The sequence below is a fragment of the Brevibacillus centrosporus genome (assembly GCF_003710815.1).
GTDB lineage: Bacteria > Bacillota > Bacilli > Brevibacillales > Brevibacillaceae > Brevibacillus > Brevibacillus centrosporus.
Genome location: NZ_RHHP01000022.1, coordinates 1 through 42,004, shown reverse-complemented (window position 1 = coordinate 42,004; position 42,004 = coordinate 1). Strand labels below are relative to the sequence as shown.

The following is a 42,004-nucleotide window of genomic DNA, read 5'->3' as shown; positions in this document are numbered from 1 at the left end:
GCTTAGCCAAGCTTTTGGGCTGAGCCTTAGTTGCACTTGTACTGGTTAAGAACCCTTGGTTCTTACTGTGCTAGAAAACTTGGCTTAGCCAAGCTTTTGGGCTAAGCCAAGCCTATCCCTAATTTATTATCTGACTATTCATTCTTCAACATGTATGATAAGCTGATAAGTATAAAAATACCAATCGAGAAGGTGGATCCGTGAAAGTCTCACTCTTTATCACCTGTTTGAGCGATGCCCTCTATCCACGTGTAGGGGAGGCCATGGTTCGCATTCTAGCTCGCCACGGCATAGAGGTCCATTTTCCGGAAGCACAGACCTGTTGTGGTCAGCCCGCATTTAACAGCGGGTATTGGGACGAAGCGAGGACATCCGCCCAGACCTTGATCCAAGCTTTTGCCGACAGTGACTACGTCATTTCTCCCTCCGGCTCCTGTACAGGCATGATTCATCATTACTACCCAAAGCTGTTTGAAAATGACCCCCAGCTGCTCGCGAAAGCCAATGCGCTTCGGGAAAAGACGTACGAATTTACCCAATTTCTCGTAAACATCCTGGGGATTACCGATCTTGGCGCTGTCTTCCCGCACAAGGTCACTTACCATCCTTCCTGCCATGGAAGCCGACTGCTCGGAATCAAGCAAGAGCCTTTGCAGCTGATGGAACAGGTAAAGGGTCTGGATCTGGTTCCGCTGCCTTTCGCTGAGGATTGCTGCGGCTTCGGCGGTACCTTCGCAGTGAAAATGAGTGATATCAGCGGGGCGATGGTCACGGAAAAAGCGGACCACGTTCTCGAGACGGAAGCAGAAGTATTGGTCGGGCTGGATCTGGGCTGTCTGATGAACATCTCCGGCAATCTGCGCTTCCGGGGAAAGCCTGTGCGGGTGATGCATCTGGCAGAGCTGCTGTACGAAGGGATGATGGCGAATGAGCACCAGTAAAGGGGTATCTGTCACGGAACGGGCCAAAGTGGCGCTAAACGATGAATTTTTGCGAAATGCCGTAAAGTACACCACAGAGAAGCTGCGGGACGGCAAAAGACAAGCATCGAGCGAGCAGGGAAACTGGGAGGAATGGCGTGAGCGTGGGCGGCAAATCCGGCTGCATACCATCTCCCATCTGGACTACTACCTGAACCAGTTCATCGAAAATGCGAAAGCCAATGGCGTACAGGTCCATTTCGCTGCCACCGCCGCCGAGGCTGCCAGCATCACACTCGGGATCGCACAAAAACGCCAGGCACGTACCGTCGTCAAATCCAAATCCATGGTTTCCGAGGAAGTCCATATTAACGAAACGCTGGAAAAAGAGGGCATGGAATCGATTGAAACCGATTTGGGTGAATACATCATCCAGCTGGCACACGAAATGCCTTCTCATATCATCATTCCCGCCATCCATAAAAACCGGGAGCAAATCGCAGAGCTCTTGTCCAAGGAAGCAGGGGAGACATTACCTCCCGACACCACCATCCTCGCCGGTTTTGTCCGCAAAAAGCTGCGCGAGAAGTTCCTCGAGGCCGACATCGGCATGACCGGATGCAACTTTGCGATCGCAGAGAGCGGCTCCATCGTCCTGTTTGAAAACGAAGGAAATGCGCGCATGGTCAGCACGGTTCCGAAGACCCAAATCACTTTGATGGGCATGGAGCGCATTATCCCGTCGTGGGACGATCTCGAGGTCATGGCGACTTTGCTCCCTCGCTCGGCAACCGGCCAGAAGCTGACCGTCTATATGTCCGGCATCAGCGGACCCAGGCGGGAAGCAGATAGCGACGGTCCCGAAGAAATGCACATCATCATCGTCGACAACGGGCGCTCCTTGCAGCTGGGCGATCCCGATTTTCAGGAGCTGTTGAACTGCATCCGCTGCGGTGCCTGCCTCAACGCCTGCCCGGTATACCGGCAGATCGGCGGACACTCCTACGGCGGGCCATACAGCGGGCCGATCGGAGCGGTACTCAAGCCGGCCCTGCAAAAAAACGTCGCGGAGTGGGATGACATCGCGAATGCCTCCAGCCTGTGCGGTGCCTGCTATGAGGCGTGTCCTGTGAAAATTCCTCTCCACGATATGCTCGTGTACCTGCGCAATCGTAAAGTAAAAGAGGGACATAAAGCCGCTGAGGAAAACCTCGGTATGAAAGGCTATGCGTATATCATGGCCAATCCGAAGCGTCTGCGCCGTGTACTCAGACTCGGCCGAGTAGGGCAGAAGCTGCTGCTGACAGACAATGTGATCAAAGCAAAAATCGGTCCGTTGAAGGGCTGGAATCAATACCGTCATACACCCGGACTGCCTGCCCAATCGTTCCGCGAGCAATGGCACTCGCTCGATCAGGAGCTGCAACAGACTCGCAGGGAAATGGACGAGACGATCAAAGCACGGCTGGAAAAGGAACGAACCCAACGTGGAAAAGGGGGCTCGCACTCATGAGCGAACAACAGCAAGCTTTTATCCAAATGATCTCCAACCGCTTGGGACGCCCGATGCCCACAGAAAAGCCGCCGCATCCCTTCAAAGGTGCACCTGACTTCTGGAAATCGTACGAGCTGGATCTCGAGCAGCGCATCGAGCTATTCCGTGACAACTGGGCAAAGGCAGGGGGGCACTCCCACCGCTTGAGCACGATGGCTGAGGTCAAGCAGTTCATCGTCGATCATGCGCAGTCACTGAAAGCCCGTCAAATCCTGCAGCAAAACCAGCCGGAGCTTTTGGCCCTTCGACTCAAGGAGCAGCTTCCCACCTGCCAAGTGACGACGTGGAGTCCGGGCAATCGTGACGAGCTGATCTCACAGGCAGCCAGTGCCGATATCGGAATCGCGCTGGTGGATCAAGCAGTCGCACATACGGGCAGCATCGTCGTCACGTCCTCTGGCAACACGGGTCGATCCGTTAGCCTCCTCCCTACTGTTTTTATCGCGATCATTCCCGTCGAGCGATTGAAGACACGACTGGGTGAGACCTTAGCCACCTTTGACGGACGGCCACGCAAGCAATTTCCCGCAGGTATTCACTTCATCTCCGGTCCCAGCCGTTCTGCGGATATCGAGAACGATCTGACTATCGGCGTTCACGGACCTGGTGTCGTCTTTGCCCTGCTGATCGGATAAAGGCCACTTTGTCCCCACCTCCCTGCCTGGCTTTGTATGCTACAATGTTGCTATTCAAAAGGAATGTACAGGAGTGTCGAGATGGACCTTTCAAAGCTGGCCAAGAAAAATCATTACGAGCATATCATCGAGCAAATCAAAGAGCTCATTCTCAGCGGAGGGCTTGCACCCGGGGATAAGCTTCCCTCCACCAAGGACCTCTCGGAACAGTTCGGTGTAGGACGTTCTACAACGCGCGAAGCCTTGAGTGCCTTGAAAGCCATGGGGCTCATCGATATTCGCCAGGGTGGCAACTGCACGGTCAAAAGTACTTCCCTCCCGTCCCCGACACTGCTTCCTGACCTTCAGCCCCTGCTCGCCAACAGACAAACCATTCTGGAGCTTCTGGAAGTGCGAAAATCTCTGGAGGTTTCCAATGCGGCCATCGCCGCCGTCAAACGCGACGAACAGGACTTGCTCCATCTCGAGCAGATTTTGACAGAAATGTCCCAGCATATGGGCAACGAAGAGGTTGGCGAAAGTACGGATCTGCGCTTTCATTCTACGCTCGCACGCTCTACCCACAACTCGATTATGGTTCAGCTGTTTGAAACGATCGCATCCCATCTGGAGCTGGTGATCCGGGAAACACGCAGGGTAGAAATTTATGCGAACCAGGCTGTCTCCCAGCAGTTTTACGAGGAGCACCGGGCTATTTTTCAGGCTTTGAAAGATCAGGATGCCCATTTGGCGCAGGCTCGCATGAAGGATCATCTGCAGCATGTCGAAGGAATCTTACTCCGCTATCTACAAGCGTAATCACAACGTTATACGCGGCTGTCCGCTCCTGCGGATGGCCTTTTTGCATATCTGCGTGCTTGTTTTTCGTTCAACAACACTTTATCCTTTTCAACAATAAGTATCGTGAACGGCGGTGCATGAGATGCTTCACCTAAAAAAAGCTGGGCTCGGCGTGCTGGCAGGACTTTTACTGCTGTTCCTCATGGGCATGACGGTTCCCAGCGAAGTCCAGCAGGACAAAGTCATCCGTATTGCAGGTGACAACAACTTCCCCCCTTTTGAATACTTCGGCTCGTCCGGCGTCTTCAGCGGATTTAACGTCGACATCATGAACGCCATCTCCATCGAAACCGGCATGCGAATTGAATTTGTTCCTCTGCCCTGGAACGAAGCTCTCGAAGCGCTGCGCGACGGACAGGTCGATGTCATACAAGGCATGAAATACAGTCCGGCTCGTGACAAGGTGTACGATTTCTCCAACCCTTACTTCTTAAGCTCGCAGGGAATCTTTGTCCGTAAAGAAAACATGCACATCTTTGAGCTCGGCGATCTGAACGGTCGAAAGGTGTCCATCCAAAAAGGGGACATCGCCATCGACCAGCTGCGGGATCATCGCCTCATCCAGTTTATCGAGACAGACAGCCAGGAAGAAGCCGTACAGCTGCTCCTGGACGGACAAGTAGATGCATTCGTAGGAAATCGCATCACGGGTCAATACTTTCTGCAGAGGAACAACCAGCAAGGCCAAATCAAAATCGTAGGCGATCCGATCAATCCCACCGACTATGGTGTGGCTGTCCTCCCGAAGAACGCGCAGCTTTTGACTGAGATCAACAAGGCGATATCCAAAATCAAGCAAAATGGCACGTACGACAAAATCGAGCGCAAATGGTTTGGCGAATACATCATGCCCAGCACGCTGAATATGGAGCGCCTGCGCCTTTATCTCGAGTGGGGCTCTGGCATCGGCCTTCTGATCGTCATGGCAATCCTATGGTGGAACCGCATGCTCAAAAAGGAAGTCAAAAGGCGTACGGCTCAAATTCATACCATCAACCGCCAATTGGAAGAAAAGATGACGCTCCTCGAGGAAAACGTGCAGTTTCAGCAGCAGCTGCTCAATAGCACATACAGCTTTTATGTGACGTTGAACCACTCGGGCAAAATTTTTTTGATGAACAGCAAAGCTGTGCATTTCCTGCAAGTGAAGCATCCTCTTATCGGCATGCCGATGAACGGAACGATTCTTGCAGAGTTTATTCCTGAAAGCCAGGTAGACGATGTGCTGCGAGAGGGCAGTACGTATCTGGAGCAAGAGATCATCTGGGAGCAGCAAGTAGACGGGCAGGCCAAACAGCTGGTGATCCGGTATAATATTTTCCCTATTTTCAACAAAGCAAAGGAAATCACAGGCGTCATCATCAACTTCCAGGATGTGACCAAGCAAAAGGATATGGATAAAAAGCTGGAGAGCGAGCACAGACTGCGTTCATTGGGACAGCTCATTTTAGGCATCGCCCACGAGATTCGCAATCCGCTGACGTCCATTCTCACGTATACGCAGCTTTTGCCAACCAAGTTTGACAACCCGAAATTTCGGGATTTCTTCGCCCAGCAAGTGCCCAACGAGATTCTGCGGCTCAACGATCTGGTGAACGACCTGCTGGAGTATGCACGTCCCAAGCCGCCAAACCCGTCTCGCTTCCGTGCGGATGAACTGATGGAGACAGTGCTTGCTTTGTGCAGCCAAAAAATCAAAGAAAAAAACATTCGCGTAACCACGAGCTTACCGTCTGAGCTGTGCATCGTAGCTGACGTCAATCAGACCAAGCAGATCTGGATCAACATTGTGCTCAACGCCATTGAATCCATGGACGAGCAAGGAAAGCTGGACATTCGCGGTTATTCCGAAGGGCAGATGGGTGTCATCGAAGTAGCCGATAACGGCCACGGCATGTCTCCCGAGGACAAATACCGCATTTTCGAGCCGTTTTTCAGTACCAAAGCCAACGGGGTAGGACTCGGGCTGTCGATTACCTACCAATTGCTCAAAGAGAACGGTGGCACCATCGACCTGACCAGTCAGCTTGGTCACGGGACTACCATGATCATTCGCTTGCCTATGCCACAGGATGAAAGAGAAGGGGGTGGCTTCTATGCACCATCTATTCGTTATTGATGATGAGCCAGCGATCTGTCAGTCACTTGAGTTTGCCCTCGAGGAAAAGTATCACGTCAACACGTTTACCGATCCAGAAGCAGCTCTCGCGTATCTGCAGCAAGTCGAAGTAGCGCTGGTCCTGTTAGACTTAAAAATCGGTGCTCATGACGGGACCGAAGTGCTCAAGGAAATCAAGCGCCTATCCCCAGACACTGTCGTGATTATGATGACCGCCTTTGGAAGCATCTCTTCCTCCGTAGAGGCTATGCGGCACGGTGCGTTTTACTATTTGACCAAGCCCCTGATGATGGACGAGCTGGACATTCTGCTCTCCAAAGCGGAAGAGTTCTACCAGCTGCAAACGCGCGTAAAATGGCTAAGCGAAGAGCTCGACAAGCTATCCGACAACTCCGGTCTGATCGGAAGCAGCAAAGCCATGCAGCAGACGCTGGATTTGATCGACAAGGTCAAAGACATCGATTCCAGCGTGTTGATCAACGGTGAAAGCGGCACGGGAAAAGAAATTGTCGCCCGCGCGATTCACTACCAGGGGCGACGCAGAAACAAGCGGTTTCAGGCGGTTAACTGCGCTGCCATCCCCGATAATTTGCTGGAATCAGAGCTGTTCGGCTATGAAAAGGGAGCCTTTACAGGAGCTATGCAAAGCAAACCGGGACAATTCGCGCTGGCAGACGGCGGAACGATCTTTCTCGATGAGATTGGCGAAATGGACATGTCCCTGCAAAGCAAGCTGCTGCGTGTCGTCCAGGAGCGAACCGTAACTCCTCTGGGGGGACTGGAAGAGAGAGCGATCAATGTGCGGATCATCGCCGCGACCAATCGGGACCTGTGGAAGGAAGTAAAGGCGAACCGGTTTCGCGAGGATTTGTACTACCGGCTCAACGTCATCCCGATCCAGCTCGCACCGCTGCGTGATCGAGAAGGGGACGTCCCGTTGCTCGTGCACTATTTCATCAAGAAAATCAGCGAGCGCATGGGCAAACCGATCGACGGCATCTCGCAGGAGGCGCTCCAGGTGCTGGAGAGCTACGATTTTCCCGGCAACATCCGAGAGCTGCAAAACATCGTGGAACGCGCGATTGCCCTCACCAGCTCGCCATTGATCGAAAAACGGGATTTGCCAAAGGATCTGCACAGCACGCAGCCCAAGCAAGTCACGGGCAAGCAAAAACTGATCCCCATCTACGTAGGGGAAACCCTCGAGCAGATCGAGAAAAAGGCTATTCTGTACACCTTGGCCCACCTGGAGGGAAATCGCCGAAAAACCGCCCAAATGCTGGACATGGGTGAACGAACGCTGCGGGATAAACTCAAAAAATATCAAGAAGAGCAAGACGACGAATAGGCAAAGCGGCAGAAATCGCCGGCGGCAAAATCCGCAGGGCGGCAATTTCTGCCGCTTTTGAGTGTTTTCTGAATTTGGCAGGTTCGACTCATTTCGCTTTGCAAATGGCTTCACACAGCGTTCTTTCTTCGTTCGTTGTACCTTTTTGTCGAGCTTTGTATCTTTGGCACGATTTTTGAATATAGCTAGTATTCGAAATTACTAAAAAGAATTCATAGGGGGTACACATCAATGAAGGGATTTCGTAAAGGATTGTTTTCTCTCTGTGCGCTGTTGATTTCCGGGGCGCTCATCGCTGGCTGCGGCTCCAAACCTGCCGAACAACCAGCTGCATCAGGTAATGGCGGTACAGCCGCAGCAGCGCCTACGGATGAAGTGCTGCAAAAAATCAAGGACACCAAAACCTTGTTGGTGGGAACCGACGCCACTTTCCAGCCATTTGAATACAAAAATGCGCAGAACGAATACGAGGGCTTCGACATCGAGCTGGTGAAGGCTGTTGCCGCTGAACTGGGAGCTGAGAAAGTAGAATTCGTAGACACCGACTTCAAAGGTCTGATCCCAGGACTGCAAGGCAAGAAGTTCGACATGATCGTATCCGCTATGTACATCACGGATGAGCGCAAGCAGACGATCGACTTCTCCCAGCCTTATTACCCAGGCGGTTTGACGATCATGGTGAAAAACGAAAATGACACCATCAAAGGTGCGGAGGACTTGAAGGGCAAAAAAGTAGCGGTCCAGATCGGTACCAAGTCTGCCAAGTTCCTGAAAGAGAAGTACCCGGAAGTGAAGCTCGTCGAAGTAGAGAAAAACGTAGAGATGTTCCTCGAGCTGGAAAGCAACCGCGTAGACGCAGTCGTAACGGGAATGCCTGCAGCCAAGGTTTACGCGAAGCAAAGCCAAAAGGTCAAAGTCCTCGATGTAGAGCTGACGCAAGAATACTACGGCTACGGCGTTCGCAAGGAAAACAAGGAATTTGTCGTGGCTCTCGATAAAGCTCTGAAAACGTTGAAAGAAAACGGCAAGCAAGACGAAATCGTAAAAAAATGGTTTGGTGAATAACGACAACATCAGGAGGTGCACCAATGGCGCTTGATTTCATGGTGATTTTTGAAGACAACAACTTAATTGCGCTTCTAGAAGGGCTATGGGTTACGGTTTCGATGACTTTCATGGCACTGATTCTAAGTGCGGTTCTGGGACTGATTATTGGTCTTGGAAGGATGTCCAAGCAAAAATGGATATCTGTACTCTGCTCCTGGTATCTGGCATGGTTTCGCGGAACACCGCTGTTGGTGCAGCTCATGATTCTCTACTACGGCTTGGCGATTGGGATGCAAGTGGATTTGAGTGCTTCTGTAGCAGGGGTACTCGGATTGGGGATGTACAGCGCAGCCTACGTATCGGAAATCGTGCGCGGAGCGATTCAATCCATCGACAAAGGACAGATGGAGGCAGGGCGTTCCCTCGGGATGAGCCATGGCAAGACGATGCTGAAGGTTATTTTGCCGCAAGCCGTGCGCCGCATGCTGCCACCGCTGTGTAACGAGTTTATCGCGTTGACCAAGAACTCTTCCCTTTTGTCCGTCATCACGGTATCTGAATTGATGCGCGCAGGCAATCTGATCGTATCGAACAATTTCCGTTACTTTGAGATTTACATCGGCATTGCCGTTCTGTATTTCCTCGTCAACTACTCCATCTCCGTCATCATCGGTCGACTGGAGCGCAAATTGAGTGTAGAGGGGGCGCGTGCCTAATGATCTCGGTGAAACGAATCCATAAATCTTACGGAAAGCTGCATGTTCTAAAGGATGTCAGCCTCAACGTGGAGCAGGGCGAGGTCGTCGTAATGATTGGACCTAGCGGCTCCGGCAAAAGCACCTTGCTCCGCTGCATGAACTACCTGGAACAAATTCAAGAGGGCTCCATCGAAATTGAAGGAAAGCCGATCGGATTGATCCAAAAGAACGGAAAGCTCGTGGAAATGCCGCAGAAGGAGCTGGACAAAGTCCGCTCCGAAGTGGGGATGGTGTTTCAAAACTTTAATCTTTTCCCCCACGTGAGCGTATTGGAAAACGTCATGATGGCGCCGATGACCGTGAAAAAAACCAAGCGCGAGGAAGCAGAAAAGCTGGCTCGCGAGCTGCTGCGCAAGGTTGGACTAGCCGAAAAGGCAGACATGTATCCCGACCAACTCTCTGGCGGACAAAAGCAGCGTGTAGCCATCGCCCGCGCTTTGGCGATGAAGCCAAAGGTCATGCTGTTTGACGAGCCTACCTCTGCGCTCGACCCCGAATTGGTGGGAGAAGTGCTGACCGTCATGAAGCAGCTGGCTGCCGAAGGAATGACGATGGTGGTCGTTACGCACGAGATGGGCTTTGCCCGTGAAGTGGCAGACCGCGTCGTCGTCATGGATGGCGGGACACTGATTGAGGACGGGACACCGGAAAAAATCTTCACTGCGCCCGATCAGCCTCGCACCCAAGCCTTCCTGAGCAAAGTATTATCTCATTAATAGAAGGAGGACATCCCATGTTTTCATATCTGACGCAGCCTCCCTTTCGATTTACCCAAGGAAAAGGCGATCCGTACGTAACTCGTCTGTCCGAGTGGGTCGAGCAGTCCTATCAGCCCGGCGAAGCCTATGATTTTGCCATTATCGGGGTGCCGCTCTCGAAAAGCTCGATCAGCTTTTCCGGCGCGCATGCCCATCCGCTGCAATTCCGTCAGCTGTTAAGCTCCTTTACGACCTATAATTTCGACGAGGATGTGGAGCTCGCGTCCTTGCGTGCCGTTGACTTGGGCGATGTGGCCATGCATGTGACGGATATTGCCTGCTGTCAGCAAAACATCGAGTCAGCCTTGCAGGAAGTTACGTCCAATGTCTCCGCGCTCCCAATCATCGTAGGCGGTGATCACTCGATTACCTATCGGGCAATCACAGGAATCAAACGAGCCAAGCCGCAGCGAATCGGCCTCATCCAGTTTGACGCTCATCTGGATGTGCGGGACACGAACTACGGCGGCACTTCCAATGGAACTCCGATGCGCAGCTTGATGGAGTCTGAGGTGATCCGCGGAGAAGATATCGTCACGATCGGTCTGCGCAGCTTCGCGAACTCCCGTGAGTACCGACAGTATGCGGAAGGCAAAGGGATGACACTGATTACAGCCAATCAAGTCAGACAGCGCGGCATCGAAGCCGTCGTCACAGAAGCCCTTCGCTACCTGGAGGCAAAATGTGATGCCATCTATATTACCTTCGATGTCGACGTCATGGATCAATCGACCGTACCTGGTGTTCCTGCCATCGGACCCGCTGGCCTGTCTTCTGTCGATTTGCTTTTCGCGGCTCACACCGTCGGCAAATCATCCAAGGTCATCGCCATGGACATGGTGTGCGTCGATCCTACCAAGGACGTACGTGACATCACCTCCCGAGTTGCGCTGCACCTATTCTTGCATTTTGCAACCGGGTATCATCAGCGAAAATAGTTTGGTAGCTCTACCATTGGCCATCGTCTATGCGATGGCTTTTCGTTTGGCTTCTTTACCCAGCAAGATCCATATCAAATTTTTCACAAAAACTATTGCAAACTTCGAAAGAAAGGAGTAAGTTTTTTGTAATTGATAATGATTTTTATTCTCGGTATATAAGCAATCATTTATATGCTACGTTAAGGGGATGTTTTTCAGATGAGTAGTAAGAAATGGGTTTATCCTTTAAGTGCAGTTGTGTTGGGCTCTTCTTTGATGCTGTCCGCGTGCGGAAACGCCGAAACAGCGAAAACAGAGACAAAACCGGAAGCCGCTCAACCCGCACAGCCAGCTGCTAGCAACGCCACTGCTCCAGCTGCTACAAATGCACCTGATCTTCAAGCTTCTATCGACAATTATCAAAAATGGGTGATCGAACAGACTGATCTGCTGGTAAAAGCAACAGAAGAATTCACCAACGCCGTAAAAGCAGGCGATATGGAGAAAGCGAAACAGCTGTACGCTCCAGCGCGTGCTTACTATGAAAAAATCGAACCGATCGCAGAATCTCTCGGCGACTTTGACCCTTGGATCGATGCGCGCGAAGGCGATGTACCCGATAACGAATGGCGCGGCTATCACAAGCTGGAAAAGGCACTGTGGGAAACAAAATCCGTTGCCGATCAGGGCCCAGTCGCGGATCAGCTGCTTCAGGACGTCAAGCAGCTGCGCGTGAAAGTAGAGAGCGTAGAAATTGATGTTAAAATGCTCGTGACAGGTGCTGTTGAGCTGCTCAACGAAGTATCTACCAGCAAAGTAACAGGGGAAGAGGAGCGTTACTCCCGTACAGATATGTACGATTTCGCAGCAAACGTAGAGGGTGCAAACGAAATCTTCAAAGTGCTGAAATCCTCCGTAGAAGCGAAGGACGCTGCTCTGGCAACCGAAATCGAGACTCGCTTTAAAGCGCTTGACGATGAAATTGCCCCTCATCGCAAAGGTGACGGCTACGTCCTCTATAACGAAATCAAAGAAGATCAGGTGAAAAAGCTCAGTCAAGCATTGGATGCATTGGCAGAACCTCTTTCCAAAATGGGAACAATCGTAGGAGGCTAACCGAATGGATACCAAACGTCTCGAAGACATTGCGAACAAGAAAATGACACGTCGGGACGCTCTGAAGCTTGCAGGAGTCGGAGGGATCGGACTCTTAGTGGGTGCTGGCGGCATGGGAGCGATCATGCAGCCGAAATCTACCCCTACGAATACAGCAACCTCCACAGGTACGGGTGCCGTAAATGGGATCGTTCCCTTTTACGGTAAGCATCAATCCGGAATCATTACACCTATGCAGGACTTTATCTGCATGGGTGCTTTTGATTTAACGGCTACCGATATAGCTGACGTACGCAAGCTGTTCCAGAGCTGGACCGCAGCATCCGCACGTATGACAGAAGGAAAAGGGGTAGGAGACGAAAGCGACAACCCTCACCTTCCACCAGAAGATACAGGAGAGAGCATTGGTCTTGACCCGATGCGCATGACCATTACCTTTGGACTTGGCGCTTCTTTCTTTGATAACCGTTTTGGCTTGTCGAGCAAACGACCGGCTCCTTTGGTCGATATGCCTCACTTTAACAGCGACGATATACGCAAAGAATGGGAAGGCGGAGACATCGTCGTCCAGGTCTGTGCCAATGATCCGCAGGTCGCCTTTCACGCCATCCGCAACCTGGCGCGGATCGCCCGTGGAAAAGCAGTGCTTCGCTGGGTGCAGGATGGCTTCCAGCGGACGAATGCATCAGACCCGGCAGGCTCTACTCCTCGCAATCTGATGGGCTTCAAGGACGGCTCGAACAACCCGAAGGTGAGCGACCCCGCAGTGGCAGACGAAATCGTATGGGCACAGTCCTCTGACGATCCGTCCTGGATGGCTGGCGGCTCTTACATGGTCATGAGAAGAATCCGCATGCGCATTGAGATCTGGGACCGCTCCTCGCTCGATGATCAGGAGAGCACCTTTGGCCGACACCGCCAATCTGGTGCGCCGCTGGGCAAAACCGGAGAGTTCGACGATTTGGAGCTGCACCGCAAAGACAGCGATGGGAATCTCATCGTCCCTTCCACCTCTCATGTCGCGCTGGCCAACATGGAAGGTAAAGTTAAAATTTTGCGGCGTGGCTATTCGTACTCGAGCGGAATGGATCCAAAAACGGGCCAGCTCGATGCCGGACTGTTGTTCGTATGCTTCAACCGCGATCCACGCAAGCAATTCATTCCGATGCAGCAGAAGCTGGCAGCCGCAGACCAGCTCAATGAATACATCACACACGTCGGCAGCGGCCTGTTTGCCTGCCTCCCCGGTGCGAGCGAAGGCGGATACATCGGAGACACGTTATTTTAATTTCCCATCAAGGATGGAGTGAACACCTTGAAACGCTATATGTTTATTGTTTGCATGTCCTTGCTGCTCTTCGCGTCGGGTCTCTCCGTCGTTCAGGCAGCACCGCTGCAGGCCGACCAGTTGAAGCAGATGATTGCCTTCTCCAGTGATGCCCTAATCAGCAGCGGGGACAAAAACTGGGACGAAGCCAAAAAGGCAGTGGCCAGTATGAAGACTCTCTGGGCTGCCAATGACGAAAGCTCCACGGAAGCCGAGTCGCTCACAGCTGCCCTGACAGAAGCGGATCAGGCTCTTGCGAAGGTCGAAGCTGATCCACAAGCTGCAAAAGCAGCGATCTCCAAGCTCGCGAAAGCAGCAGACCGCTACGTCACATCCAAGGAAGATTCGGGTCAGCCCAAGGAAAAGGCCCACAAGCAGATTGGCGCTCTTCTCCCGCTTTTGCAGGACAGTATGAAAGCTGTAGCTGCTGGTGACGGTGCCGCTGCCAAGAATGCCTACAACAGCTTCGTGAATGGCTGGTACAAAGCGGAAAACCTGGTACGGGCGGAAAATCCTCAGGTATACGGCGATATGGAAGTCAAAATCAGCGGTGCACGGATCGCGCTGAATACCGAACCACCTGACCCAGCCAAAAGCAAGGAAAAGCTGCAGGACCTGGTCACAGCCGTTGAGAACTACCTCGCCGGAAAAACAGTCGTAAGCGCCACACCGGCCTCCGGAGACCAGCCGTCCATCTCCTCCTTATTGAAGCTCTTGGACTCCGTTTCTGCCGATATCCAGAATCAGCAGGCAGAAAGCGCAACCAACAAGATGGATACCTTTATCTCCACTTGGCCGTCTGTGGAAGGCGTCGTCATGACGAAATCGCCTGCAACCTACAGCAGTATCGAGACGAAGATGGTATCCGTTCCGACACTGATTCTGTCCAGCCCTCCCAACTGGGAAAAGGCAGCTGCGTATATCGCAGAGATGAAGACCGAGCTTCAGCCATTTGCGGACTCCTCTTCCTATACCGCTTGGGATGCAGGACTGATTTTGTTCCGCGAAGGTTTAGAGGCCATTTTGATCATCGTGTCTCTGCTGACGTTCCTGAACCGATCCGGCAATGAAGACAAACGCAAATGGATCTGGTCTGGTGCCGCAGTAGGCATTATTGGATCGGCTCTCCTCGCCATAGCACTAAGCATTGTCTTTTCCAACCTGTCTACAGGCAGCTCTCGGGAGACAATCGAAGGAATAACCGGCATCATCGCTGTGCTGTTCATGCTGACTATCGGAGCTTGGCTGCACAAGAAGTCCAATTTGCAAGCATGGAACCGGTTTGTAGAAAAAACGATTGGCGAGTCATTGGCAAAAGGTACGTTGTTGTCCCTCAGCTTTACAGCATTCCTTGCCGTCATTCGTGAAGGCGCAGAAACGATTATTTTCTACATGGGGATGGCGGCTACGATCCGCATGACCGACCTTTTCATCGGGATCGGTGGTGCTCTCGTCGTACTTGCAATCATTGCTTTTGCCATCATCAAGCTGAGCGCTCGTATTCCGATTCGTCCATTCTTCCTGATCGCGAGCCTTTTGCTCTATTACATGGCGTTCAAATTCATTGGCGCGAGCATTCATGCCCTGCAAGTGACAGGCAGCCTGGCCTCACACAGCTCGGACTACCTGCTCGACGCTCCTTCGCTCGGGATATATGCAAACTGGGAAACGACTATTCCACAGCTCGTCGTATTGCTTATCGTCCTGATCAACTTCCTGCGCAATACACGGAAACGGACGGTCAAACCCCTTCCGCAAATCAATTAATCGACATGCTCGCGAAAAAAACCGCAGTCTGGGAAGGCATGCTTCCAGCGCTGCGGTTTTTCCTTTGTAGTTATAATCGTGTCTATTTATGCGGAAACAGCGGGAGCTCCTGCAGGAACAGGATGTCCGTACGCGCCGCCGCATCGCCTTCAGCCAGGATAGCTGCTCGCGCCACGACCTCGCCGCCTGCTTGTACCACCAGGTCTTCGATGGCTTTCAGCGATTTGCCCGTGCTGATCACATCATCGATGATGGCGACTCGCTTACCTTTGATCTCCCGGGCATCTGCCCCATCCAGACACAGAACCTGTTTTTTCTGCGTGGTGATGGAGAACACTTCGTTGACCAACGGCTGATCCATGTACGGCTTGATGCTTTTCCGTGCAACATAGTACTTCTTCAGGCTGAGCAAGCGCGCTATTTCATAGACGAGCGGAATCCCTTTTGCCTCTGCCGTAATCAGTACATCAACCTCGGGGAGCTTTTCAACCAACAGAGGGGCCGCCGCCGCTACAATCTCCGCATCTCCGAGAATGACAAAGCTCGCGATACTCAAATCTTCTGCTACCGGCAGAATCGGCAGCTCACGAGTGACTCCCGCTACTTCCAGCTTATAGGTTTTCTCCATGTTACACCCTCCTACATTCCAAATAGACTAATCAACGCTCTCATCAGCAGACCAGCGAGCATGCCGAAGAACGGGTCTGAAATCGCGGTAACAACCATCGTCATCCCGCCTACCAGACCAGAGGAAGCGTCTGCGCCAGTCAAAGCAGCAGTCGCGTTCCCTGGAACCGTTACAATCGCACCGAGAACAAACAAGAAGCCGGAAATCGATTCACTCGGGATATAACGGCCGATTTTAGGCAGCAAGCCTGCAAACAGAATCGCAGCCATCAGCACCATCATCAAGACACCGGAAGCAACCGGATGCGGCGCACCTGAGGTAGCTGAAATAATCGCCTCTACTGGGGCACCGCCAAACAATGCAGATACCATGTCCGCCACGCTGCTGATGACGCTGAGCGTATCGATGTTTACATCCGTCTTGGCAATTTCTCCATTAATTTGTCCAAAGGCAATATTCGCCCCGATGTTGAGACATACCATCGCCATCGCTCCACGCAGGATGGCAGGAGAGAACGTCAACTTCTGCAGCTTCAGGCGATCATTGGCTACCGGTTGGATCGCACTGCCTTGTTTCAGAATCAAAGAGACCACGCTGGACAAAATGACGGAAACCGTAACGGTGTAGACCAGATCCTTCGTCAAAAAATAGGTCAGGAGTCCGGTTGCCATCGAGGTGGCACCAACGGCCATATTATTTCGAGCCATGTCCCAGGATACACGAGCCAGCATGATTCCTACACCTGCCATCATGCCGTTCGTAATGACCGGACCGATAAAGTCGACAATTCTCTCTAAAAAGCCGAACAGACCAATAATCGTCATGATGATACCGCCCACAAAAATCATGGAGAGCCGTTCCTTCATACTCTTACCGATCGTTCCCGCAAGCGTAATCGTTTCAGCCTGGTAGGAAACGACGGCTACTGATCCTGTGACAGCGTTCCCTGCGGCACCGACCAAGAAAGCCAATGCAGTAGGAACGGATGCAAAGCCGAGAGACAGAGCCAGCAGCCCTTGCGGCAAACCGTTCAGTACCACGCTAAGCGCCGCGATAATATCCTTCCATTCCATTTTCTTTTCCCCTTTTCCAATCGAGCGATTATACAAAAAAATTCTCACGGGTTAAGTTATCATAATATCCGATCTATTTCAATTAAAATTTCTATTATTTTTCGTGTTTTAGCTAAATTATAGCATAATTAGTTGGATAACTTTCGTTTATAAATGTTATTTGCGAACGTTTCCCCTTCATGAGCGAAGCATTATACGTGCCAATATACTCGTTCTTTATAAAAAATTCTCACACACGATCGTAAGAATCCTTTCCATTCCAACTTGTCCACGCAAAAAAGCATGTGCAGGATCATACGATCTCACACATGCTTTCACTTTGGTTACGCTTCTTTTGACAGTACAATTCCGCGATAGAGCTGAACAGTAATCCCATAATAGACAGCGTAGATGAGCGCGAAAATCAGCGTCGGTATCCATAACTGGACGTAAGGCTCAAGCAGAATAACCGAGAACATTTTCATACCTACCCATACATGCAAAAGTCCCATCAAGGCCGGGAAAATAAATACGAGGAACAGCTCCTTGTAAATCGAGCCGACCAGCCAAGACTTGCGTACCCCGATCTTGCGCAGCATCTGATACCGCCCGCGATCCCGAGTCGCTCCGGAAAGAATTTTGAACATCAGGCAGCTCGCCATCATGGCGAGAAACGCAATCCCGAGGAAGAAGCCCATGAACATCGTTCCGCTCGTAAATGCGTACAGACTCTCGTACATCCCATATTTGGTCATGAGAGTGCCATCTTCCTCGGAGGAGGACAGCAGCCCGATCTGACGCTGCTGCATGGCTTTTAACTGTGGCTTGTACTTTAGAAAATCATCGACCTTCGCGAGCAGCAGTGTATGCTCATCGCCTTTCATCGCAGCGAAGGTCGACTGGTCTACGATTTGTATCTGTCTATCTCCAAGCATCGAGTAACTGGAGATGAACTCATTTCGGATGGCCTGCTCCCACTGTTCTGGAATCGGCTCGCTATCCTTCCCACTGGTGGAGGAAATACCGGCAGGCAGCTGTGCAGAGACGCGAATCGGCTGACTATCCCGACGGTACTCCGTCATGCTGTTGCTTGAGATGAGCGGCGGATGTGCGAGCAAATCCTCTTTGACATAGGAAATGGCGTTGTCGTCTATTTTATAGCGGTACGTGAGCTGTTCCTCCACCGCCATGGTTTTCAGCGCCTCCGAATCTTCTAGAGCGGGATCCTGCAGCGTGACATCGTAGACGCGAGCGACGTTTGCGATCAGGGCGACATTGTTTTGGAATGCCAGTCCACCTGCCATGGCGCCTACCCCAAGGGCGATCAGCATCGCAACGGTTGCCAGCACCTTTGTCAGGTTGTTGACGCGAAAATGCAGCTGAGCGAGCGTAAAGGCATTGAGCTTTTGATCGTTCAGCTTTTGATTTTGCTTGAGCAGCTTCATGAAAGCAGGCAACAAGGCAATGAACAACAGGTACGTCCCTACTGTGGTCGCTACAGCGCCGACCAGCAGTCCGAGTGCCAGCAGCTCCTTCATGTGAATCAGCGCGTAATAGCCCACTGCCACGAGAGCGAGCCCAAACACGGCTGCCAGTACCGTACCGACTCCGATCTCTTTTACACGGTCATGCTGCTGCTCGGAACGAATGAGGTCCAGCTCGGTAGCTCGCGCCAGACGAACCGCATTTACTGTAGAGGTAATCAAAAACAGCACTATGAAAAATTCACCTGTCATCAGCAAAGCTGGTGTGTAGAATGGCTGGTAGCCCTCCGCTGAAATATCCAGCTGATCCATCAGCAGCGATCCGATCCCACCGGCAAGCCCGATGCCTACCAAGCTTCCCACGATCAGTGAAAGGATCCCCATAGCCAGCGTTTCCAAAAACAGAATTTGGCTTATCTTCCCCCGTTTCGCTCCCAAAACCCGATACATCCCTAGCTCTTTTCGTCTGAGCGAAAGCAAAAAGGAATTGGCGTAAAAAATGTAAAAGATCGTGATGAACGCCAGTAGAAATGCACCCACATTAAACACTAGCTGAATCGAGCTTATAATAGAGTTTTCTTTGGTAAACTCGCTGTTGAGCGCAAGGGTCTGAAACATGTAAAAAACCGAGATGGAGATGACCAGCCCGATAAGCAGGACCAGGTAGTCCTTCAACATTTTGCGCATGCTCGATAGCGATAGCTTCAGTAACATCGTTCGTACCTCCTAGTCCGTTTCCTGAGATGCACCGAGCTCGGCGAGTACATCCAGAATTTGTTTGAAAAAGGAGGAGCGGTCTTCTGTGCGATGGATTTCTTTGTACAGGCTGCCATCCTGAATAAACAAAATGCGCTGGCAATAGCTCGCACTAAAGGCATCGTGTGTCACCATCAGGATTGATACGTGGTGGTTTTCGTTCAAATCGCTCATCGCCGCAAGCAAGCTTTTCGCGTTTTTGGAGTCGAGCGCGCCTGTCGGCTCATCTGCCAGCAAAATCGCCGGTTCATGCACGAGTGCGCGAGCCGCCGCTGCTCTTTGCTTTTGTCCCCCGGATACCTGCACAGGATACTTCGTCAAAAGCTCCTCAATCCCCAGCGTTTTCGCGACCCTTTTCACCTGCTCCCGAATTTGCGGTGAAGGAATACCTTGCAGGGAAAGTGGCAGCGCAATATTTTCGTAGATCGTCAAATTCTCCAGCAAATTAAAATCCTGAAAGATAAAGCCAAGGCGCTGCGATCGGAAATCTGCCAGCTGATTCTGATTCATTTTCGTGATGTCGGTTCCGGCGATCTCAATTACGCCTTCGCTCGGGCGATCCAGTGTCGAAATGATATTCAGCAGCGTGGTCTTTCCGGACCCAGATGGACCCATGATGCCAACGAACTCGCCCTCCTGAATGTTCAGCGTAACTCCCTTTAGTGCATGGGATTGGCTTTCTCCCTTTGCCCCGTATATTTTTTGGACCTGTTTCACTTCTAGGACAGATGTGTTCATCAATCATGCTCCCCTCTTCTCTTTTTGTTACATACCGTTCTGGTGTGTGGCAACGGTTCTAACTGTACCGATTTTCCAGGGAGGGGGCCATTGATCTATCTAACAGTTACCTTACTCTTTTGTAAGAAACCTACAAGAAAAAAGGCACGGAATGAACCATTCCCCGCCTGAAGACCATGCTATTCAGATATTTGATCAGGGTATTGCTTGATCACTCCGTCCGAGAGAACGTCCGCCACCTGCCAAATGTGGTCGATTCCTTTATCAAACGCAGTAAAATCTGCATCCCAATCATTATTGAGTCGGGCATCCAGGATATCTGTAACCAGCTGCAGGTGCGTATGCAGCATGTCTCGCAAAACATTCAGAGACCAATTGGCATTGAGACCACTGAGGAGGTTGGCGATGTCATCGGCGTTCTGGTACCACTCCGTATTGTGCGATTTCAACTCCACCTGATTATTGTTTTTGGCTGCATCCAGAATCTTTCCGATGAGAAGGACATGTTCACTTAGCAGCTGCGCCAGCTGATTCCCGGAGTCCTCGCCATAAAAGGGCTTGATTGCATTGCCAATATCCACCTGATTTTGCAGAAGCCTTTCCAGCAGCTTGTTTTGATCCGGGAGTCCATCGATGGAGCTGGCGATGTAGCTTCTTGTCCAAGTCACCTGATCCGTCCATAGCTTCCGCATCTCATCATGCAGCACTGCACTGTCTGCTTTTAGGAAATCCTCCTGCTGGATGTGACCACTATTCTCCTCGGCTTCCACAACAACTGGAGAACTGAGCAATCCCTGACAGAGAAGCAGAAGTATCGCTCTTTGGAAATTTCTTTTCAACAGTCATCCTCCTCTTTCATGAATGAAGGTCCCTCATCTATTCTTAACCGAAACTGGACTTCCATTCTTAGCCAGATAAATCGTCTTCAGAAACCGCTTTTGATTTTCCATCTCATTTCGGCATCGATTTAGCTCCAAATTTGAATTGTTACGATAAATTTTCGATTATACAATACTTCAAAGCAAACCTTCGCACAAGCAGCAAGTATATAAAGAGAGAGAATAAAAACAAGAGGAAGAAGATGAGAGGAATGGCAGCTCTGCAAGAAGAAATTCATTTGGATTCCATGAAGGTCGCACAGGAATACGTCAATGAAGTCTACGAGACCATTCAGACGCGTAATCCAGGCGAGCAAGAGTTTCACCAAGCTGTGAAAGAAATTTTCGATTCTCTGGTACCTGTATTCGCCAAGCATCCCAAGTACATGAACAACGGCATTCTGGAGAGAATCAGCGAGCCTGAGCGTATTATCACCTTCCGTGTTCCATGGGTAGATGACTTTGGCAAAGTACGGGTAAATCGCGGGTTTCGTGTACAGTTCAGCAGTGCAATTGGTCCGTACAAAGGGGGCATTCGCTTCCACCCCTCCGTCAATGCCAGTATCATCAAATTTCTAGGCTTTGAGCAAATCTTTAAAAACGCCTTGACTGGCCAGCCCATCGGTGGCGGAAAGGGGGGCTCTGACTTCGATCCAAAAGGGAAGTCGGACGGGGAAGTCATGCGCTTTACTCAAAGCTTCATGACAGAGCTATGTAAATATATCGGTCCGGATACTGATGTTCCTGCAGGAGATATTGGCGTAGGCGCACGCGAAATTGGCTACATGTTCGGACAGTACAAACGCATTCGCGGCGGCTTTGAAGCAGGCGTCCTGACGGGAAAAGGACTGGGCTATGGGGGAAGTCTAGCCCGTACCGAAGCAACCGGTTACGGCGTCGTGTACTTTGTTGAGGAAATGCTGAAAGATCAGGGAGCGAGCATGAAAGGCCGCACGGTTGTCGTATCCGGGTCTGGCAACGTCTCGATCTACGCGATGGAGAAAGCCATGCAGCTGGGCGCAAGTGTGGTGGCATGCAGCGACTCCAATGGCTACATCTACGACAAAAACGGAATTAATCTGGAGACGGTGAAACGTCTAAAAGAAGTAGAGCGAAAACGAATCTCCGATTATGTCAAAGAGCACCCGCAAGCGGAGTATCGAGAAGGCTGCTCCGGCATTTGGGAGATTCCTTGCGATGTCGCACTGCCGTGTGCTACCCAAAACGAGATCGACGCGAATTCTGCTCGCATTCTCGTGAAAAATGGAGTGCGTGCAATAGGCGAGGGGGCCAACATGCCTTCCACCCTCGAAGCCATCGAAGTATTCCTGCAAAGCGGTGTTCTTTTTGGCCCTGCGAAAGCTGCCAATGCGGGCGGGGTTTCCGTATCAGCACTGGAAATGGCTCAAAACAGCATGCGACTGGCGTGGACATTTGAAGAAGTGGATGCCAAGCTGCACGAAATCATGATCAATATTTATCGAACCAGCATGAAAGCAGCCGCGGAGTACGGTCACCCTGGCAATCTTGTCGTCGGTGCCAATATCGCCGGCTTCATCAAAGTGGCGGACGCCATGATGGTCCAGGGCCTGGTGTAACCCCATACGATCGGCATCGGCATAAATAAAGCAAGGGCAGCTCACAGCGGCTGTCCTTGCTCTTTTTTTAGGCAATGATTTTCGTCTTCTTGGCGTTCTCCGTAGATTTTTTGATCAGACCACTGAGCGGACGCTTCAGCACGAGAGCGACAAACAGGCTGATTCCGATGAAGCCGAGCAGAAAGAGAATGTCCCGTATCGCCGTCTGCCAGAGGATTCCCCCCACACCTTCACGCAGCAGGCTGATCGCATACGTAAACGGCATAAACGGATTCAAAGCCTGGAAGAAGGCCGGTGTCATGCTGATGGGAAACGTCCCGCCTGAACTGGAGAACTGAAACACCATGAAAATGATGGCGAGACCCTTCCCCACGTTGCCAAAGACGGACAAAAGCGTGTACGTAATGGTGACAAATACCCCGCTGACCAGCATGGCGAACAAAACGAACGGCAGCTTATCCGCGACATAGGCTTCTAGCAAGTAGATATCCCCTAGCGTAATGAATAGCGCCTGAAACATCCCGATCGTCAAAAATGTCGCCAGCCTTCCCAAATAAAGCTGATACGGCTTGTATCGCTCACCCGGATTGTCTGCCTCCGCCTTCAGTAAAGAAATCAGCAAGGTCGCCCCCACCCATAAGGAGAGGACTCCGTAAAAGGGAGACATGGCAGAGCCGTAGTTGGGGATCGGGTATTTGCGATTCTCCTGGATTTGCACAGGGCTTGCCAAAAAGTCGCTTTCCGCCTGGATGTCCCCGCGCAAGAGCTTGGCGAGAGCAGCAAACTGATTGTTCCCTTCAAACTCTCGAAGCTTATCCGCTGCCTCGGAAACAGCTCGCTCTAGCGCAGGAAGATCCTCGCGCACCAGAGCGGCAACTCGATGTACGCCTGATTCGAGCTGCGGCAGCTGGTTTCGTACAAAATCAGACAGTCTTCTAAGCTCATTTTCTGCGTAAGGCAGGTCATTTTGGATGAAGCTGGCTGCTGCATCCAGCCTCTTCCCGATTTCCGGGAGACTGCTTTTCAGCAGGGGTCCAACGGTCGTTACGATTCTGTCCAGTTCATCCACTTTGGCTGCGAGACCCTGCGACAGCTCATGGACCTTAGCCCGAATCTGCGGCATTTGCTCCTGTATCCGTTTCAGCTCTGCCTGACCAAATTCCAGACCAGCCCGTGCATCCTTTAAAATCGCGGCAAGATCCGGCAATCGCTCCTTTGCTTCCTGCAAACGGTCCGCTGCTGTACCTGTAAGCTCCCGCAGTTTTTCGATCCCCGCAGAGATTCGCGGAACGATCTGTGCGTCATAGTTGTCGAGTATGGCGCCCAAGACATCGTTTGTCTCGAGTGCATGCTGTCGCAGCTGCTCGATTGTCTCCCGAAGAGGTTTCTTTCCTTCTTCCAATGCTTTCGCGACAATACCAAGCAGTTCTACCTGTCTGTTCAGCTTTCCAAGAGCAGCCTGCAGACGGTCTATCTGTACCTGCAGCGGCTGACCAGGCAAGTAAGCGTTGAGTCGCTCCAGCAAAGAGGTGGTATGCGCTAGCACCTTTGCGACAGTGGTCAACCTTGCCTGCACCGCTTTCACCTCGTCTGCGGTCGGCCAGCGATCTGGATTTGTCTCGAGCAAACGATCTGTCAGCAGAGCGGCCGCATCCGCAGCCTGCTGTGCAAATTCGAGGTTCTGCTCTGCGACAGGTGCGATAGACTCCCACGCTCCATTATGCGCTGTCAGAAACTCGTTCATCTGATCGGCAAAAGCCGCACCCTTTTCCGCTATGTCTCCGATACGTGGCAGCGCATCCTGTGCTGCAGTCACGACCTCTAGCGCCTTGTTCGTTTTTTCGAGAGCCAGATTGACCGTCTCTTCTACCTGATGAAATCGCTGATCCAGCTCTTGCACGCGATCTGCCGCCTGACGAATCTGCGGAAGCCTGTCCTGCACGGCGAGAATCTGCGAGATCGCCTCATTGATTTTCGGCCAGTTCTGCTGGATTTTGAGCAAGTACGAAGCAGCTTGATTGATCTCTGGAATTTTTTCCTCCAGTGCAGGTATAACTTGCGCCTTTTCATGAATCTCAGGCAGCTTCTTTTCCAGCTCAAGCACCTTTTGACCCGCAGCCTCGATTTGCGGGAGATTCTTCTCGAGAGCAAAGATACCCTGTTCGATCTTACGGATTGTCGGCAGCTGTGCCTCGATTTCGATACCGATTTCCTTTAGTTTTTTCAATAACGCCCCGCTGACAGCCTCCGTGAAATTTTCGTTGATTTCCTTCGCGATCGCAGAGACCCCTGATGAGGTAATCTTGGGAGCGACTGCGTTCACTTTTTCGTTCACGGTGTAGATAACAGTAGGCCTATCAAGCCTTCCCTGTGCAATACCGGTTATCTTGGCGGAAAAGTCTTTTGGTATGAGGATGCTGGCATAGTACACCCCCGTATCTACTCCTTTTTCTGCCTCCGCTTCATCGACAAAGGTCCATCCCAGCTTTTGATTGTGCTGCAAGTTTTTGAGCAGCTCTTCTCCGATATTGATGGATTGTCCAGCTACGGTTGCACCCTCATCCTGGCTGGTGACTGCGACCTTGACGCCTTGTGTATTCGCATAGGGATCCCACACCGAGCGGATATTGACCCAATCGTAGAGGCATGGGAGCAGCGCAATGGCAACGATGAGAAAAACGCCCGTCGGCACCTTGAAGATGTTCAGCCAATCGGTCTTGTAAATCTGCCAAATCGAACGCATAATGTACCACCTAGTAAAAGAGATAAGGAACCCTGATTCTTCCAAGAAGATTACCATAAAAGCAAAGGAACGAGAATCCTAGTTGTAGTATGTGTTTTTTACGAAAAATAAGCGGCCAGGATTCCCCCAGCCGCTTTTGTCTTACTCATCCGGTGTGTATCGCCTGCGGATGAAACCAGATTTTATCGAAGTCGAGCCACCCGGAAGCATTGATGGAGACTCCTCGCACTGCTTCGTGGTAAGATGCGCTGCTCTTTTTGTAGACGAGATAGAGGACCGAATGGGTCTGCCTCATTAGGGATTCCAGATCGTCGAGCAGCTCCTGGCGCTTTACGGCCACGGATTCACGGAACAACGCTTCTGAAAGTTGGTGGACACGCTCGGCCGTATCGGGCTCATAGGCTGCAAGAAAGTAGTTTTTTTGCAGGTACATTTCCAGCTCACAGACCTCGTCACCCGTAAATACGTTCCCGAACAGCCGACAGTCATACTGCCCCCAATCTTCGTAATCCCTCAATTCTTCCAACGGCTTCACATCGAGCTGGCTTTGGATACCAAACGACTGCAGCCGCGCATGAATCCATTTTGCATCCTCCTGGTGATAGCTGTTGGACGCAATGCGGAAGACTTCTCCCTGATAGCCGCTCTCTTTCAGCCATTCCTGGATCTGTTCCAGACTCGCTGCCTCTTCGCTCTCCTTTTGCCTCACCGCTTGTTGCGGGCGAAACCCTTTAGCCGGGAAAACCAGATCTCCGCCCAAATCGGCGATCATTTGTTTCCGATCAATGATATGCTGCAAGGCCCGCCGAAAAGACGGGTGATTGTGAGGACCCTGTTTCCATTGGTTAAAAACCAGCATCGTACAGCAAGCAAACAGCATTTCCGCATCCTGCCACCCACAATCCTCGCTGAGCTGTGCTGCCAGCTCCCCTTGGTTGGGGTCGCTATAGGAAGTGAATACGGAGGTCCAATCCGGCTCTTTCAATCGGCCAGGCTCCACAGTAGGCAGAATCAGTATCTCGACCCGATCCAGCTGCGGCCTGCCGCGAAAATGGGCGGGAAACGCCTCCAGCACACAAATCCCTTCCTGCCTCCTCGCCACCTGAAACGGTCCTGTTCCCACCGGATGTCTCGCAAATTCCGATTCGCTTTTGAGCACGACTTCCTGAGGGACAATACTGGCAGGAACCGTAGACAAAAAGCGCAAAAACAACGAGTTTGCCTGCCTCAACTGAATGTGCACAGTTTTGTGGTCGAGCGCGAGCACCTGCACGATGTCGCGAAACATCCAGCTCGATTCGAACCGCTCAGGACGCAACCGAACGCGATCCAAAGAAAAGACAACGTCCTGTGCAGTCAGCTCCCTCCCATGGTGAAAAGGAATGCTTTTTTTCAAATGGAACGTCCAGCTTTGCCCATCGGCGCTCTCCTCCCAGGAGTGGGCGATGCTCGGCTTGATCATCCTTGTTTCCTGATCGTATTCCACTAACGTATTAAAAATCTGCCCACCCATATGGGCATCGAATGTATAAAAGGACAAGGCAGGATCCAGCGTGACGATCTTGCGGTAAACGGGGAAGCGCAGTGTATCCTCCAGGCGATCGGAGACCATCTGCGTCGAGAAGCCCATTCCATCCGACAGCCAATCCATCAGACGATTCTTGACTGAGCTCTGCCCAAATCGGTTCATCAGCTCCATCGCCTCGCTTACATCGCCTTGCTCCATCTTGGTCTTCACTTCCTGCAGCAAAAGCTCTTCTGTATCGGCCAGAAGCGTCACGACCGAGGTATTTCCCCGCCCACGCCCTGCGCGCCACTCGATCCACCCCAGCTCACTTAGCTTGCGGATGATGATTTTCGTGTAGCGAGGAGTACAGTGCCATATGCCAGCGAGCTTTTCGATAGTCACAGGGAAAGACACATGAGCTTCTTTTTCAGGAAAAGAGGAACGAAGCTCTAAAAAATGCAGAACTGGCAACATACGAACCCTCATTTCATGGAAAAAAGGTGAACGATCTCCTTCAAATCATACCCTTTTTCTCTTGTTCAAGATAGATATACTCAAAGGTACAAAGACCATACCTGAGGGGGAGACACAATTGAATGGCATTTGGCAAAAGCTCCGGACGATGGCTCACTTTCATCCCGTCGCGTGGGGCGTAATTATCGGAACCTTCCTGTCACGTACAGGCTTTTTTATGACCATACCATTCCTGGGCATCTACTTGGGAAAGGGAAAAGGAATTGATCCAGCCACCGTAGGGGCAATTCTGGCAGCGAGCTTTTTGGTCGGGACACTTTGCAGCTTCGTCGGTGGAGCTTTATCGGATCGACTGGGACGTTACCCTGTGATGATCGCCTCTATGGCAGCCTGGAGCCTCACCTTGCTAGGCTTTGCCTATGCGAATGAGACGTGGCAGTTCTTTCTGATGAGCTCGCTAAATGGACTATGCCGGAGCATCTTCGAACCGACAGCGCGAGCTCTCCTGGCAGATGTTACCCCTCCCGAAAGACGTACAGACGCTTTTCAGGCCCGGTATTTTGCCATCAACATCGGCGGTGCCATCGGTCCTCTTCTCGGACTGAAGCTGGGTGCGGGCAGTACGTCCTCGCTCGTGCCGTTTTACATCAGTGCTGCTATCTTTGCCTTTTATGCGATCGCCCTTGTTGTCTTGATGCTGTTGTTCCGCCAAGGGCTGCAGGAAAAGTCGAAGGCCACACCTATGCAGGAGATGGTCCGGGTCGTTTTCAGCGATAAAGTGTTTCTCTACTTTCTTTTGGGAAACGTCTTTCTTGCTGGCGCTTATTCTCACCTCGATACGACACTTTCCCAATACATCGGCCATGATCGGATTGAAGCCTACTCGTTTTTATTTATCATCAACACGCTCTCTGTCGTGATTCTGCAATATCCGCTGGCCAAGCTGATGAAACGCTATTCTTCCCTGACGTCCCTGAAGGCAGGATGTCTGCTGTTCGGTCTGGGTCTGTTCGGATTCGGGGTGTTTGAGACCCTGGTGCTGCTCGCTTTCTCGATGGTCGTATTTACTGCCGGAGAGATTCTGAGCTTTGTGATTGGCGATGTGCTGATTGGAGAGATCGCTCCCAGCCATTTGCGCGGAACCTATTATGGGGCAAGCGGGTTTGCCTTCATCGGGCAGAGCGCCAGTGCCTGGTTCGGAGGAATTTTGCTTCACTCATTGGGCTTCGGGCAAGGCCCGCTTATCTTCGCGATTCTCATGCTGCTGACCTTTATCGCCTATCCGTTTTTCCATCGCGGACAACAGCTGTGGGAGCTGCGCCTCGGTCAGTCCCGTACGAATCAGGCAAGCTGCAGTATAGAGCTGACGAAAAGCTAAAACGATCCCATTCATCCAAAAGGGAGTGTTACTCATGACAGTCATTGAACAATTTCAAGCTCTGCATCAAGCAAACGAACTGCTGTTTCTCGGAAATGCCAGGGATGTTCCCTCTGCACGCGCCTTGGAAAAGGGTGGATTTCGAGCAATCGGTACGACAAGCTGGGGAATTGCACACTCTCTTGGCTATTGCGATGGGGAAAAGATCGATTTTGACCTGCATCTAGCCGTCATCAAGCGAATCGTCGAGCAAGTAAGCATACCCGTTTCCGCCGATATCGAGTCTGGTTACGGGGAAGATGCTGCGACGATCATCGAGCATGTATTGCGTACAGCAGAAACAGGAGTCGCTGGCATCAATCTGGAGGATTCACTCAAGAGAAGCACTGGCATGCGTGACATAGCCCAGCATGGCGAACTGCTGGGCCAGATCAGGACGGCGCTCGACCACAACGGTTTTGCCGATTTCTATATCAATGCACGGATCGATACCTATTTTCAGAAAGAAGCTCCGCTGCAGGAAACGATTGAGCGGGCAAAGGTGTATGTAGAGTGCGGCGCGAGTGGAATCTTCGTTCCAGGGGTAAAGGAGGAAACAGACATCCGCACGATTGCTGCTCAAGTAGCCGCACCTCTCAATGTCCTTTCGCTGCCAGGTCTTACGGACGGCAAGCTGCTTGGGGAGTGGGGCATAAAAAGACTGAGCTTTGGCAATTTCCTGTATGATAAAACGGTCGCATTCCTGGAAAGCAGTGCCGGGCAGTTGTACCAATCCACAGACACCTCTTCGTTGTTTCAATCATAGCCTGCAAGCTTCTGATTTCCTGAAAAAAGCTTCCCTGCTATTTCTCGTGGGAAGCTTTGCTCTTTTGGTGGCTAGCAGGCTGCTTGGTTACTGCGCTACCTGCTTAAAATAGCGATAAACCCGCTCCAGCTTCTCCTGATGCCGACCCTTTGAGCTCTCCATATTGCCAAACTCAAAAAATTTCACTTTTTTCATACCTACAAATTGAAACAAGGCTCTCTTCATCAACACTTTATGCGCATTATTGAGCCAAAGGAGCGGGTAATGCGTAGGGCCCTTCATCGTGGATATGCAGACAACCGACTTTCCCGTGAGCAACCCCTCTGGAAACAGTCCCTTTTTATCGCGGTAAGCAAACTCCGATGCAAACATCTGGTCGATGTACCCGAGAAGCATGGCAGGCGGGCGTCCCCACCAGATCGGATACACCAGTACGATCTTATCAGCCCACGTAATCTGATTGCGATATCGCTCCAGCCGGGGATCACTATGCATATCCCGCCTGCGCTTCTGTTCATGGAAGACGAGAACGGGATCAAAGCCTTCCTCGTAGAGATCGAGTACCTGCACCTCCTGGATCAGGGGGTTTTCCTCGCTCCCCTGCACGACCTTTTGCAAAAAAGCAAAGCTAAGACTCTGATGGTTCGGATGAGTATAGATCACGAGCAGTTTCATCTCAACACCTCGTTAGTTATCATTTGATAACAAAAAGGTAACACGCAACAAATATAGTTGTCAAATGATAATTGTTAAATGACAACTAATTTGCTATCGTAACGATAAGAGGTGATCTCTTTATGGACAAAACGGCTTTCTTTCAAAAATTCGTAGCCTTCACTACAGCGGTCCACCAAGTAAAGCACGAGATGACCAAGGATTTGAAACCCGCCGACATTACCCCTGTCCAATACAGCATCTTGGAGTATATAGCTGTCCAGCAGCCCGTCACCCTCAGTGAGATCAGCGACTGCCAGCATATGTCCATGCCCAATACGAGCCGCGAAATCCGCAAGCTGACGGAAAAAGGCCTGTGCGAAAAATCGACGGACGCCCAGGATCAGCGCAAGCAATCCATACGCCTGACCCCAGAGGGCAAAGCCATGATGGACGAAGCCTTTGCACGAATTGAGGCACGTTTTTTCCATCGGCTTCAGGGAGCTTCCGAAGGAGATCTGAAAACGATAGAGCAAGCTTTGGACGTGCTGCAAGCCAAAGTTTTTCATACCGAGTAGCGATGGCCAAAATCAAGAAGAAGCGCTCGCTGTTTATGCTCAGTCTCTTCGCTCTCCTTTTGCTGCTTTTCTTTTTTCCTGCTTGGACTCCTGAAATCAGAGACGAAAACGGAAAGGCTGGCAGCTACTATCACTCCAATCGCAAAAAGGGAACTGCTCTCATGCAGCTCCCTTTCTTCGTCTCTCTTAGATAAATCCGCCGTTTACACGTAGAGTCTGTCCAGTGACCCATTGCGACTCGGGGCTTGCCAGAAACAGGACCACGCGTGAGATGTCTTCGGGCTCACCGATTCTGCCCATCGCATTCATGCTGCCAATCCGCTGCGCTTCCTCTTCTGTTTTCTCAGCGGTAAACAGCTCTGTGTTCACAGGTCCTGGGGAAACCGCATTGATTGTAATGCCTTTTGGTCCAAATTCTTTAGCCAGCTGGCGCGTAATCTGTTCGACGGCTCCTTTGGTCGCAGCGTACGCACTGTACCCAGGAAACATCTGCCCTGCGACAGAAGTAGAGAAGTTGATGATTCGCCCCTGCTCGTTCATATGGAGGGCAGCCTGCTGGCAAGCGAAGTAGGTCCCTTTGACGTTGATGGCGAACTGCTTGTCAAAATCAGCCTCTGTCATGCTTGTGATTGGCTTCGTCATCATAATGCCTGCATTGTTGACGAGAATATCTACCTGGCCGTACGTCTCCAGCGTCTTTTGGAACAAGCTTTCCACCTGCGCAACCTGGCTGATGTCCGCCTGAATCGCAGTCGCCTCTCCACCCTGTTCCCTGATTTCAGCTACGACTTCCTCCGCTTTTCCAGAACTGGCAGCGTAGTTCACGACTACCTTCGCCCCTTGTCCAGCAAGCTCTATCGCTATTTTCTTCCCGATCCCTCGCGATGCTCCCGTTACCAAAGCAACTTTACCGACCAGCTTTTTCTCCATGACGTATCCCACCTGTTTTCTAAAATGGTGAATCGTACACATCGTCTCTTCATATCCCGCTTGCTCCGTTTAGGTGGCATGCCGATCAACTTGCTTGTATTATAGTGGCCCAACTCAACAACTGTCAAATGACAGATTTAGTTTTTTGTCATTTGAATGGGTTTGCATACAAAAAAACCTCTCTGCGCCGTGATCAGAAAGGTTTTTGCCTATATGCTATACGAGCCCTCTCAAGAGCAGCTCCCAGACTAATTGAAAGTCACCTTCTTCCTCGTCCGCCAGCCAATGCTGGGCATGAGCGGGATGATGAAACCTCGACGTTGCGAGGAAAATGGCTCTTGCTATCGTTTCCGGGTTACCCGGTTTCAATTCCTTCGATTGAATCCCTTGCTCGACGATCCCGGCAATCTGCTGGACCAAATGCTCGGCGTGCTCTTTGACCATCTCTACCGATCCCTCGGTTTCAGAAGCGTACATGGCAAACATTTCAGCGTCTGTCGTGAAGTACTCTTTTTTCGAGTTTCGCAGAGTGGTTAGCCACCGATACAATCGTTCTGTCGCGCTCCCTTGCGTCTCGCTTGCAATTTCCTCTAACGGGGCGCTGATACAGCCTTGGAGCCATCTTTGTGTGACAGCCTCACGCAAAGCAGCCTTGCTCGGAAAGTGTCGATATAACGTACCGTGACTGACCTGCAGCACTTTGGCAATGTCGACAACCGAGGTCTTGTCCGGTCCAAAACGCCTGAGCACTTGTTCTGCCGCGTCCAATATCATTTCCTTTGTTAATGGCAAATCATGACTCATCGGAACGTCCATCCCCCTTTATCTCTCTTTCATCATACCTTACTTTCGACAAAAGTAGAAAATCAAATGCTTGTCTTACCCTCACTCCCTCCGCTATATTTTGAATATACAGCTTCTTCCAAAAACATTTATCCGATAGGAGATTCCGATGAGTATCACTTCGACCATCCCTTCTCTTGCCACCCCGCTGCAAACACAGACACGCATCACCAAGCCATCACCCAATCTGGACCCGCACGACGAATGGTACCAGATCGAGCTTACGTCCACAGATGCGATCGAAATCCACATCAACAATCTGACTCATCCCGCCTCCTGCATCACGGTCTACGACAATTTCGGCACCCAGTGCGGGCAAGCGATGTGGACGCCAGGTTCGCCGCTCATTCTACCGTTCTTCCCCGAGAACGATGGGGTCTATTTTATTCGGCTCACCGAGGGTCCCGATACAGATCCCGATCACGTCTACCAGCTGTTCGTCGACAAGTACACCCGTTTTTCCGGAACGATGATCAACGCCTCACCGCTGTCCGCCCAAAACGGGCCCTATCTCCTCGGACCCGACGATGTGGTCATTTTGCCCGGCCAAAGCCTGACAGTGGAAGCGGGAGCGACCATCAACGTCCGCGGTTCGAGCAGAATCGTCGTACAGGACTCAGGGGCGCTCTATCTTTGCGGCGAAGCGACCAACCCGATCACGATCATTGGAGCGATCGGCGACCCTGCCAAACACACGTGGAATCAGCTCGCAGCATCGCCGCAGGCAGTGACCGTCCTCTCGCATCTCATCGTCCAGTACGACAACGATGAAAATGGGGCAGAATTTCTGACTACGCCCACTCCCTTTTTAGCCCTAGCTTCCTCCCTGCGAGAATTCACTGCCACAACGGAAGAGGCCACACTCTGCAAAAGGGCAAGCATCGTCCCTCCTGCTGCTCGTCTGGAATACATCAAATCCTGGTTTAAGCAGGCGAGCCCTTATCACTTTAGCTTCTTCGGAGAACTCTTGCCGATTGAGCTCTATTTTGGAAATGACGTCACGACCTTTGCAGACTGGGAAATAGAAAGTCTCCGTGTCAGCCATGAACGCTTTGAACAAGGTCACACCAACTATTGGGACTTCGTCAACGGCAACTTTACCACCGATCTCGTTGAGGCAGCCCACCTGTTTGCCAACAAGGAGAGCAGCCCTGAGCCCCGCATCCAGCGCATGATTGACTTCCTCACCATCTGCCAGAACTGGCGCCAGACGCACGGCTGCTTCAAATGGTACGATCTCATCAATCCTTTTCACAAAGCAGGAGACGAATTTGAAAAAACATTTGAGGAATTGGCTCCCGTCTTTTGGCGGGCACACAATACGTCCATCGTATATTGGGACAAGCTCGCTCGCGAATTAGGGATTTGGAGAAGGGAAAATGTGCTGGAGCAGCAGTTCATCAATTCCGTCATTATCCGGGTTCATTTCGCTGGGGATTTGCCTTTTGCCATCCCTGGCTACGGAAACAACATCCCCCCGATCGGATTTGTCGGCATCTCCATCAATCACGGTCCACTGAGCTATCCCAAGGTCTACCCGATCCCCGTCCCCGAGCACGATGTGAACTACGGCACGCTCTCAGTCGCGAATTACTTGAAGTTTTTCTTTGACACCCTGCTTAACAAAAAGACCAACTCCATTTACACCTGGTGGATTCCCTCCCAAGCGGACCAGGAATTATACGCCTTGCTTCAGGAAAAAGGGATTTCGGTCGATTCACCGCCAGAGGATTGGGATCGCGAATTCATCCAGCCTTCCCAAAAAACTCTGGAAGAAATTCAGCACTACTACCTGTCGGTGCGGCCATAACCGCCAAAAGACCCGAACGCCTGCGACAGCTCTCCGCGGCATTCGGGTCTTACTCTTACTGATCGAACTTCAATTTGGACAAAGCATCTTTTAAAGCCGAGTTGATGCCCTCTGACTCCTCCTGATCCTGCCCTTTCAAAAACTTGGCGACCTCTTTTTTCGAGACCTTGCCGCCCTTTTCCTTATCCCGGCGCTCCTGGAAGGTAGTGAGCTTCTCCCGGTGTCCGCACACACACACGAAGGTCTGTTTATCGCCTTGCCCGTGAAGCTCCAGCCTTTTGTGGCATTTTGGACATCTGGCATTCGTTTGCTTGGAAAGACCTTTCCGATAGCCGCATTCCCGGTCCTGACAAACGAGCATCTTGCCCCGCTTGCCGTTTACCTCGAGCAGAAACTTGTCACATTCCGGGCAGCGGGTTCGCGTCAGGTTGTCATGTCGGAACGTCTGCTCGCTGTTCTTGATCTCTTGGACCACCGATTTCGCGTAGGTTTTCATTTCTCCGATGAAAGCCTGCTTGCCCAAGTCCCCTTTTGCGATCGCCCCCAGCTTTTGCTCCCACTGAGCTGTAAGCGTAGGCGACTGCATTTCATCCGGAACAAGCTCGAGCAGCTGTTTTCCTTTTGCCGTCACGAAAATATGCTTGCCGCGCTTCTCGAACAGGAAGCTGTTAAACAGCTTTTCGATCATGTCTGCACGCGTCGCAACCGTGCCGAGGCCACCCGTTTCCCCAATCGTTTTGATCAAATCCTTGCTTTCACCCGCCATGTACTTCGCGGGATTTTCCATCGCAGAGAGCAGGGTCGCTTCCGTAAAAGGCTCAGGCGGCTTCGTCTCTCCCTTGGTTTGGGTGATGCTGCTGATTTTTAGACGGTCGCCTTTTGCGATCGATGGCAAAAGCTGCTCTTTGACTCCATCTCGGCTGTCCTCGTCTTCAACATCGTGGTCGTACACTTCTCGCCAGCCTTTCGCGAGCACCGTCTTTCCTCTGGCTAGGAAGAGCTCTGTGCCCAGCTTCGCCTGGATTGTCGTTTGCTCGTATTCAAAGGCCGGGTACAGAACAGCCAGGAAGCGCTTGACGACGAGGTCAAAAATCTTCCGTTCCTTGTCGCTCAGATCACTCAGGAGAACAGATTGCTCCGTCGGGATAATCGCATGGTGATCCGAGACCTTGCTGTCATCGACAAACGCTTTGTTTCCTTTGATGGGCGCTCTCAGCAGCTTCGCGGCAAACGGAGCGTACGGCTTCATCTGTACCGCTTTGACCCGATCCGGCAGCGTCTCTACGATATCGGCAGACAGATAGCGCGAGTCCGTCCGCGGATAGGTGACGACTTTATGATGCTCGTACAGCCCCTGCATGATCGAGAGCGTTTCCTTGGCCGAGTAGCCGAAGATCTTGTTGGCATCCCGTTGCAGCTCCGTTAGATCGTATAGCTGCGGCGCAAAGGTCTTTTTGTGTGCCTTGGTGATCTCGACGACTTCCGCGACGGTCTCTTTTTTGAGCGACGCCAGCAGCTGATCCGCTTTTTCCTTGGAAAACGTTTTGACGTCCTTCGTCTGCTGATCCTGCCACTGGAGCTGAATCGGTCCCTGTGCCAATGCACTCAAGCCGTAAAAGGACTTCGGTGTGAACTGACGAATCTCTTCCTCCCGTCTGGCCACGATCGCCAGGGTCGGTGTCTGCACACGCCCGCAGGAGAGCTGCGCATTGTGCTTGCAGGTCAAGGCACGGGTCGCATTGATCCCGACCAGCCAGTCTGCCTCTGCACGTGCTGCTGCGGAAGCAAACAGATTTTCGTATGCCTTGCCGTCCTTTAGATTGCGAAATCCATCCCGAATCGCCTTGTCCGTCACGGATGAGATCCAGAGACGCTTGATCGGCTTGTTCACGTGGGCCAGCTCGATGATCCAGCGAGCGACCAGCTCTCCCTCGCGCCCTGCGTATTTCTATGATTTTGTACATTTATTTATTGTACATTATTCGAACTTTAATAATTGCGGAAAACATTGATATATATGAGAACTTTAATAGTTTTTCATTCTTTTCAAAATGCTCACAAATCTGTTAATGAAGTATAATAGATTTAGCGTATCTACCATAAGTCGAACCTCAACTTAACGTACATTATTCGTACTAGGGGGACCGTGTATGCGGACTAATGTTATTAATTTAGATGCTTCAAAGGACATTAAATTTTGTATGGTTCCTGTATGGATTGATTATGCCTTCTTTCGAACGATAGGGGAAATTAAACAGAAGCATATCGCGTTGATTGGATTGAAGGACATGACAATGGACGTGGAGGTTATACATCCAATTAGCGATTTCATCATGGAAAATTGGAAACATAGGGAATTCAATACCCAACGAAAACATGCGAACAACACTGTAAAATTTCTCAATTACCTTTTAGAGAACAAGAGGAAATTGAATATACTTACCCTTCGGGATTTGAATATTGCTCATGGAACTCAATACCTGAACTCGCTGTCCTCTGACGGGGTAGGTAGAGATACAGTAAAAGACGCAGAAAGAACACTAACATTTTTCTACTTGTGGTTAGTTAAAACTAGATGTATCTCTTCAATTTCAAAAGATACGTTTCAAAAGAAAGAAGGAAAATTTTGTTCTTACTATGAATCACCTTTTAAACCAATATACCCATCCAAAAAACCAAGAGAAATTGAACATACACTACCACACAGTTATATACCTCTTCTATTGGAGGTAGCGATAATGGTGGCAAAACCTATTGCGTTAGGAATCTACTTTCAGATATTTGGGGGGCTTCGCGTTTCAGAAGTGGTGAACTTAAAGAGAACACAAGTCGCACATGGGATGCGCAAGGGAGACTTCATATTGAAACTACAAAACCAAAACTTTCGTGTTGATCTAAAGGAACACCCCTCCGTAAAAAAAGTTAGAGCTCAACAAGTCCTTCAAATAAATGACTGGGGACTCAGCTTGTTTAGTGATCACATTCAGCTATACCAGCCCATGGATGGTAGTAATGCGCTGTTCATTAATAGAGATGGACTCCCCTTATCAGGTAGAAGTTATAGACAGTACTTCGAGAAAGTTAAGAAGACCTTTATTAAATTATTGGAGCAAAAAGGAGATAGTGAACAGAAACTATTGGCACATCATCTTAAATATATTAAATGGTCTACTCACATAGGACGAGGTACATTTACAAATATGGTCGCGGAAAATGTGGAGAATCCATACGAAATCGCCCATCTCCGTGGGGACTCTAATATCAATTCGGCTCTAACCTATATGGTATCCACTAACCGAATTCATAAAAAGATTGAGGGTAAGTTTTCGCAAATGCATGAAAGTTATATCCCAAAATTAATGGATTATAATTTGGAGGACTAGATGGAGAAGTCAAATACCTTAAGTCCAATTGAAGCCGCCGAAAGGTTAGGGTATAGTAGTGCAAGTGTTGTTTGGAACATGGTTATTAAATCGGGGAAGTTCCCAAATGCCTTTAAGGATGACAAGAACCGTTGGCGAATACCTTTCTCTGATATTGAGAACTTTGAAAGGGAACGAGAAAAATCAAAGGAACAGGTTATATATTCTAGCCAGTCTTCCTTTGAAGAGATTAGAAAATATACAGAAACAATCCCCGTAAAAAAAGACCTCAATGAAACGGCAAAATTGTACCTAGAATATTGTCTCTTACAAACAAATAACATGCGAGGCTCCAATCGTTACAAGAGAGACGCAATTTTATCTTTCCAAAGATTTTATAAAAGCTTGGTAACTAGTATTGATAAAGAAGTTTATCTGCTCTCGAATACCGAGATTAGTGAATTCCTAGATGATCACTCCCCATTTGGTAAAAAAGAAAAGTTATACTTTACACGGTTTTTAAGATATTCCTATGAAAGGAAGAACATTCAAGATAGGGAAGATTATGTGATCTACCATAGGAATCGCAAAAAGGATATCAAAGACATATATTCCCCACAAGAATTTCATACGCTTTATAAACACTGTAAGGATGTGATAATCAATATTCCGCACGCATTGGAAGATAGTTATTACGCAAATATGTGGGTATACACCATCTTGCTTCTGACCGATTTTATTCGGGGTCATGATTTGATAGCTCACACTCCCAATATCCATCTAGAAGAACTTAATATTCCTTCTTTAAATTGGTTTGTAGAAAACACCTTATCCGAAACCCAAAGTCAACTCGTTATCCGGCAGTTATATCTTCACTATAGACACAAAAGAAGCAGTAAAACAGATGAATTACTTACATTTATAGTTGCGCCCGATCTTGCTTACCCTTTGTCTCTCGCACTAGTTATTTCTGAATTTCATAGAAGAATGGAAGGGAGAAACTTCCTTTTAGATACGTTTTATCAGGGCGTATACAATAAAATAACAACTCACGCTAAAATTCGGCATAAGAGGTTTTTAAAGTCTTGCCCATCACTAAGTGATTTCAAATTCAGTAGTAGAAAAATGAACCGTACCGTATCTACTTACTTATTTTTCTCAATTACTGAAGGCGATGAATATGATTCGGAACTTGCCCTCCATCTCACTCAAACAGCTAGAAGCCACAAGGCACCAGACACAACTAGTGTATACATTCAATCAACCAATAAAGATGGAACTATTAATCGTGTATCCTTCAATTTATTTAAACGTGGGCATTTTGGTTGGTTATTTAACTACTTAATTTTGTATGCCTCTCAGAACAAGCAACTCAATTCAACATTAGAGGAACGAACTAAACTGATAGAACAAATTCGCCAAGAGGTTTCACCTTCGAGTCTAGAAAGCGTCGCTAAGTTCATTAACAATTATCTTACTTCTACACCTATTCAAAATAACTCATCAGTACAAAACTTACTAAGTGGTATTTACGAAAAACGGCGTTCTGCTGTATCTAAACTAGCTGATTTTTCTACAGATGAGATTAATGACATCCTAGGTAAACTTGCATGTGGTGAAATGCCGTCGAAAAATGAACACGCTCAATGCTTAGTATATCCTGACTGTGCATACCCCAGATTAACTAACTGCTATTCCTGTGAATACATTCTTCCTCGAAATTTATTGTTGATACAATTGAAGGAAGATTTAGACAGATTAATTGATAATATTCAGTCCACTGACAATGAATTTATGATTCGAAAGGAAACAAAATTTCTTCTGCATACTCTCCTGGTGTGGAAAGAAGCGAGAATTGCCTATGGAGAAGATTATGTGAGGGCCTATCTTTCGCCTACAAGCACATGGAGCAAGCTGGAAGAAATTGCTCATAAACTCCAGCTTGATGAATATTAGGAGAGGGTTAAATGGAAATCAGATCAGTAATAGGGGCATTTTCAGATGATGTTGTTATTGAACGGAAACAAACTGTTTACTTTAATACATTTGATTCCACTGAGTATGAGGAACTATTCCAAAAATTATCTGAAAATAATTATATCCTGAATGGCAATTTTAGTGACAGTCAATGGTCACTTAGTGAAGGGATCTCAGACTACCCGATAGTTATTTCGTTTGATTTAGACCTGTACCCTAGTTTAAACAAAGCTCTAAGGGCCTATACAGTAGTGAGAATCATTTCTGGGAGAAATCCCTTAACGGTATATAATGAACTAGCTACACTAAAGGAAATCATCTTTGAATCTAACGGTTTTCAAGATACCAGGAAATTTGAAACGTTTTTGATTCGTTGTTGTAATAACTTTGTGTACAAAGGTTATAGAGTTGCCAAAGATACAGAAAGATTCCTTTCCTTCTACGAGGTAAAAAATAAACAACTTATAATAGACATTTGTAAAAAAGTAGGCTCCTATTCAGGAACGAATAGAGATTTACCGCCATTTGAGGACATCATGATTTTTGATGATGCGATGAATGATTACTTTCAGTCTTATCCAACGGAGCAAACTATTGAGTATTTACCTATCTTAATGTGGTGGCTAATAACCAATATTCTTCCGTTGCGTCCATCAGAATTTCTGATGCTGGGAAAGGATTGTGTCCAGTATCGTGAACACCAAAACTTTAAATATGGGATAAAAGTACCTCGAATAAAGCAAAGATCCGACACGCCCGAATTTATTACAAAGTATGATTTTGTAGAAATTGATGAGAGAACCTACAATCTCATTAATCAATCAATAAAAAAGATAGAGTTATTAGGGATTGACTCTCCTTATTTATTTCCAATCCAATTGCTTACTCATTTCAGAATCCAAAAAAGAGATAAAAAGAATAACCGAGTAAACAGAAGAGATTTTGATTTCTTGAAGAAAGAGTTTTATGAAAATGTGGTTGAGAAACTCTACGGTCATTACGGACTTGAACGAGTCAAATCAGGTGACACCAGACATTTCGCTATTATAAACATGTGTCTGCAAGGGTTCAACATGCTCTCCATCGCACGAATGGCTGGACATGAAGAAATAGATAGTCAGTATGGTTATTACGCACATGCGGAGCATTTCGCTCAATCCTACGTCTATCGATTAGCGCAAAAAAAACTAGAACATTCAAAAAGCCAAAGTATTAGTGGCAGTATTATAGGTTGGAAGAGATACGTGTACGACAAAGGGAAAGCCATTTCCGTTACCGATAGGGAAAATATTGTTGGGCGAATTCAATATGGAACTTGTATAGAAAACCAAGATGTGTTCCCTAACAACTGTATTGAGTTCTGTGAATATTGTCCGAATTTCATTTTTAATCCAGTCATCAATGAACGGGAACAAGCACTTCAATGGTTAGCAGATTCATCGAAGGTTTTAGAAGTTAAAATTCGTGAATCAATCGAATTAATGAAAGAGATTTCAACGAGTCTAGCTAACTCATTAAGAAATGCAAATAATGACGTCTTAAAAACAACTTCAAGGCAGTTATTATCCTATATGGATTTAAAGGCAACCATTGACTCTAAGCTAATGGAGGAATTGGCACATGGGCAAAAAAAGCAACGGTAATACAAGAGGAAAACCACAAGAGTGGACTGATGAGCAGCTTAAAGAACTAGCTTTAGAAGTGAAATATAAAAACAAGGGTATAAAGTTGACCCCCTCGCTTCTTCAAAAGGAAACGAACGTCGGTAGAAATACTTGGAGCCGTCGAATGAAGGACTTTATTGATGAACTAAACCAACCTGCCATGAGGTCTCACAACCTCGAGGACAATGATACAGTGTACCTACCAAGTATAGATCTCATCTTCCAAAAGCATGGTAAAGACAAACAGGCTTTAAAAAATGAATTGTTTAATATTGAACTTACAATTCTTAAACAACATAATGAGTTGAGGGAATATAAAGAAAAGGACAGACTCTATCAGGAGTCGTCAAAAACAATTCAAGCATTAAAAGAAGAAGTAATGAAGTATAAAATGAAAGCGAAGACTTATGAAGATTTATATAAGAAAATTGTGGCGTCTAGTTCCTTTCCGCACCTTTATAATGATTCCCCCATACTAAACGAACATGGAGTAAAGACCAACTTAATCCGGTTCAATAGGGATAGCAATAAAGATGTTCACTTTAATAAACTGGATTCACATTTCCCAGGTGTTTCCAAATGTGAACTTATCAATGAGGAGACCATGCAAAAGGAACAAAAACAAAAAGAGAATATGAATAAGTTACTTGGCGAATTTGAGATTTGAGATTTCTCTCGAGGGTGTTTATGGAAATTTAAAAGTGCAGACTTTGGCACTATACTTATACAATCGTGGCTTTAAGGGGTACTAGATTCCATTCCATATGTGAATCTTGGGGACGTACAAGGTAAAAATATAATAATTGGCTGGGGAGGAACCTTGCTGTTCCTCCCCAGCCAATTTTTTCTGTTAAACAACGCAATAACTTGCGGACAAGGTCAATTACTGGACATAGTGCAGCATCAGGAACAGTATCCTTAACGCAGGAAAATTGACCTTTTTTACGGAAAAAATAGTGTTTTACGTCACTTCGTTGGTGGGACCCCTGAATGAGCTAAATTCAACAAATTTATTAACTCAACTTTCGCACCATA

General features: G+C 49.4%; 32 protein-coding genes and 1 pseudogene. 22 read left to right on the top strand and 11 right to left on the bottom strand.

Annotated elements, in window-relative coordinates; translation table 11 throughout:
• The first annotated feature begins 200 nt into the window (after window positions 1-200).
• From EDM55_RS17995 to EDM55_RS17935, 13 genes are all read left to right on the top strand, one after another.
• Window positions 201-941 (top strand): (Fe-S)-binding protein, encoded by a 741-nt coding sequence (locus tag EDM55_RS17995; RefSeq protein WP_092271818.1) that lies wholly within the window; start codon window positions 201-203, stop codon window positions 939-941.
• On the top strand, window positions 928-2,433 hold the full coding sequence (locus tag EDM55_RS17990) for a LutB/LldF family L-lactate oxidation iron-sulfur protein (RefSeq protein WP_122960962.1): 1,506 nt from the start codon (window positions 928-930) through the stop codon (window positions 2,431-2,433). The genes EDM55_RS17995 and EDM55_RS17990 overlap by 14 nt, the downstream gene beginning before the upstream one ends.
• Window positions 2,430-3,110 carry a LutC/YkgG family protein gene (locus EDM55_RS17985; protein WP_122960961.1) on the top strand — a complete coding sequence of 227 codons (681 nt, stop codon included), beginning with the start codon at window positions 2,430-2,432 and terminating at the stop codon, window positions 3,108-3,110. Before EDM55_RS17990 ends, EDM55_RS17985 begins: the two co-directional genes overlap by 4 nt.
• Before the next feature lie 81 nt (window positions 3,111-3,191).
• Window positions 3,192-3,908 (top strand): FadR/GntR family transcriptional regulator, encoded by a 717-nt coding sequence (locus EDM55_RS17980; protein ID WP_122960960.1) that lies wholly within the window; start codon window positions 3,192-3,194, stop codon window positions 3,906-3,908.
• A gap of 124 nt (window positions 3,909-4,032) precedes the next feature.
• Complete coding sequence (locus EDM55_RS17975) at window positions 4,033-6,069, top strand: transporter substrate-binding domain-containing protein (RefSeq protein WP_122960959.1); 2,037 nt, start codon at window positions 4,033-4,035, stop codon at window positions 6,067-6,069.
• Window positions 6,047-7,417, top strand: a complete 1,371-nt coding sequence (locus EDM55_RS17970) for a sigma-54-dependent transcriptional regulator (RefSeq protein ID WP_092271803.1) — start codon at window positions 6,047-6,049, stop codon at window positions 7,415-7,417. The genes EDM55_RS17975 and EDM55_RS17970 overlap by 23 nt, the downstream gene beginning before the upstream one ends.
• Window positions 7,418-7,648: 231 nt before the next feature.
• Window positions 7,649-8,482: a transporter substrate-binding domain-containing protein gene (locus EDM55_RS17965; RefSeq protein WP_092271800.1), complete on the top strand. Its 834-nt coding sequence runs from the start codon at window positions 7,649-7,651 to the stop codon at window positions 8,480-8,482.
• A gap of 23 nt (window positions 8,483-8,505) precedes the next feature.
• Entirely contained in the window at window positions 8,506-9,180 is a 675-nt protein-coding gene (locus EDM55_RS17960; RefSeq protein WP_092271797.1) for an amino acid ABC transporter permease, read from the top strand.
• Window positions 9,180-9,938, top strand: coding sequence for an amino acid ABC transporter ATP-binding protein (locus tag EDM55_RS17955; protein ID WP_092271795.1), 759 nt, complete (start codon window positions 9,180-9,182; stop codon window positions 9,936-9,938). Before EDM55_RS17960 ends, EDM55_RS17955 begins: the two co-directional genes overlap by 1 nt.
• Before the next feature lie 17 nt (window positions 9,939-9,955).
• Window positions 9,956-10,918, top strand: a complete 963-nt coding sequence (locus EDM55_RS17950) for an agmatinase family protein (RefSeq protein ID WP_122960958.1) — start codon at window positions 9,956-9,958, stop codon at window positions 10,916-10,918.
• Window positions 10,919-11,119: 201 nt separating this feature from the next.
• Window positions 11,120-12,016, top strand: coding sequence for an iron uptake system protein EfeO (gene efeO / locus EDM55_RS17945; RefSeq protein ID WP_092271789.1), 897 nt, complete (start codon window positions 11,120-11,122; stop codon window positions 12,014-12,016).
• A gap of 4 nt (window positions 12,017-12,020) precedes the next feature.
• Window positions 12,021-13,304, top strand: a complete 1,284-nt coding sequence (efeB, locus tag EDM55_RS17940) for an iron uptake transporter deferrochelatase/peroxidase subunit (RefSeq protein WP_122960957.1) — start codon at window positions 12,021-12,023, stop codon at window positions 13,302-13,304.
• A gap of 18 nt (window positions 13,305-13,322) precedes the next feature.
• Window positions 13,323-15,110, top strand: coding sequence for an FTR1 family iron permease (locus EDM55_RS17935; RefSeq protein ID WP_373863270.1), 1,788 nt, complete (start codon window positions 13,323-13,325; stop codon window positions 15,108-15,110).
• Between the two features lie 82 nt (window positions 15,111-15,192).
• Here EDM55_RS17935 and EDM55_RS17930 read toward each other — a convergent pair whose 3' ends face one another.
• The 5 genes from EDM55_RS17930 to EDM55_RS17910 all read right to left on the bottom strand — a co-directional run bounded on the left by EDM55_RS17930 (window position 15,193) and on the right by EDM55_RS17910 (window position 20,607).
• The gene (locus EDM55_RS17930; protein ID WP_122960955.1) at window positions 15,193-15,738 is read right to left on the bottom strand and encodes a phosphoribosyltransferase family protein; all 546 of its coding nucleotides are present in this window, start codon (window positions 15,736-15,738) and stop codon (window positions 15,193-15,195) included.
• Window positions 15,739-15,749: 11 nt separating this feature from the next.
• Window positions 15,750-16,811, bottom strand: a complete 1,062-nt coding sequence (locus tag EDM55_RS17925) for a solute carrier family 23 protein (protein WP_122926370.1) — start codon at window positions 16,809-16,811, stop codon at window positions 15,750-15,752.
• A 323-nt stretch (window positions 16,812-17,134) separates the two neighbouring features.
• The gene (locus tag EDM55_RS17920) at window positions 17,135-18,988 is read right to left on the bottom strand and encodes an FtsX-like permease family protein (protein WP_122960954.1); all 1,854 of its coding nucleotides are present in this window, start codon (window positions 18,986-18,988) and stop codon (window positions 17,135-17,137) included.
• Window positions 18,989-19,000: 12 nt separating this feature from the next.
• Window positions 19,001-19,768, bottom strand: a complete 768-nt coding sequence (locus tag EDM55_RS17915; RefSeq protein WP_092271771.1) for an ABC transporter ATP-binding protein — start codon at window positions 19,766-19,768, stop codon at window positions 19,001-19,003.
• Window positions 19,769-19,947: 179 nt separating this feature from the next.
• Entirely contained in the window at window positions 19,948-20,607 is a 660-nt protein-coding gene (locus EDM55_RS17910; RefSeq protein ID WP_092271769.1) for a glycosyltransferase, read from the bottom strand.
• Window positions 20,608-20,858: 251 nt separating this feature from the next.
• On the opposite strand from EDM55_RS17910, the gene gdhA reads away from it, so the two are divergent.
• Window positions 20,859-22,244 carry an NADP-specific glutamate dehydrogenase gene (gene gdhA / locus EDM55_RS17905; RefSeq protein WP_092271965.1) on the top strand — a complete coding sequence of 462 codons (1,386 nt, stop codon included), beginning with the start codon at window positions 20,859-20,861 and terminating at the stop codon, window positions 22,242-22,244.
• 67 nt (window positions 22,245-22,311) lie between these two features.
• Here gdhA and EDM55_RS17900 read toward each other — a convergent pair whose 3' ends face one another.
• On the bottom strand, window positions 22,312-24,987 hold the full coding sequence (locus EDM55_RS17900; RefSeq protein WP_092271766.1) for a YhgE/Pip domain-containing protein: 2,676 nt from the start codon (window positions 24,985-24,987) through the stop codon (window positions 22,312-22,314).
• 145 nt (window positions 24,988-25,132) lie between these two features.
• Entirely contained in the window at window positions 25,133-26,968 is a 1,836-nt protein-coding gene (locus EDM55_RS17895) for an SgrR family transcriptional regulator (RefSeq protein ID WP_092271764.1), read from the bottom strand.
• A 148-nt stretch (window positions 26,969-27,116) separates the two neighbouring features.
• On the opposite strand from EDM55_RS17895, the gene EDM55_RS17890 reads away from it, so the two are divergent.
• Together EDM55_RS17890 and EDM55_RS17885 are read left to right on the top strand one after the other, a co-directional pair.
• The gene (locus tag EDM55_RS17890; RefSeq protein ID WP_122960963.1) at window positions 27,117-28,346 is read left to right on the top strand and encodes an MDR family MFS transporter; all 1,230 of its coding nucleotides are present in this window, start codon (window positions 27,117-27,119) and stop codon (window positions 28,344-28,346) included.
• A gap of 34 nt (window positions 28,347-28,380) precedes the next feature.
• The gene (locus tag EDM55_RS17885; RefSeq protein WP_122960953.1) at window positions 28,381-29,151 is read left to right on the top strand and encodes an isocitrate lyase/PEP mutase family protein; all 771 of its coding nucleotides are present in this window, start codon (window positions 28,381-28,383) and stop codon (window positions 29,149-29,151) included.
• Window positions 29,152-29,238: 87 nt separating this feature from the next.
• Here EDM55_RS17885 and EDM55_RS17880 read toward each other — a convergent pair whose 3' ends face one another.
• Window positions 29,239-29,826 (bottom strand): NAD(P)H-dependent oxidoreductase, encoded by a 588-nt coding sequence (locus EDM55_RS17880; RefSeq protein WP_092271759.1) that lies wholly within the window; start codon window positions 29,824-29,826, stop codon window positions 29,239-29,241.
• A 122-nt stretch (window positions 29,827-29,948) separates the two neighbouring features.
• Here EDM55_RS17880 and EDM55_RS17875 point away from each other — a divergent pair, with 122 nt between their 5' ends.
• The gene (locus EDM55_RS17875) at window positions 29,949-30,383 is read left to right on the top strand and encodes a MarR family winged helix-turn-helix transcriptional regulator (RefSeq protein ID WP_122960952.1); all 435 of its coding nucleotides are present in this window, start codon (window positions 29,949-29,951) and stop codon (window positions 30,381-30,383) included.
• Between the two features lie 186 nt (window positions 30,384-30,569).
• Here EDM55_RS17875 and EDM55_RS17865 read toward each other — a convergent pair whose 3' ends face one another.
• Window positions 30,570-31,313: an SDR family oxidoreductase gene (locus EDM55_RS17865; RefSeq protein ID WP_122960951.1), complete on the bottom strand. Its 744-nt coding sequence runs from the start codon at window positions 31,311-31,313 to the stop codon at window positions 30,570-30,572.
• Window positions 31,314-31,529: 216 nt separating this feature from the next.
• A complete protein-coding gene (locus tag EDM55_RS17860) occupies window positions 31,530-32,117 on the bottom strand; it encodes a TetR/AcrR family transcriptional regulator (protein WP_246070849.1) in 588 nt (195 codons plus the stop codon).
• A gap of 148 nt (window positions 32,118-32,265) precedes the next feature.
• Here EDM55_RS17860 and EDM55_RS17855 point away from each other — a divergent pair, with 148 nt between their 5' ends.
• The gene (locus tag EDM55_RS17855; protein ID WP_092271744.1) at window positions 32,266-33,966 is read left to right on the top strand and encodes a PPC domain-containing protein; all 1,701 of its coding nucleotides are present in this window, start codon (window positions 32,266-32,268) and stop codon (window positions 33,964-33,966) included.
• 55 nt (window positions 33,967-34,021) lie between these two features.
• Here EDM55_RS17855 and EDM55_RS17850 read toward each other — a convergent pair.
• Window positions 34,022-35,908, bottom strand: a pseudogene (locus EDM55_RS17850) (DNA topoisomerase III); the annotation flags it as partial.
• A gap of 208 nt (window positions 35,909-36,116) precedes the next feature.
• On the opposite strand from EDM55_RS17850, the gene EDM55_RS17845 reads away from it, so the two are divergent.
• Genes EDM55_RS17845 through EDM55_RS17830 form a run of 4 tightly spaced genes read left to right on the top strand, consistent with a single transcriptional unit; the run spans window position 36,117 to window position 41,636 of the window.
• The gene (locus EDM55_RS17845) at window positions 36,117-37,349 is read left to right on the top strand and encodes a tyrosine-type recombinase/integrase (protein ID WP_092271741.1); all 1,233 of its coding nucleotides are present in this window, start codon (window positions 36,117-36,119) and stop codon (window positions 37,347-37,349) included.
• Entirely contained in the window at window positions 37,350-39,284 is a 1,935-nt protein-coding gene (locus tag EDM55_RS17840) for a helix-turn-helix transcriptional regulator (RefSeq protein ID WP_092271738.1), read from the top strand. It begins immediately after the preceding gene.
• 11 nt (window positions 39,285-39,295) lie between these two features.
• Window positions 39,296-40,948 (top strand): site-specific integrase, encoded by a 1,653-nt coding sequence (locus tag EDM55_RS17835; RefSeq protein WP_122960950.1) that lies wholly within the window; start codon window positions 39,296-39,298, stop codon window positions 40,946-40,948.
• Window positions 40,926-41,636 carry a hypothetical protein gene (locus EDM55_RS17830; protein WP_092271733.1) on the top strand — a complete coding sequence of 237 codons (711 nt, stop codon included), beginning with the start codon at window positions 40,926-40,928 and terminating at the stop codon, window positions 41,634-41,636. The genes EDM55_RS17835 and EDM55_RS17830 overlap by 23 nt, the downstream gene beginning before the upstream one ends.
• The last annotated feature ends 368 nt before the right edge of the window (window positions 41,637-42,004 follow it).

Excerpts from the sequence above, each read along its gene's own strand:
- EDM55_RS17990 (WP_122960962.1), top strand. The coding sequence starts at position 928 with ATGAGCACCAGTAAAGGGGTATCTGTCACGGAACGGGCCAAAGTGGCG.
- EDM55_RS17985 (WP_122960961.1), top strand. The coding sequence starts at position 2,430 with ATGAGCGAACAACAGCAAGCTTTTATCCAAATGATCTCCAACCGCTTG.
- EDM55_RS17980 (WP_122960960.1), top strand. The coding sequence starts at position 3,192 with ATGGACCTTTCAAAGCTGGCCAAGAAAAATCATTACGAGCATATCATC.
- EDM55_RS17975 (WP_122960959.1), top strand. The coding sequence starts at position 4,033 with ATGCTTCACCTAAAAAAAGCTGGGCTCGGCGTGCTGGCAGGACTTTTA.
- EDM55_RS17970 (WP_092271803.1), top strand. The coding sequence starts at position 6,047 with ATGCACCATCTATTCGTTATTGATGATGAGCCAGCGATCTGTCAGTCA.
- EDM55_RS17965 (WP_092271800.1), top strand. The coding sequence starts at position 7,649 with ATGAAGGGATTTCGTAAAGGATTGTTTTCTCTCTGTGCGCTGTTGATT.
- EDM55_RS17960 (WP_092271797.1), top strand. The coding sequence starts at position 8,506 with ATGGCGCTTGATTTCATGGTGATTTTTGAAGACAACAACTTAATTGCG.
- EDM55_RS17955 (WP_092271795.1), top strand. The coding sequence starts at position 9,180 with ATGATCTCGGTGAAACGAATCCATAAATCTTACGGAAAGCTGCATGTT.
- EDM55_RS17950 (WP_122960958.1), top strand. The coding sequence starts at position 9,956 with ATGTTTTCATATCTGACGCAGCCTCCCTTTCGATTTACCCAAGGAAAA.
- efeO (WP_092271789.1), top strand. The coding sequence starts at position 11,120 with ATGAGTAGTAAGAAATGGGTTTATCCTTTAAGTGCAGTTGTGTTGGGC.
- efeB (WP_122960957.1), top strand. The coding sequence starts at position 12,021 with ATGGATACCAAACGTCTCGAAGACATTGCGAACAAGAAAATGACACGT.
- EDM55_RS17930 (WP_122960955.1), bottom strand. The coding sequence starts at position 15,738 with ATGGAGAAAACCTATAAGCTGGAAGTAGCGGGAGTCACTCGTGAGCTG.
- EDM55_RS17925 (WP_122926370.1), bottom strand. The coding sequence starts at position 16,811 with ATGGAATGGAAGGATATTATCGCGGCGCTTAGCGTGGTACTGAACGGT.
- EDM55_RS17920 (WP_122960954.1), bottom strand. The coding sequence starts at position 18,988 with ATGTTACTGAAGCTATCGCTATCGAGCATGCGCAAAATGTTGAAGGAC.
- EDM55_RS17915 (WP_092271771.1), bottom strand. The coding sequence starts at position 19,768 with ATGAACACATCTGTCCTAGAAGTGAAACAGGTCCAAAAAATATACGGG.
- gdhA (WP_092271965.1), top strand. The coding sequence starts at position 20,859 with ATGGCAGCTCTGCAAGAAGAAATTCATTTGGATTCCATGAAGGTCGCA.
- EDM55_RS17900 (WP_092271766.1), bottom strand. The coding sequence starts at position 24,987 with ATGCGTTCGATTTGGCAGATTTACAAGACCGATTGGCTGAACATCTTC.
- EDM55_RS17895 (WP_092271764.1), bottom strand. The coding sequence starts at position 26,968 with ATGTTGCCAGTTCTGCATTTTTTAGAGCTTCGTTCCTCTTTTCCTGAA.
- EDM55_RS17890 (WP_122960963.1), top strand. The coding sequence starts at position 27,117 with ATGGCTCACTTTCATCCCGTCGCGTGGGGCGTAATTATCGGAACCTTC.
- EDM55_RS17885 (WP_122960953.1), top strand. The coding sequence starts at position 28,381 with ATGACAGTCATTGAACAATTTCAAGCTCTGCATCAAGCAAACGAACTG.
- EDM55_RS17880 (WP_092271759.1), bottom strand. The coding sequence starts at position 29,826 with ATGAAACTGCTCGTGATCTATACTCATCCGAACCATCAGAGTCTTAGC.
- EDM55_RS17875 (WP_122960952.1), top strand. The coding sequence starts at position 29,949 with ATGGACAAAACGGCTTTCTTTCAAAAATTCGTAGCCTTCACTACAGCG.
- EDM55_RS17865 (WP_122960951.1), bottom strand. The coding sequence starts at position 31,313 with ATGGAGAAAAAGCTGGTCGGTAAAGTTGCTTTGGTAACGGGAGCATCG.
- EDM55_RS17860 (WP_246070849.1), bottom strand. The coding sequence starts at position 32,117 with ATGAGTCATGATTTGCCATTAACAAAGGAAATGATATTGGACGCGGCA.
- EDM55_RS17855 (WP_092271744.1), top strand. The coding sequence starts at position 32,266 with ATGAGTATCACTTCGACCATCCCTTCTCTTGCCACCCCGCTGCAAACA.
- EDM55_RS17845 (WP_092271741.1), top strand. The coding sequence starts at position 36,117 with ATGCGGACTAATGTTATTAATTTAGATGCTTCAAAGGACATTAAATTT.
- EDM55_RS17840 (WP_092271738.1), top strand. The coding sequence starts at position 37,350 with ATGGAGAAGTCAAATACCTTAAGTCCAATTGAAGCCGCCGAAAGGTTA.
- EDM55_RS17835 (WP_122960950.1), top strand. The coding sequence starts at position 39,296 with ATGGAAATCAGATCAGTAATAGGGGCATTTTCAGATGATGTTGTTATT.
- EDM55_RS17830 (WP_092271733.1), top strand. The coding sequence starts at position 40,926 with ATGGGCAAAAAAAGCAACGGTAATACAAGAGGAAAACCACAAGAGTGG.